At 73.7% G+C, this 57,671-nt stretch carries 48 protein-coding genes and 1 pseudogene (2 of these 49 running past the window's edge); 31 read left to right on the forward strand and 18 right to left on the reverse strand.

The window, feature by feature from the left end; genetic code table 11:
• The 17 genes from O7606_RS09170 to O7606_RS09250 form a co-directional block, all read left to right on the forward strand.
• Nucleotides 1–315, forward strand: partial view of an SDR family oxidoreductase gene (locus O7606_RS09170; protein WP_281598629.1) — the final stretch only. 423 nt of this gene lie to the left of the window's left edge; the window shows 315 of its 738 coding nt (coding positions 424–738); the start codon falls outside the window, past its left edge; it ends in the stop codon at nt 313–315.
• The gene (locus O7606_RS09175; RefSeq protein WP_281598630.1) at nt 315–1,295 is read left to right on the forward strand and encodes an NAD(P)-dependent oxidoreductase; all 981 of its coding nucleotides are present in this window, start codon (nt 315–317) and stop codon (nt 1,293–1,295) included. Before O7606_RS09170 ends, O7606_RS09175 begins: the two co-directional genes overlap by 1 nt.
• Nucleotides 1,296–1,450: 155 nt before the next feature.
• A complete protein-coding gene (locus O7606_RS09180) occupies nt 1,451–1,774 on the forward strand; it encodes a TcmI family type II polyketide cyclase (RefSeq protein WP_281598631.1) in 324 nt (107 codons plus the stop codon).
• Nucleotides 1,775–1,893: 119 nt separating this feature from the next.
• Nucleotides 1,894–2,247, forward strand: coding sequence for a cupin domain-containing protein (locus tag O7606_RS09185; RefSeq protein ID WP_281598632.1), 354 nt, complete (start codon nt 1,894–1,896; stop codon nt 2,245–2,247).
• The gene (locus O7606_RS09190; RefSeq protein WP_281598633.1) at nt 2,244–3,515 is read left to right on the forward strand and encodes a beta-ketoacyl-[acyl-carrier-protein] synthase family protein; all 1,272 of its coding nucleotides are present in this window, start codon (nt 2,244–2,246) and stop codon (nt 3,513–3,515) included. The genes O7606_RS09185 and O7606_RS09190 overlap by 4 nt, the downstream gene beginning before the upstream one ends.
• Nucleotides 3,512–4,729, forward strand: a complete 1,218-nt coding sequence (locus O7606_RS09195) for a ketosynthase chain-length factor (protein ID WP_281598634.1) — start codon at nt 3,512–3,514, stop codon at nt 4,727–4,729. Before O7606_RS09190 ends, O7606_RS09195 begins: the two co-directional genes overlap by 4 nt.
• Before the next feature lie 34 nt (nt 4,730–4,763).
• On the forward strand, nt 4,764–5,021 hold the full coding sequence (locus O7606_RS09200; RefSeq protein ID WP_281598635.1) for an acyl carrier protein: 258 nt from the start codon (nt 4,764–4,766) through the stop codon (nt 5,019–5,021).
• Nucleotides 5,022–5,023: 2 nt separating this feature from the next.
• On the forward strand, nt 5,024–5,482 hold the full coding sequence (locus tag O7606_RS09205) for an SRPBCC family protein (RefSeq protein ID WP_281599574.1): 459 nt from the start codon (nt 5,024–5,026) through the stop codon (nt 5,480–5,482).
• A gap of 26 nt (nt 5,483–5,508) precedes the next feature.
• On the forward strand, nt 5,509–6,258 hold the full coding sequence (locus O7606_RS09210; protein WP_281598636.1) for an SDR family NAD(P)-dependent oxidoreductase: 750 nt from the start codon (nt 5,509–5,511) through the stop codon (nt 6,256–6,258).
• 3 nt (nt 6,259–6,261) lie between these two features.
• Nucleotides 6,262–6,591 carry an antibiotic biosynthesis monooxygenase gene (locus tag O7606_RS09215; RefSeq protein WP_281598637.1) on the forward strand — a complete coding sequence of 110 codons (330 nt, stop codon included), beginning with the start codon at nt 6,262–6,264 and terminating at the stop codon, nt 6,589–6,591.
• Nucleotides 6,588–6,905: an antibiotic biosynthesis monooxygenase family protein gene (locus tag O7606_RS09220; RefSeq protein ID WP_281598638.1), complete on the forward strand. Its 318-nt coding sequence runs from the start codon at nt 6,588–6,590 to the stop codon at nt 6,903–6,905. The genes O7606_RS09215 and O7606_RS09220 overlap by 4 nt, the downstream gene beginning before the upstream one ends.
• Before the next feature lie 110 nt (nt 6,906–7,015).
• Complete coding sequence (locus O7606_RS09225) at nt 7,016–8,092, forward strand: ketoacyl-ACP synthase III family protein (protein ID WP_281598639.1); 1,077 nt, start codon at nt 7,016–7,018, stop codon at nt 8,090–8,092.
• A gap of 8 nt (nt 8,093–8,100) precedes the next feature.
• On the forward strand, nt 8,101–9,624 hold the full coding sequence (locus tag O7606_RS09230; protein WP_281598640.1) for an oligopeptide:H+ symporter: 1,524 nt from the start codon (nt 8,101–8,103) through the stop codon (nt 9,622–9,624).
• A gap of 13 nt (nt 9,625–9,637) precedes the next feature.
• Nucleotides 9,638–9,880, forward strand: coding sequence for a DUF5988 family protein (locus O7606_RS09235; RefSeq protein ID WP_281598641.1), 243 nt, complete (start codon nt 9,638–9,640; stop codon nt 9,878–9,880).
• 80 nt (nt 9,881–9,960) lie between these two features.
• The gene (locus O7606_RS09240; protein ID WP_281598642.1) at nt 9,961–10,176 is read left to right on the forward strand and encodes a DUF5957 family protein; all 216 of its coding nucleotides are present in this window, start codon (nt 9,961–9,963) and stop codon (nt 10,174–10,176) included.
• 161 nt (nt 10,177–10,337) lie between these two features.
• The gene (locus tag O7606_RS09245; RefSeq protein ID WP_281598643.1) at nt 10,338–11,972 is read left to right on the forward strand and encodes an FAD-dependent monooxygenase; all 1,635 of its coding nucleotides are present in this window, start codon (nt 10,338–10,340) and stop codon (nt 11,970–11,972) included.
• 179 nt (nt 11,973–12,151) lie between these two features.
• Complete coding sequence (locus tag O7606_RS09250) at nt 12,152–21,499, forward strand: type I polyketide synthase (RefSeq protein ID WP_281598644.1); 9,348 nt, start codon at nt 12,152–12,154, stop codon at nt 21,497–21,499.
• A 628-nt stretch (nt 21,500–22,127) separates the two neighbouring features.
• Here the strand turns inward: O7606_RS09250 and O7606_RS09255 are convergent.
• From O7606_RS09255 to O7606_RS09265, 3 genes are all read right to left on the reverse strand, one after another.
• Nucleotides 22,128–22,958, reverse strand: a complete 831-nt coding sequence (locus tag O7606_RS09255; protein ID WP_281599575.1) for an AfsR/SARP family transcriptional regulator — start codon at nt 22,956–22,958, stop codon at nt 22,128–22,130.
• A 1,314-nt stretch (nt 22,959–24,272) separates the two neighbouring features.
• Nucleotides 24,273–24,596, reverse strand: a complete 324-nt coding sequence (locus O7606_RS09260) for a transposase (RefSeq protein WP_281598645.1) — start codon at nt 24,594–24,596, stop codon at nt 24,273–24,275.
• Between the two features lie 288 nt (nt 24,597–24,884).
• Nucleotides 24,885–27,122 carry an MMPL family transporter gene (locus tag O7606_RS09265; protein ID WP_281598646.1) on the reverse strand — a complete coding sequence of 746 codons (2,238 nt, stop codon included), beginning with the start codon at nt 27,120–27,122 and terminating at the stop codon, nt 24,885–24,887.
• 375 nt (nt 27,123–27,497) lie between these two features.
• Here O7606_RS09265 and O7606_RS09270 point away from each other — a divergent pair, with 375 nt between their 5' ends.
• Nucleotides 27,498–29,009, forward strand: a complete 1,512-nt coding sequence (locus O7606_RS09270) for a multicopper oxidase domain-containing protein (RefSeq protein ID WP_281598647.1) — start codon at nt 27,498–27,500, stop codon at nt 29,007–29,009.
• Nucleotides 29,010–29,139: 130 nt separating this feature from the next.
• On the opposite strand, the gene O7606_RS09275 is transcribed toward O7606_RS09270, so the two are convergent.
• Nucleotides 29,140–30,687: an FAD-binding oxidoreductase gene (locus O7606_RS09275; RefSeq protein ID WP_281598648.1), complete on the reverse strand. Its 1,548-nt coding sequence runs from the start codon at nt 30,685–30,687 to the stop codon at nt 29,140–29,142.
• Nucleotides 30,688–31,001: 314 nt separating this feature from the next.
• Between O7606_RS09275 and O7606_RS09280 the strand changes: the two genes are divergently transcribed.
• The gene (locus tag O7606_RS09280; protein ID WP_281598649.1) at nt 31,002–31,988 is read left to right on the forward strand and encodes a pirin family protein; all 987 of its coding nucleotides are present in this window, start codon (nt 31,002–31,004) and stop codon (nt 31,986–31,988) included.
• Between the two features lie 16 nt (nt 31,989–32,004).
• On the opposite strand, the gene O7606_RS09285 is transcribed toward O7606_RS09280, so the two are convergent.
• Complete coding sequence (locus tag O7606_RS09285) at nt 32,005–32,136, reverse strand: hypothetical protein (protein ID WP_281598650.1); 132 nt, start codon at nt 32,134–32,136, stop codon at nt 32,005–32,007.
• Nucleotides 32,137–32,268: 132 nt separating this feature from the next.
• Here O7606_RS09285 and O7606_RS09290 point away from each other — a divergent pair, with 132 nt between their 5' ends.
• The gene (locus O7606_RS09290) at nt 32,269–33,858 is read left to right on the forward strand and encodes a phospholipase D-like domain-containing protein (RefSeq protein ID WP_281598651.1); all 1,590 of its coding nucleotides are present in this window, start codon (nt 32,269–32,271) and stop codon (nt 33,856–33,858) included.
• A 494-nt stretch (nt 33,859–34,352) separates the two neighbouring features.
• Complete coding sequence (locus O7606_RS09295; RefSeq protein ID WP_281598652.1) at nt 34,353–35,177, forward strand: SigB/SigF/SigG family RNA polymerase sigma factor; 825 nt, start codon at nt 34,353–34,355, stop codon at nt 35,175–35,177.
• A 69-nt stretch (nt 35,178–35,246) separates the two neighbouring features.
• Here O7606_RS09295 and O7606_RS09300 read toward each other — a convergent pair whose 3' ends face one another.
• Nucleotides 35,247–36,680, reverse strand: coding sequence for an amino acid permease (locus O7606_RS09300; RefSeq protein ID WP_281598653.1), 1,434 nt, complete (start codon nt 36,678–36,680; stop codon nt 35,247–35,249).
• A gap of 123 nt (nt 36,681–36,803) precedes the next feature.
• The gene (locus O7606_RS09305) at nt 36,804–37,424 is read right to left on the reverse strand and encodes a GPP34 family phosphoprotein (RefSeq protein WP_281599576.1); all 621 of its coding nucleotides are present in this window, start codon (nt 37,422–37,424) and stop codon (nt 36,804–36,806) included.
• A gap of 149 nt (nt 37,425–37,573) precedes the next feature.
• Here O7606_RS09305 and O7606_RS09310 point away from each other — a divergent pair, with 149 nt between their 5' ends.
• The 3 genes from O7606_RS09310 to hrpB are packed head-to-tail and all read left to right on the forward strand — an operon-like array spanning nt 37,574 to nt 41,196.
• Nucleotides 37,574–38,416 carry a helix-turn-helix transcriptional regulator gene (locus tag O7606_RS09310; RefSeq protein ID WP_281598654.1) on the forward strand — a complete coding sequence of 281 codons (843 nt, stop codon included), beginning with the start codon at nt 37,574–37,576 and terminating at the stop codon, nt 38,414–38,416.
• A 38-nt stretch (nt 38,417–38,454) separates the two neighbouring features.
• Entirely contained in the window at nt 38,455–38,649 is a 195-nt protein-coding gene (locus O7606_RS09315) for a DUF397 domain-containing protein (protein ID WP_281598655.1), read from the forward strand.
• Between the two features lie 9 nt (nt 38,650–38,658).
• Nucleotides 38,659–41,196, forward strand: a complete 2,538-nt coding sequence (gene hrpB / locus O7606_RS09320) for an ATP-dependent helicase HrpB (protein WP_281598656.1) — start codon at nt 38,659–38,661, stop codon at nt 41,194–41,196.
• A gap of 66 nt (nt 41,197–41,262) precedes the next feature.
• Here hrpB and O7606_RS09325 read toward each other — a convergent pair whose 3' ends face one another.
• On the reverse strand, nt 41,263–41,991 hold the full coding sequence (locus O7606_RS09325) for a protein phosphatase 2C domain-containing protein (RefSeq protein ID WP_281598657.1): 729 nt from the start codon (nt 41,989–41,991) through the stop codon (nt 41,263–41,265).
• A gap of 216 nt (nt 41,992–42,207) precedes the next feature.
• On the opposite strand from O7606_RS09325, the gene O7606_RS09330 reads away from it, so the two are divergent.
• Nucleotides 42,208–44,856, forward strand: coding sequence for a glycoside hydrolase family 9 protein (locus O7606_RS09330; protein ID WP_281598658.1), 2,649 nt, complete (start codon nt 42,208–42,210; stop codon nt 44,854–44,856).
• Between the two features lie 498 nt (nt 44,857–45,354).
• Here O7606_RS09330 and O7606_RS09335 read toward each other — a convergent pair whose 3' ends face one another.
• The 5 genes and pseudogenes from O7606_RS09335 to O7606_RS09355 all read right to left on the reverse strand — a co-directional run bounded on the left by O7606_RS09335 (nt 45,355) and on the right by O7606_RS09355 (nt 49,401).
• Complete coding sequence (locus O7606_RS09335) at nt 45,355–46,080, reverse strand: trypsin-like serine protease (protein ID WP_281599577.1); 726 nt, start codon at nt 46,078–46,080, stop codon at nt 45,355–45,357.
• A pseudogene (locus O7606_RS09340) lies at nt 46,075–46,563 on the reverse strand (snapalysin family zinc-dependent metalloprotease); the annotation flags it as partial. The pseudogene O7606_RS09340 and the gene O7606_RS09335, both read right to left, overlap by 6 nt.
• Before the next feature lie 108 nt (nt 46,564–46,671).
• The gene (locus O7606_RS09345) at nt 46,672–47,634 is read right to left on the reverse strand and encodes a TIGR03885 family FMN-dependent LLM class oxidoreductase (protein ID WP_281598659.1); all 963 of its coding nucleotides are present in this window, start codon (nt 47,632–47,634) and stop codon (nt 46,672–46,674) included.
• 54 nt (nt 47,635–47,688) lie between these two features.
• Nucleotides 47,689–49,101, reverse strand: a complete 1,413-nt coding sequence (locus O7606_RS09350; RefSeq protein ID WP_281598660.1) for an NADP-dependent succinic semialdehyde dehydrogenase — start codon at nt 49,099–49,101, stop codon at nt 47,689–47,691.
• Between the two features lie 36 nt (nt 49,102–49,137).
• Complete coding sequence (locus tag O7606_RS09355) at nt 49,138–49,401, reverse strand: DUF6343 family protein (protein ID WP_281598661.1); 264 nt, start codon at nt 49,399–49,401, stop codon at nt 49,138–49,140.
• A 98-nt stretch (nt 49,402–49,499) separates the two neighbouring features.
• Between O7606_RS09355 and O7606_RS09360 the strand changes: the two genes are divergently transcribed.
• Entirely contained in the window at nt 49,500–50,378 is an 879-nt protein-coding gene (locus O7606_RS09360; RefSeq protein WP_281598662.1) for a GDSL-type esterase/lipase family protein, read from the forward strand.
• Between the two features lie 19 nt (nt 50,379–50,397).
• Here the strand turns inward: O7606_RS09360 and O7606_RS09365 are convergent, their stop codons facing one another.
• The 3 genes from O7606_RS09365 to O7606_RS09375 all read right to left on the reverse strand — a co-directional run bounded on the left by O7606_RS09365 (nt 50,398) and on the right by O7606_RS09375 (nt 52,208).
• Nucleotides 50,398–51,195 carry an EcsC family protein gene (locus O7606_RS09365; protein ID WP_281598663.1) on the reverse strand — a complete coding sequence of 266 codons (798 nt, stop codon included), beginning with the start codon at nt 51,193–51,195 and terminating at the stop codon, nt 50,398–50,400.
• Nucleotides 51,196–51,244: 49 nt separating this feature from the next.
• Nucleotides 51,245–51,391, reverse strand: a complete 147-nt coding sequence (locus O7606_RS09370) for a hypothetical protein (protein WP_281598664.1) — start codon at nt 51,389–51,391, stop codon at nt 51,245–51,247.
• Nucleotides 51,392–51,458: 67 nt separating this feature from the next.
• The gene (locus O7606_RS09375) at nt 51,459–52,208 is read right to left on the reverse strand and encodes a peptidase M23 (protein WP_281598665.1); all 750 of its coding nucleotides are present in this window, start codon (nt 52,206–52,208) and stop codon (nt 51,459–51,461) included.
• Nucleotides 52,209–52,828: 620 nt separating this feature from the next.
• Here O7606_RS09375 and O7606_RS09380 point away from each other — a divergent pair.
• From O7606_RS09380 to O7606_RS09395, 4 genes are all read left to right on the forward strand, one after another.
• Nucleotides 52,829–53,749 carry a PAC2 family protein gene (locus O7606_RS09380; RefSeq protein WP_281598666.1) on the forward strand — a complete coding sequence of 307 codons (921 nt, stop codon included), beginning with the start codon at nt 52,829–52,831 and terminating at the stop codon, nt 53,747–53,749.
• Nucleotides 53,750–53,914: 165 nt separating this feature from the next.
• The gene (locus tag O7606_RS09385; RefSeq protein WP_281598667.1) at nt 53,915–54,712 is read left to right on the forward strand and encodes an exodeoxyribonuclease III; all 798 of its coding nucleotides are present in this window, start codon (nt 53,915–53,917) and stop codon (nt 54,710–54,712) included.
• 46 nt (nt 54,713–54,758) lie between these two features.
• Nucleotides 54,759–55,388 (forward strand): DUF899 family protein, encoded by a 630-nt coding sequence (locus O7606_RS09390; protein ID WP_281598668.1) that lies wholly within the window; start codon nt 54,759–54,761, stop codon nt 55,386–55,388.
• Between the two features lie 52 nt (nt 55,389–55,440).
• Entirely contained in the window at nt 55,441–56,187 is a 747-nt protein-coding gene (locus O7606_RS09395) for a phosphotransferase (protein ID WP_281598669.1), read from the forward strand.
• A 71-nt stretch (nt 56,188–56,258) separates the two neighbouring features.
• Here the strand turns inward: O7606_RS09395 and O7606_RS09400 are convergent, their stop codons facing one another.
• Nucleotides 56,259–56,447: a DUF397 domain-containing protein gene (locus tag O7606_RS09400; protein WP_281598670.1), complete on the reverse strand. Its 189-nt coding sequence runs from the start codon at nt 56,445–56,447 to the stop codon at nt 56,259–56,261.
• Nucleotides 56,438–57,205 carry a Scr1 family TA system antitoxin-like transcriptional regulator gene (locus O7606_RS09405; RefSeq protein WP_281598671.1) on the reverse strand — a complete coding sequence of 256 codons (768 nt, stop codon included), beginning with the start codon at nt 57,203–57,205 and terminating at the stop codon, nt 56,438–56,440. Before O7606_RS09405 ends, O7606_RS09400 begins: the two co-directional genes overlap by 10 nt.
• Nucleotides 57,206–57,298: 93 nt before the next feature.
• Here O7606_RS09405 and O7606_RS09410 point away from each other — a divergent pair, with 93 nt between their 5' ends.
• Nucleotides 57,299–57,671, forward strand: the 5' portion of a protein-coding gene (locus O7606_RS09410; RefSeq protein WP_281598672.1) for a hypothetical protein. The gene runs 86 nt beyond the window's last position; only the first 373 of its 459 coding nucleotides appear in the window; it begins with the start codon at nt 57,299–57,301; the stop codon falls past the right edge of the window.

Consider the following 57,671-nt stretch of genomic DNA (forward strand, 5'->3'; position numbering starts at 1 on the left):
GCCTCGGTGAGCACCCGGGGGCTGGCCGGCAAGGCGCACTACACGGCCAGCAAGGCCGCCGTCAACGGCTGGATGCGGTCGGTGTGCAAGGAGGTCGGCCCGCGCGGCATCCGGATCAACGAGGTCGCCCCGGGCATCATCGAGACCGAGCCGGGCGCCGGCCTGCCGCCGGAGATGTACGAGCGGATCAAGGCGAACGCCTCGCTGCGTCGCCTGGGCACCCCGCAGGACGTCGCCAACGCGGTGCTGTTGCTGGCCAGCCCGTTGGCCGCGTACGTGACCGGGGCGACCCTGCACGTGGACGGCGGCATCTGATGGCCGACCCGACGGTGACCGACCCCGGGGTGACCGACCAGAACGTGGCCGACCAGAACGTGACCGACCAGAACGTGGCCGACCAGAACGTGACCGACCCGACGGTGACCGGCCGGCGGGTGGCCGTCCTCGGGCTGGGCGGCATGGGCGGCGGCATGGCGCGCCGGCTGCTGGACCGCGGCATCGCGCTGACCGTCTGGAACCGGACGGCGGCGAAGGCGGCGGAGCTGGTGGCGGCCGGGGCGCGGCCGGCGGACTCGCCGGCCGAGGCGGTCCGGGACGCGGACGTGGTCCTGGTCAGCCTGGCCGACTCCGACGCGGTGGAGGAGGTGCTGTTCGGCGCGGTGGTCCCGGCGGCGAGGCCGGGCACCCCGATCGTCGACACGTCCACGGTCTCCCCCAGCTACGCGCGGGAGGCGGGTGAGCGGGCGGCGCGGGCCGGGGTGAAACGGATCGAGGCGTGCGTGGTCGGCAACCCGCACCAGGCCCGCAACGGCGAGTTGCGGGTGCTGACCGCCGGCGCCCGGGACGACCTGGCCGAGGTGGCGGACCTGCTGGCCCTGCTCGGCCCGCAGGTGGTCTACCTGGGCCCGCCCGGCATGGCGGCGACCATGAAGCTGGTCTTCAACGCGATGCTCGGCGCGCAGGTGGCGTCGATGGCCGAGGCGGTCGCCTACGGCGAACGTTCCGGCCTGGACCGGGACATGCTGCTGGCGGCGGTGGAGCGCAGCGGCTTCAGCTCGAAGGTGATGTCGTTCCGCGCGGCGCTGATGCGCGAGCGGAAGTACGAGCCGGCGGCCTTCCGGACCCGGCTGATGCACAAGGACCTGCGCCTGGCGCTGGCGGAGGCCGGCAAGGTGGGCGTGGACATGCCGGTGATCGAGCGGTCCGCGGTCACCTTCGCCGAGGCGATCGACGCCGGCTACGGCGACCAGGACGCCGCCGTCGTGCACGAGACGCACGGGCGCGTCGACGCCTGAGGCGCGCGCCGCCGCCGGCTGCTCCATCCGGGCTACAGACGCCTTCGAGGCGCCGGCGAAATCATTTCCGCAGCACCGAAAAAGACCGGGACAACTGGCCGACCCCGCTCGGGCAATTCCTGGCGATCACCCGCGTCAGCCGAAAGGAGAGCACTGTGCACCGGACGCTCATTGTGGCCCGTATGAACCCGGCGGATGCCGCGTCGGTCGCCAATATCTTCGCCGAATCGGACGCCACCGAACTGCCCCACATGATCGGCGTCGACCGGCGGACCCTGTTCCGTTTCCACGACCTGTACTTCCATCTGGTCGAGGCGGACCAGTCGATCGACCGGGACCTGTACAAGGCCCGCAGTCACCCGCTCTACCAGGACATCCACGACAAGCTGGCGAAGTTCATCAGCCCGTACGACCCGGCCTGGGCGGAGCCGAAGGACGCCATGGCCGAGCCGTTCTACACCTGGACGCCGGACAGGTGACCGCCACCGGGACCGGCACCTCGGCCGGAGAGGAGAAAACCGTGACCACCACGTCAGCCACGAAGGTCTCGTGGGGCGACGTAGCGCCGAACCGTCGGCGCGGCGGTGACGTCCGTATCATGCTGAGCCCGAAGACGGTGAAATCGACGACCGGATTCGGCGGAATGCTCACCCTGGAGCCGGGCGAATTCGTGTGCGAACACATCCACCCGTACTCCGAGGAATCGGTATATGTGGTGAGCGGCCACATCACCATGCGGATCGACAGCGAGCACGTGGAGCTCGGCCCGGGTGAGGCGTGCCTGGTACCGATCAACGTGCGGCACCGGGTGGAGAACCGGGGCCGGGAGCAGGCCAGGGTGATCTTCCACCTCTGCCCGCTGGCGCCCCGCCCCGAGCTGGGGCACATCGACACCGAGTTCCTGCCCGGCCGGGAGCACGAGCCGGCGCCCCAGGTCGGGGGGCACCTGTGAGCGAGCCGCGCGTCGCGGTCACCGGGATCGGCGTGATGGCGCCCGGCGGCGTGGGCCGCCAGGCGTTCTGGGACATGCTGACCGCCGGTCGGACCGCCACCCGACGCATCACCTTCTTCGACCCGACGGACTTCCGCTGCCAGGTCGCCGCCGAGATCGACTTCGATCCGGCGAAGCTCGGCCTGACCCCGCAGGAGGTCCGCCGGATGGACCGGGCCGCCCAGTTGGCGGTCATCGCCACCAACGAGGCGATGCGCGACAGCGGGCTGACCCTGGACGACCTGGACCCGACCCGGACGGCGGTGACCGTCGGCAACGCGGTCGGCTGCACGATGGGGCTGGAGACCGAGTACACGGTGGTCTCCGACGGCGGGCGCAAGTGGATCGTCGACCACGAGTACGCCGTGCCCGAGATGTACGACTACTTCGCGCCCAGCTCGCTGGCGCGCGAGGTGGCCTGGGCGACCCGGGCCGAGGGGCCCGCCTCGGTGGTCTCCTCCGGGTGCACGTCGGGCATCGACGCGTTGGGCTACGCGGCCAACCTGATCCGGGAGGGGGCGGCGGACATCGTCGTCGCCGGCTCCACCGACGCGCCGATCTCCCCGATCACGGTGGCCTGCTTCGACGCGATCCGGGCCACGTCCACCTTCAACGACAGCCCCGAGTCGGCCTGCCGGCCGTTCGACGGCAACCGGCGCGGGCTGATCCTCGGCGAGGGCGCGGCGATGTTCGTGCTGGAGAGCGCCGAGTCGGCCCGTCGCCGGGGCGCGGAGATCTACTGCGAGATCGCCGGGTACGCCACCCGCGCCAACGCCTTCCACATGACCGGCCTGAAGCCGGACGGACGGGAGATGGCCGAGGCGATCCGGCTGAGCATGGACCAGGCGCGCCTCAACCCCGAGGACATCCACTACGTCAACGCGCACGGCTCGGGCACCAAGCAGAACGACCGCCACGAGACGGCGGCGGTCAAGGCCAGCCTGGGCCGGCACGCGTACGCCACCCCGATGAGCTCCATCAAGTCGATGGTGGGGCACTCGCTGGGCGCGATCGGCTCGATCGAGGTCGCCGCCTGCGCCCTGGCCGTCAAGCACAACGTGGTCCCCCCGACGGCGAACCTGACCACCCGGGACCCGGAGTGCGACCTGGACTACGTCCCGGTGATCGCCCGGGAGCACGTCACCAACGCCGCGCTCAGCGTCGGCAGCGGGTTCGGCGGCTTCCAGAGCGCGATCCTCGTCGTCGACCCCGAGGCGGTGCCGGCATGAAGACAGCGGTGGTGACCGGGCTGGGCGTGATGGCCCCCAACGGCATGGACACCGAGACCTACTGGTCGAACATCCTGGACGGCAAGAGCGGCATCAACCGCATCCAGCGGTTCGACGCCCCGAGGTACCCGGTGAAGCTCGCCGCCGAGCTGGCCACCTTCGACCCGGCCGAGCACGTGCCGAGCCGGCTGCTGGTGGAGACCTCGGCCATGAGCCACCTGGCGTTCGTGGCCGCCGAGATGGCGCTGCGCGACGCCGAGGCCGACCCGGCCGGCATGCCCGAGTACGAGCTGGGCGTGATCACGGCCAACGCCACCGGCGGCGTCGAGGTGGGCCAGCGGGAGCTGGAGAAACTCTGGACGCAGGGCCCCGACAACGTCAGCGCGTACATGTCGATCGCCTGGTTCTACGCGGCGACCACCGGGCAGCTCTCCATCCGGCACAAGTTCCGCGGGCACTGCGGGGTGGTGGTCTCCGAGCAGGCCGGCGGCCTGGACGCGATCGGCCACGGCCGGCGGGTGCTGCGCCAGCAGCACCGGCTGGTGCTGGTCGGCGGCACCGAGTCGGCGATGTCGCCGGCCGGCGTGGTGGCCCAGATCCCCACCAACAACCTGAGCCACAGCGACGACCCGTCGGCCGCGTTCCTGCCGTTCGACGTGCGGGCCAACGGGTACGTCCCGGGCGAGGGCGGCGCGATCCTGGTGATCGAGGACGCCGACACCGCCCGCGAGCGCGGCGCCCCCCGGGTGTACGGGGAGATCGCCGGTTACGCGGCCACGTTCGACCCGCGTCCGGGCAGCGACCGGCCGCCGACCCTGGCGCAGGCGATCCGGCTGGCGCTGGCCGACGCGCAGGTCGCGCCGGACGACGTGGACGTGGTGTTCGCCGACGCGTACGGCGTTCCGGAGCTGGACCGGATCGAGGCGGCGGCGATCTCCGCGGTGTTCGGTCCGCAGGGCGTCCCGGTGACCGCGCCGAAGACCATGACCGGCCGGATCTACGCCGGCGCGGGCGCGCTCGACACGGTCGCCGCGTTGCTGTCGATCCGCGACGGCGTGATCCCGCCGACGGTCAACGTCGACGCCCTCGCCCCCGGCTGCGACATCGACCTCGTCCGGGAGCGGCCCCGTACCGCGCCGGTGCGGACCGCGCTGGTGCTCGGCCGGGGGCACGGCGGCTTCAACTCCGCCGTCGTCGTCCGCGCCGTCTCGTGACCACCCGAAACAACCGACTGCTGGAGGACCTGACATGCGTGAGATGACCCTGGACGACCTGACGCGCGTGATCCGCGCGACGGTGGGCGTGGACGACTCGGTCGACCTGTCCGCCGACATCCGCGACACCCTCTTCACCGACCTCGGCTACGACTCCCTGGCGGTGCTGGAGGTGGTCGGCCGGCTGGAGAAGGAGTTCCCGGCGTCCGTCCCGGAGGACAGGATCAGCGACCTGCGCACCCCGCGCGAGCTGATCGACTTCGTCAACGCGCAGCTCACCGCGGCGGCGTGACGATGGCGAAGAAGACCGAGTGCGGCGTGGTCATCGACGCCCCGATGGACCTGGTCTGGGCGATGACCAACGACGTGCCGAACTGGCCGGACCTGTTCACCGAGTACGCCTCGGCGGAGGTGCTGGAGCGGGACGGGGACACCATCCGGTTCCGGCTGACCATGCACCCCGACGAGCAGGGCAAGGTCAACACGTGGGTCTCCGAGCGGACCTCCGACCCGGCCACCCGCACCGTGCGGGCGCGCCGGATCGAGACCGGCCCGTTCGAGTTCATGAACATCTTCTGGGCGTACCGGGAGGTCGACGGCGGCGTCGAGATGCGCTGGGAGCAGGAGTTCCACGTCCGCGACGAGTTGCCCTTCGACGACGAGGCGATGGCCGCCCACCTGCTCAGGAACTCGGCCGTCCAGTTGGCGGCGATCAAGGAGCGGATCGAGAAGGCCGCGCTCGCCCGCGCCTGAGCCGACGCCACCCCCTAGGAGGACTGATGGAACAGCTACTTGCCGGCAAGAACGCCCTGGTCACCGGCGGCACCCGTGGGATCGGCCGGGCCATCGTGCTGAGCCTGGCCCGGGCCGGCGCGAACGTGGTGACCTGCTACCGCTCCGAGGGCGAGGCCGTGGAGAGCCTGGCCCGGGAGCTGAAGGAGACCCCGGGGCAGCACCACCTGGTCCGCGCCGACGTCGGCGACCCGGAGCAGATCGACCACCTGCTGGCCGAGGTGAAGCGCCGCCTGGGCGGGCTGGACGTGGTGGTCAACAACGCCGGCGTGATCAGCCACGTCGCCTACGACGACCTGACCCTGGACGACTGGCACGCCGTGGTCGACACCAACCTCACCGGCACGTTCCTGGTCGTCCAGCAGGCGCTGCCGCTGCTCGGCGCGGGCGCGTCGGTGGTCAACATCGGCTCCCGGGTGGCGAAGGTGGGCATCCCGATGCGGGCCCACTACACCGCCGCCAAGGCCGGCCTGGTGGGGCTGACCCGCTCGCTGGCCAAGGAGCTGGGCCGTCGGGGCGTCCGGGTCAACCTGGTCGAGCCGGGCGTCATCGCCACCGAGGAGATGGCCCGCCTCACCGCGGAGCAGCGGGCCGCCATGGAGGCCCGGTACGCCCAGCTCACCTCGCTCGGCCGGCTCGGGCACCCGGACGAGGTGGCCGAGGTGGTGCTCTTCCTCGCCAGCGACCGCGCCCGGTACGTCACCGGCGCGCAGATCCCCGTCGACGGAGGTATCTGAGACATGACCGACACCGCTTTCCGGGTGATGCTGCGGTTCGACATCAACCCCGGCATGGAGGACGGGTTCGAGCAGACCTGGCACTCCATCGGCAACGTGATCACCGAGCACCCGGCGAACCTCGGCCAGTGGCTGCTGAAGGACTCCGAGAAGGACCACACCTACTACGTGATCAGCGACTGGGTGGACGAGCCGCGGTTCCGGGAGTTCGAGCACAGCGACGGGCACGTGGAGCACCGCAAGAAGCTGCACCCGTACCGGCACGGCGGGGCGATGTGGACGATGAACGTGGTCTACGCGTTCCGGGGCGCCGCCGCCCGGGTGCCGCAGTGACCGCGCCGGCGGGGCGGGCCCGGGTGATGGTCTGGCACCGCGCGCCGGCCGACGACGTCGAGGCGGTCGCCAAGGCGTACGACGAGATCAGCCGGCACCTGGACGGCACGCCCGGACTGATCGGCAACGAGTTGCTGCGCTCCACCACCGACCCGCGCCGGATGGTGGTGCTCAGCGAGTGGGAGAGCCTGGCGGCGTTCCGGGTCTGGGAGGAGGGCGTGCAGCACCGCCCCTCCACCTCGCCCCTGCGGCAGTACCAGGACCGGGAGCTGCCGAACTTCTTCGAGGTCTTCGAGGTGACGGCGGCGTTCTGAAGCGGTGGCCGGAAGGGCGCTTCCGGCCACCGACCCGCCCGCGCCCCGAGGCGTCGGGCCGCCATGGACACAGCCCAGCGATGGGCAGCGACGATGTTGGGAGGGTCGGCATGAGGGTGGAGAGCCTCTACGTGGTCGGCACCGGCCGCCGGCTGCCCCCGGTCATGACGCTGGAGGAGGCCGAACGGGCCGGGCACTGCGAACGCCGGCAGGTCTGGCGCACCGAGGTGCGGTCGGTCTGCGTGAGCGAGGACGAGTCCGGCCCCGAGATGGCCGCGCACGCCGCGCGTACCGCGGTCCGGCAGGCCGGCGCCGCCCCGGCGGAGATCGACCTGATCCTGCACGCCGACACCTGGTACCAGGGGCACGACATGTGGGCGCCGGCCTCGTTCGTGCAGCGGGAGGCGGTCGGCAACTCCTGCCCGGCGATCGAGGTGCGGCAGATGTCCAACGGCGGGCTCTGCGCGCTGGACCTGGCGGTCGGGTACCTGCTCGCCGACCCGGAGCGCACCAGCGCCCTGGTCACCACCGGGGACCGCTTCTGCGCCCCGGCCTTCGACCGCTGGCGCAGCGACCCGGGCACGGTCTTCGGCGACGCCGGTACGGCGGTGGTGGTGTCCCGCCGTCCCGGGTTCGCCCGGCTGCGCAGCATCGTCACCGTCGCCGACGCCGGCCTGGAGCAGATGCAGCGCGGGGTGGACGGGTTCGGCCCGGCCCCGGCCAGCGTCCGGGCCACCGTCGACGTGGAGACGTTGCGGCAGGACTTCGTCCGGGCCAGCGGATTGGACGGCATCCTCGACCGGATCGACCGGGGTCAGTCCGAGGCGATCGAGCGGGCGCTGGCCGACGCCGGGACGAAACTCGACGACGTCGACTGGTTCGTCCTGCCGAACCTCGGCCGGGGCCGGCTCAACGCCCACTTCTTCCAGAAGTTCGCCATCGACCCGGACCGCACCACCTGGTCCTGGGGACGCCAGGTCGGGCACCTCGGCGCCGGTGACCAGATCGCCGGCCTGGGTCAGCTCGCCGACTCCGGCGTGCTGCAACCCGGCCAGCGGGTCCTGCTGGCCGGCGTGGGCGCGGGGTTCACCTGGTCGTGCGCCGTGGTCGAGATGCTCCGCCGGCCGCCCACCACCGCCCGGCCGACCCGCCCGACCGCGCTCCCGCGGCCCGTCAGAAGAGGATGAGACGACCGATGACCTCCACAGCAGCCCCTGTCCCGCCCGGCGGAAAGACCTTCCTCGGTCAGCCCCGCTGGTTCGGCACCCTCTTCGTCGTCGACATGTGGGAGCGGTTCAGCTTCTACGGCATGCTCGCCATCCTGGCGTTGTTCCTGGTCGCCGACCCGGCCGACGGCGGGCTGGGGATGTCCGAGGTGGACGCCGCCGCGCTGTTCGGGATGTACATGTCCCTGGTGTTCATGGCCGCGCTGCCGGGCGGTTGGCTGGCCGACCGGGTCCTCGGCGCCCGCCGGGCCACCCTGTGGGGCGGGATCTTCATCACCGCCGGCCACATCTTCCTGTCCGTGCCGGCCGAGCCGACCCTCTACCTCGGGCTGGGCTGCATCATCGTCGGCACCGGCCTGGTCAAGCCGAGCATGGCGGCGATGGTCGGCGACATGTACCAGGGGCAGCCCGAACGCCGGGAGGCGGCGTTCTCGCTGTTCTACATGAGCGTGCAGGTGAGCGCGTTGCTCGCCCCGCTGGTCACCGGTTTCGCCGCCGAGCGGATCAACTGGCACCTGGGCTTCGGGATCGCCGCGTTCGGCATGGTGGTCGGCCTGATCCAGTACGTGGTCGGGATGCGCGGCCTCGGTGACGTCGGCGCGCGGCCGGCCAACCCCGCGCCGCCGGAGGTGCGGGCCCGGGTGTGGCGGCGCTCGGCGGTGTTCGGCGGGGTCCCGGCGCTGCTCGCGGCGCTCGGGGTGGCCAGCGGCGTGATCGGCCTCCAGCAGGTGCTGATGGTCCTCGGTCTGATGGTGCTCGGCGTGCCGGTCGTCTACTGGGTCCGGCTCAACCGCCGGCCGGAGATCCAGCCCTACCGGGTGCGGCTGCGGGCGTTCCTGTGGATGCTGATCGCCTCGTCGTTCTTCTGGATGCTCTACGCCCAGGGGCCGGCCCTGATGAACATCTTCGCCAAGGACTCGGTGGACCGGAACGTGTTCGGCTTCGAGGTGCCGGCGAGCTGGTTCCAGTCCGCCCAGCCGCTGTTCCTGCTGCTGCTCGCGCCGGGCTTCGCCGCCCTGTGGGTGCGGCTGGGCTCCCGGGTGGCCGTCCCGCCGAAGTTCGTCGCGGGCATGCTCCTCGGCGGTGTCTCCTTCGTGGTCATGGCGGTGGCGGCGGCGCTCGCCGAGAGCGCCCCGGTGTCGCCGATGTGGCTGCTCACGGTCTACCTGATCATCGTCTGTGGCGAGCTGGTGGTCGCGCCGGTCGGGCTCAGCCTCGCCGCCCAGGTCGCCCCGCCCGGCTTCTCCAGCCAGATGATCGGGCTGTTCTGGCTCTTCGCGGCGGTCGGCGCGGCCACCGGCGGCCAGCTCGCCGGCATCACCGCGGCGGTCTCCGAGTCCACCTTCTACCTGGTCCTCGGCGGCATCGGGCTGGCCGTGGCGGCGGCGCTGGCGTTCGGCGCCCGCTCGCTGACCCGACGCCTCGCCGACGAGCCCGCACCGGCCGCGCCGACGACGCCGTCGCCGGTCGAGGGCGTGAAATCCCTGAGCTGAACGGAGCGCCACCATGGACGACGCCGACACCGTGCTGCGCGCCGACGCCCCGAACACCGTCCTGCGAGGCGGGCCGGGCCGGGCGGGCCGACTCGCGGAGCGGTTGTGCCGCACCGACGCGACGCAGACCACGCTGAAGGTCCGCAGCGGCAACTGCTACGACCACTTCCACGCCGAGCCGGGCCAGCTCGTCGAGACCGACGGCCGTACGCTGCGGGTGTTCACCTGGTCGCACCGCACCTACGTGGCCGAGTGACCGCCTCGCCGAGCCGATCCCGGCCCCGATAGGTAGTATCGCTATAGGTAAGCACACACGACGACGATGGGAGAGACGCCATGCGGACCCTGGTGGCGGTGTTGATCGGCCTCGTCGCGGGCTTCTTCACCGGAATCGTGATCGACCAGATCATCGGCGTGATCGGGCTCCTGGCCTCCGACGACGGGCCGAGCGGCTTCCGCTTCCTGCCGCTGGTCCTCGCCGTGGTGGGCGCGGTCGTCGCGGTCCTGATCGACCGGTCGCGCCAGCGGCGGGGCGCCCCGCCCCGGAGCTGACCGACCCCGCGCCCGAGCCGACGCCGCGCCCCGCCACCACCCGGTGGCGGGGCGCGGCGTCGTCCGGGCCACCACCGGCGATGATCTCCAAGCGCGCTTCGAGCGGTCCTCCAAGCGGCACTGCCACGCTGGGCCGGCCACGATCCGCAGAGGAGTCACTCGTGTACGACGAGACAACGCAGGTACTGGTCGTCGGGGGCGGGGTGGTGGGCCTGTCCACCTCCCTGTTCCTGTCCGCGCACGGCGTCGGGTCCATCCTCGTCGAACGCCACCCGGGCACCGCGATCCACCCCCGGGCCTGGGGCTGGTACCCGCGCACCCTGGAGCTGTACCGCTCGGTGGGGCTGGCCGACGCGATCGACGCGGAGAGCGCCGGCTTCACCGGCCACGTCCTGCTCGGCAAGCTGGAGTCGCTGACCGGACGGGAGTTCCACCTGTCCCGCATCCCCGACGAGGAGGACGTCAGCGACATCAGCCCGATCGGGCGGGTGGTCTCGCTGCCGCAGGACCGGATCGAGCCGCTGGTCCTGCGCCGGGCCCGGGAGCTCGGCGGCGACGTCCGCTTCGGGGTGGAGCTGGTCGACCTCGTCCAGGACGACGAGGGCGTCACCGCCACCGTCGCCGACCGCAAGACCGGCGTCCGGCGGACCGTCCGGGCCCGCTACCTGGTCGCCGCCGACGGCACGGACAGCCCGGTCCGCGAGCGGCTGGGCATCCGGCGGCACGGCCGGGGCGTGGTCCGCCACCAGATGAGCATCCTGTTCCGGGCGGACCTGACCGGCCCGCTCGCCGGCCGCCGGTTCGCCATCTGCCAGGTGGAGAACCCGCAGGTGGAGGGGACCTTCGGGCACGACGACTCGCTGGGCCAGGGCACCCTGATCCTGACCTACCACCCGGAACGCGGGGAACGGCCGGAGGACTTCACCGACGAACGCTGCGTCGAGCTGGTCCGGGCCGCGGTGGGCGTGCCCGACCTGGCGGTGGAGCTGCGCAGCGTCATGCCGTGGGAGATGGGCGCGCTGGTAGCCGAACGGTTCACCGACGGGCGGGTCTTCCTGGTCGGCGACGCCGCGCACGTGGTGCCGCCGGTCGGCGGGTACGGCGCGAACACCGGCATCCACGACGCGCACAACCTGGCCTGGAAGCTGCACGCCGTGCTGACCGGCCTCGCCTCCCCCGCGCTGCTGTCCACCTACCACACCGAACGGCACCCGGTGGCGGTGACCGTGCTGACCCAGGCCGGGCTGCGGCTGGCCGTCCGGGGCGGGTTCGCCACCCCGGACCAGCACGCCGCCCTCCGGGAGACCCTGACGGTCACCTTCGGGTACGCGTACGACTCGGCGGCGATCGTGGCCGAGCCGGGCGACGGCGTCCCCGCCGGCCCGCCCGGCCCCGGCGGGGCGCCCGCCGCCCCGCTGGTCGAGCCACGGGACCTCGACGGACGGCCCGGCACCCGCGCGCCGCACGTCTGGCTGCGCCTCGACGGGCGGCGGATCTCCACCCTCGACCTGTTCGACCAGCGGCCGGTGCTGCTGCTCGGGCCGGCGGCGGAGCCGTGGCGGGCCGCCGCGACGGCCGCCGCCAAGCGGCTCGGCGTGGAGCTGGACGTGCACCGGATCGGCGCGGACCTGGTCGAGGAGGACCGGCCCTGGGCGCAGACGTACGGCGTCGCGCCGGACGGCGTGGTGCTGGTCCGGCCGGACGGTTTCGTCTGCTGGCGCGCGCCGGCCGGCGCGGAGGCCACCGAGAGCGCCGTCGAGCGGGTGCTCGCCGCGCTCCTGCACCGCCAGCCCTGACCGCGCGCGCCGCCGAATCTGACAGCCCTGAACGCCCGGGGAAGGGTCCCCTGTCGACGCCGCGCGCGCCGCAGGGGTCCCTTCCCATGCCTGACCCGCGTCGGCGGGACGCCGTGCGCGGCGTCGCCCGCAGGACAGCCCGACGCGCCGTCGACCGTCACGTGCCCGGGAGGGAAACCGTGAGTCAACCGCAGACCACCGTGGACGGGTCGCCCGTGGGGCGGACCGAACCCGTAGCGATCGTCGGCGTCGCCTGCCGGCTGCCGCAGGCGCCCACCCCGGACGCCTTCTGGGAGCTGCTGCGCGCCGGCGGCGACGCGGTCGGCGAGCCGCCCGCGGACCGCTGGCGGGACGGCGGTCCCCCGGCGGGGACGGCGACCCGGGCCGGCTACCTGGACCGGGTGGGCGACTTCGACGCGGCGTTCTTCGGCATCAGCCCGCGGGAGGCCGCCGCCATGGACCCGCAGCAGCGGTTGATGCTGGAGCTGAGCTGGGAGGTCCTGGAGGACGCCCGGATCCTGCCGGCCACGGTCCGCGGCGCCCGCGCCGGGGTCTTCGTCGGCGCGATCTGGGACGACTACGCCACCCTCTCCTACCGGGGCGGGCCGGACGCGGTCTCCCCGCACACCGTCACCGGCCTGCACCGCAGCATCCTCGCCAACCGGGTCTCGCACCACTTCGGGCTCACCGGGCCGAGCCTGACCGTCGACACCGGGCAGTCGTCGTCGCTGGTGTCGGTGCACCTGGCCGTGGAGAGCCTGCGCCGGGGCGAGTCCAGCCTGGCCCTCGCCGCCGGGGTGAACCTGATCCTGGCGCCGGAGAGCACCACCGGGATGGCCCGGCTCGGCGCGCTCTCCCCCGACGGCCGCTGCCACACCTTCGACGCCCGCGCCAACGGCTACGTACGCGGCGAGGGCGGCGCGGCCGTGCTGCTCAAGCCGCTGTCCCGGGCGTTGGCCGACGGCGACCGGGTGCACGCGGTGATCCTCGGCGGGGCGGTCAACAACGACGGGGTCGCCGACGGTCTCACCGTGCCCAGCCGGGCCGCCCAGGAGGAGGTGCTGCGGCTGGCGTACGCCGACGCCGGCGTCGACCCGCACGACGTGCAGTACGTCGAACTGCACGGCACCGGCACCCCGGTCGGCGACCCGATCGAGGCGGGCGCGCTGGGCGCGGTGTTCGGCGCGGGCCGTCCGGTCGACGCGCCGCTGCTGGTCGGCTCGGCCAAGACGAACGTCGGCCACCTGGAGGGGGCGGCCGGCATCACCGGGCTGCTCAAGACGGTGCTCGCCCTCACCCACCGGCGGCTGCCGGCCAGTCTCCACTTCACGACGCCCAACCCGGCCATCCCGATGGACCGGTGGCGGCTGCGGGTGCCGCAGGAGACCGGCGACTGGCCGCGGCCGGACGTTCCCCTGCGGGCCGGGGTGTCGTCGTTCGGCATCGGCGGCACGAACTGCCACCTGGTGCTCGGCGCGGCCCCCACCGGCCGGCACGGGTCCGGGCCCGAGCCGGCCCCGGAGCCGACCGGTTGGCCGCTGTCGGCCCGCACCCCGGCGGCCCTGCGCGACCAGGCGGCCCGGCTGGCCCGGCACCTCGCCGACCACCCGGACCTAGCGCCGACGGCGGTGGCGCGCACCCTGGCCACCGCCCGGACCCGCTTCGACCACCGGGCCGTGGTGGTCGCCGAGGACGTCCCGCAGGCCCGCGCGGCGCTGACCGCGCTGGCCGGCGGCGAGCCCGACGCCCGGGTGGTCACCGGCGCGCTCACCCCGGGCCGGGTGGTCTTCGTCTTCCCCGGCCAGGGCTCCCAGTGGGCCGGCATGGCCCGGGGGCTGCTCGACCGGCACCCCGTCTTCACCGCCACGCTGCGCCGCTGTGCCGCGGCGCTCGCCCCGTACGTCGACTGGGACCTGTTGGAGGTGCTGCGCGACGGGACGGACGCGGCCCCCCTGGACCGGGTCGAGGTGGTCCAGCCGGCGCTCTGGGCGATGATCGTCTCGCTCGCGGAGACCTGGCGGGCGCACGGCGTCGAGCCGGACGCGGTGATCGGCCACAGTCAGGGCGAGATCGCCGCCGCGCACGTGGCCGGCATCCTCACCCTGGAGGAGTCGGCGCGGCTGGTGGCCCGCCGGGCCCAGGCGATCAGCCGCATCGAGGGGGCCGGCGGCATGGTCTCCGTACCGCTCGGCCCCGACCAGCTCGACCTGACCCGGTGGGCGGGGCGGCTGCACGTCAGCGTCCGCAACGGCCCGAACTCGTCGGTCGTCTCCGGTGACCTGGACGCGCTGGCCGAGCTCGTCGAGAGCTGCCAGGCGCGCGAGGTCAACGCCCGGCTGCTGCCGATCAGCTACGCCTCGCACAGCCCGTACGTGGAGCCGCTGCGCGCCGGCTGGGACGCGACGATCGGCCCGGTGCGCCCGAGGGCCGGACGGGTCCCGTTCTGGTCGACCGTCACCGCCGGGCCGGTCGACGGCACCGACCTGACCGGCGACTACTGGTACCGCAACCTGCGGCAGCCCGTCCGGCTGGAGGAGACCGTCCGGGGGTTGATCGCCGCCGGGCACACCCACTTCGTCGAGCCCAGCCCCCATCCGGTGCTCGCCGCCGGGATCCAGGACACCCTGGCGGCGGCCGACGTCGACGGCACCGTCACCGGCACCCTCAAACGGGACGACGGCGGCCCCGGGCGGCTGCTGCTGTCGCTGGCCGCCGTGCACACCCGTACCGCGCAGGCCCCGACGCTGGGCGCCGGGCCGACGCCGGCCCCGGGCCCGCTGGTCGACCTGCCCACGTACGCGTTCCAACGGGAGCCGCACTGGCTGGGCACGCTGCCGACGCCGACGGCGCCCGCCCCGCACGGCCCGGCGCGGCCCGCTCCGGACCCGGCGCGCACGCCCGCCCTGGCCCAGGGGCCGCTGGCCGACCGGCTCGCCCGGCTGTCCGCCGAGGACCGGTCCCGGCTGACCCTCGACCTGGTACGCCGCAACGCCGCGGCGGTGCTGGGCCACGCCACCGACACCGTGGTCGGGGCCGACGTGTCCTTCAAGGACCTCGGTCTCGACTCGGCGCTCGCGTTGGAGCTGCGCAACCGGCTGGCCGCCGCCACCGGGCTGCGGCTGGCGTCCGGGCTGCTGTTCAACCACCCCACGCCGGCCGCCCTGGCCCGGCACCTGCGTGACGAGCTGGTCGGCGCGGCGGAGTCCGCCCCGACGCCGGCCCCCGCCGGCGGGCGGGCCACCGACGAGCCGATCGCGGTGGTGGCGGTCGGCTGCCGGTACCCCGGTGACGTCCGCTCGGCGGAGGACCTGTGGCGGCTGGTCGCGCAGGGCGTCGACGCGGTCGGGGACTTCCCCGCCAACCGGGGCTGGGACCTGGACGGGCTCTTCGACCCCGAGCCCGGCGTGCCCGGCCGCTCGTACGCCCGGCACGGCGGCTTCCTGCCCCGGGCCGACGAGTTCGACGAGGAGTTCTTCGGCATCGCCCCGCGCGAGGCCGCCGCGATGGACCCGCAGCAGCGGCTCCTGCTGGAGACCACCTGGGAGGCGTTCGAACGCGCCGGGATCGACCCGGGCACGCTGCGCGGCAGCCGCACCGGCGTGTTCATGGGCGTGATGCCCCAGGAGTACGGGCCCCGACTGTACGAGACCTCGGCCGGCTCGGACGGGTACCGGCTGACCGGAGGCGCGACGAGTGTCGCCTCCGGTCGGGTCTCGTACGTCTTCGGGTTCGAGGGGCCGACGTTCACCGTGGACACCGCCTGCTCGTCGTCGCTGGTGGCGATCCACCTCGCGGTGCAGTCGCTGCGCCGGGGCGAGGCGACGATGGCGGTGGCCGGTGGGGCGTGCGTGATGGCCTCACCGGGCATCTTCGTCGAGTTCAGCCGGCAGCGCGGGCTCGCCCCGGACGGCCGGTGCAAGGCGTTCGGGGCCGGCGCGGACGGCACCGGCTGGGCCGAGGGCGCGGGCGTGCTGCTGCTCGAACGGCTCTCCGACGCCCGCCGCAACGGGCGGCGCGTGCTCGCCGTGATCCGGGGCAGCGCGATCAACTCCGACGGGGCCAGCAACGGGCTCACCGCCCCCAACGGGCTCGCCCAGGAGCGGCTCATCCGGGACGCCCTCGCCGACGCCGGCCTCTCCCCCGCCGACGTCGACGCGGTCGAGGCGCACGGCACCGGCACCCGGCTCGGTGACCCGATCGAGGCGGGCGCGCTGCTGGCCACGTACGGCCGGGCCCGGCCGGCGGACCGGCCGGTGTGGCTGGGCTCGTTGAAGTCCAACATCGGGCACAGCCAGGCGGCGGCCGGCGTGGGCGGCGTGATCAAGATGGTCGGGGCGCTCCGGCACGAGCTGCTGCCGCCCACCCTGCACGCGGCCGAGCCGTCCCCGCACGTGGACTGGTCGTCCGGGGCGGTCAGCCTGCTCACCGCCCCGGTGGCCTGGCCGCGCGGGGACCGGCCACGGCGGGCGGCGGTCTCCTCGTTCGGCATCAGCGGCACCAACGCCCACGTCATCCTCGAGGAGGCCCCGCCCGAGCCGGCGGCGGGACCGGCCGACGCCGGAACGACGGAACCGACCGACGCCGCAGCGGCGGGACCGGCCGACGCCGGGGCCGTGCCGGGCGGCGGCGGCGCGACGGTGGCGGCGTACCCGTTGTCGGCCCGTACCCCGGCCGCCCTGCGCGACCAGGCCGCCGGCCTCACCCGCCACCTGGCCGAACACCCCGGGCTGGACCCGGTCGCGGTGGCGCACACCCTGGCCACCGGCCGGGCCCGCCTCGACCACCGGGCCGTCGTGGTGGCAGCCGGACCGGACGAGACCCGGGTGGCGCTCACCGCCCTGACCGAGGGGCGGCCCGCCCCGAACCTGGTCGCCGGAACACCGGTCGAGGGTCGGACCGTCTTCGTCTTCCCCGGGCAGGGCTCCCAGTGGGCGGGCATGGCGTTGGGGCTGCTCGACCGGCACCCGGTGTTCACCGAGCACCTGGGCCGCTGCGCGGCGGCGCTCGCCCCGTACACCGACTGGGACCTGCTCGACGTGCTGCGCGGCCTCCCCGACGCCCCGCCGCTGGACCGGGTCGACGTCGTCCAGCCGGTGCTCTGGGCCATGATGATCTCGTTGGCCGAGACCTGGCGGGCGCACGGCGTGGAGCCGGACGCGGTGGTCGGCCACAGCCAGGGCGAGATCGCCGCCGCGTACGTGGCCGGGGCGCTCAGCCTGGACGACTCGGCGCGGATCGTGGCCCGCCGCTCCCAGGCGATCACCGCGCTGGCCGGCACCGGCGGCATGGTCTCCGTACCGTTGCCGGCGGAACGGATCGACCTGGGCCGGTGGGACGGGCGGATCCACCTCGCCGCCGTCAACGGTCCGCACTCCACGGTGGTGGCCGGGGACCCGACCGCGCTGGACGACCTGGTCGCCCGGTTCCAGGCACAGGAGGTCAACGCCCGCCGGATCGACGTCGACTACGCCTCGCACACGCCGTTCGTGACGCCGATCCGGGACCGGGTGGCCGAGCTGCTCGGTGAGATCCGGCCCCGCCCGGCCCGGATCCCGTTCTGGTCCACCTGCACCGGCGGCCTGCTCGACACCAGGTCCTTGGATGCCGATTACTGGTTCCAGAACCTGCGCAACACGGTCCGTTTCGCGGAGACGGTACGGGCGCTGGCCGTCGCCGGGCACGTCCACTTCGTGGAGACCAGTCCGCACCCGGTGCTCACCATCGGCGTGCAGGACACCCTGGACGCGATCGACGTCGTCGGCACCACCACCGGGACGCTGCGCCGGGGCGAGGGCGGCCCGGCCCGGCTGCTGCTGTCCCTGGCCCACGCGCACGTGCACACCGCACACCGTCCCCGGTTGGCCGCCGACCCGACGCAGCCGCCGCCGCGTCCGGTGGACCTGCCCACGTACCCGTTCCAACGCCGGCGGCACTGGCTGGCCACGCCGTCCGGCGGCCCGGCCCCGACGGGCCCCGGCCACCGTTTCCTGGAAACCGAGATCGACCTGGCCGGCGACGCGGGGGTGCTGCTCTCCGGCCGGCTGTCCCGGCGGTCGCATCCCTGGCTGGCCGACCACGCGGTACGCGACGCCGTGCTGCTGCCCGGCGCGGCCCTGGTCGACCTGGCCGCGTACGCGGCCGACCGGGCCGGCTGCGACGTGGTGGACGACCTGGTGCTGGAGACGCCCCTGACGCTGCCGGCGACCGGCGGCGTGGAGATCCAGGTCAGCGTCCAGGCCGGGGACGCCCCGCGCCGACGCGCGCTGACCGTCCACTCCCGCGTCGTCGCGTCCGGGCCGACCGCCGACGGCCCGGACCGGAGCTGGGCGCGGCACGCCACGGGTGTCCTCGTCGAGGCCGACACCGACCCGACCGCCGACACCGACCCGACCGCGACCAGCGTGTGGCCGCCGGCGCACGCCGCCGAGTGGGACCTGACCGACGCGTACGCCCGGTTGGCCGACGCCGGATACCGGTACGGACCGACGTTCCGGGGCCTGCGGCGGGCCTGGCGGCGCGGCGACGACATCTGGGCCGAGATACGCCTGCCCGACGGGGCGCCGACCGGCGCGGGGCTGCCCGACGACCGGGCGGTCACCGGTTTCCACCTGCACCCGGCCCTGCTGGACGCCGCGCTGCACCCGCTGGTGCTCAGCCTGCTCGACGGCGACACCGCCGCCGGGGTGGCCCTGCCGTTCGCGTGGAGCGGCGTGCGGGTGCACGCGGTCGGGGCGACCGCGCTGCGGGCGCACCTACGGCGTACCGGCGCGCGCAGCGCCGCGTTGACCCTGACCGACGAATCCGGCGCCCCGGTGGCCGAGGTGGAGTCGCTGACCCTGCGGCCGGCGGCCGTCGGGCAGCTCGCCGCCGCGTACCGTGAGTCGCTGCTGGAGCTGGTCTGGTCCGAGGTGGCGGCGCCACCGCAGGCCGCCGCCGGGACCACCCGGCTGGCGGTGCTCGGTGACAGCGACCTGGACGCGGTCGGCGCCACCGGCTACCCGGACCTGGCCGCGCTGCTGGCCGCCCTGGACGGCGGCGCCCGGACGCCGGACGTGGTGGTGGCGACCGTCGTCGCGCCCGAGCCGGAGCTGGTGCCGGCGACCCACTCGGCGGTCGCCGCCGCCCTGGACCTCGTCCAGCGGTGGCTGGCCAGCGACCGGCTGGACGGCGCCCGCCTGGCGCTGACCACGTTCCGGTCGGTCGCGGCCGACCCGAACGAGCCGGTCCGCGATCCGGCGACGGCCGCCGTGTGGGGCCTGCTGCGCGCCGCGCAGACCGAGCATCCCGGCCGGTTCGTCCTGGTCGACCTGGACACCCCGTCCCACCTGCGGGTGCCCGCCGCGGTCGCCACCGGCGCGGCGCAGGTCGCCGTGCGGGGCGACACCTTCCGCACGCCCGCGCTGGCCCGGGTCGGCGCGGAACAGACCCTGGTCCGGCCGGAGACGCCGGACTGGCGGCTGGTCGCCGAGCCGCGCGGCACGATCGACAACCTGACCCTGGCCGGGTCCGACGACGCGGGCCGCCCGTTGGCCGGCGGGGAGGTCCGGGTCGCGGTGCACGCCGCCGGCCTCAACTTCCGGGACGTGCTGATCGCCCTCGACATGTACCCGGGCGCGGCGACGATGGGCTGCGAGGCGGCCGGCGTCGTGGTCGAGGTCGGCGCGGACGTGACCGACCTGGCCCCCGGCGACCGGGTGACCGGGCTGTTCCCGGCGGGGGCGTTCGGGCCGGTCGCCGTCGCCGACCGCCGGCTGCTCACCCGGATGCCGGCCGGCTGGACGTACGCGCTCGCCGCCAGCGTGCCGACGGTCTTCCTCACCGCCTGGTACGGGCTGGTCGAGCTGGCCGGTCTGCGCGCCGGGGAGCGGGTGCTGGTGCACGCCGCGACCGGCGGGGTCGGCATGGCGGCCGTGCAGGTCGCCCGGCACCTGGGCGCGGAGGTCTTCGCCACGGCCAGCCCGGCCAAGTGGGACACCCTGGTCGAGGCGGGTTTCGCCGACACCCACATCGCGAGCTCCCGCACTCTCGACTTCGAGCCGTGGTTCGCCGACGCCACCCGGGGCGAGGGCATGGACGTGGTGCTCAACTCGCTGGCCGGCGAGTTCACCGACGCGTCGCTGCGGCTGCTGCCCCGGGGCGGCCGGTTCGTCGAGATGGGCAAGACCGACATCCGCGCCGCGGACCGGGTGGCCGCCGCGCACCCCGGCGTGACGTACCGGTTCTTCGACCTGCTGACCGTGGACCCGGACCGGATCGCCGCGATGCTCGCCGCGCTGGTGGACCTCTTCGACTGCGGCGCGCTGACCCCCGTCCCGGTCACGACCTGGCCGGTCGACCGGGCGCCGGCCGCCTTCCGTCACCTCCAGCAGGCCCGGCACGTCGGCAAGATCGTGCTGGCCCTGCGCGGTGGTATCGACCCGGCGGGCACCGTCCTGATCACCGGCGGCACCGGCACGCTCGGGCGGTTGCTGGCCCGGCACCTGGTCACCCGGCACGCCGTACGTCGTCTGCTGCTCACCGGCCGGCGCGGTCGCGACGCCGACGGGGTGGTCGAGCTGGAACGGGAGCTGGCCGACCTGGGCGCGGAGGTGACCGTCGCCGCCTGCGACGTCGCCGACCGGGACGCGCTGGCCCGGGTGCTCGACGCGGTGCCGGCGGACCGTCCGCTCACCGCTGTGGTGCACACCGCCGGCCTGCTCGACGACGCCACCGTCGAGGCGCTCACCGGGGACCAGGTGGAACGGGTGCTGCGTCCCAAGGTGGACGGCGCCTGGCACCTGCACGAGCTGACCCGCGACCGGCCGCTGGACGCCTTCGTGCTGTTCTCGTCGGTCGCCGGCACGCTCGGCCTGCCCGGTCAGGGCAACTACGCCGCCGCGAACGCGTTCCTCGACGGGCTGGCCCACCTGCGCCGCTCCGCCGGGCGGGCCGCCGTCTCACTGGCCTGGGGGCTGTGGGCGGAGGCGAGCGGGATGACCGGCCACCTCGCCGAGGCCGACCTGGCCCGGATGAGCCGGACCGGGATCGCCGGGCTGTCCGACGAGGAGGGGCTGGCGCTGTTCGACCTGGCGTTGGAACGCGACCAGGCGCACCTGGTCCCGGTACGGCTGGACCGGGGCGCGCTGCGTGGCCTGGCCGAGCGGGACGCCGTACCGGGGATGTTGCGGGACCTCGTCCCACCGCCCGGCCGGCGGGTCACCGGACGGGTGACCGGGCCCGCCGCCGCGACCTCCTCGGCCTCGTGGGCCGACCAGCTCGCCCGGCTGCCGCGGGAGCGCCGGCACGACGCCCTGGTCGGCCTGCTCAGCACCGAGGTCGCCGCGGTGCTGGGCCGGGCCGACGGGATCGACCACGGGCAGACCTTCCGGGACCTCGGGTTCGACTCGCTGGCCTCGGTGGAGTTGCGCAACCGGCTGCGGACCGCCACCGGCCTGCGGCTGCCCGCCACGGTGGTCTTCGACCATCCCCGGGTGGGTGAGCTGGCGGAGGTCCTCCTCGGCCGCGTCCTGGCCACGGAGCAACCCTGAGTCACGGAGCAACCCTGAGTCACGGAGCAACCCGGAGGCACCGGGCAGCCGGGCCAGCGGGCAGCCCTGAGTCAGCGGGCAGCCGGGCCACCGCCCACCCCGCGGCCCGTCGAAGCCACCACCAGCCGGTGGCGGCGACGGGCCGCGCCGCCCTTCCGATCCACCCGACAGCAGAAAGACCGCCGAACAGCAGAAAGACCGGCGGGGCAGCAGAAAGACCGGGCAGCAGAAAGGCCGGCGTCCGGTGGGTCACCCCATCCGTAGCCGGCCGGTTCCGTCCCGGCGGGGAGGTACGCCGCCGGTCCGGTCAACCGTCAGACGCCGTCGGTGGGTCCGTCCACCGATCCGACGCCCGGCGACCAGTTCGTCGCCGACAGTGCTCGTCCTCGCCGCCCCACCGGGGTGGGTCACGGCGCTGTCCGCCACCCGACGCGACACCGCGTCGACGTGGCGAGGTCGTCCGGTGGTTCGGGTCCACGCATGCGCGTCGACCGGTCACCCGGACGGCCCGACGTGTTCTCTGGCCCGGTCCCGGCGGTCGAGATGTCGACCTCCGGCCCCCCGAGGGTCCGCACCCCCCATCAACCGGGCTCAGTCGACCGACCCCAAGGGACGGTCGTCGATCTCCTTACTGTGCCGCGCCCACCTGCCGGTACTCCAGTCGACGCTGCTGTGGGACGGCCATCGCCAGCGCCTCCGGCCCGACCGTCGACTGCCCCGCCTCGCTGAGGCCCGGATCGCCTTCGAGGATCGCCCGGTGCAGACGTTGGAGATCGCCGGAGGGATCCACGCCCAACTCGGCCACCAGCGCCTTGCGTGCGCCCTGGTAGACGCCGAGCGCCTCGGACCGTCGCCCGGCCCGGTAGAGCGCGAGCATCAGCTTGGCCTGGAAGCCCTCATGCGTGGGTTGCCGCGCGGAGAGGCCCACCAGCTCGCTGAGCAGCTCGTGGTGCCGACCGAGCAGCAGGTCCGCCTCGATGCGCAGCTCCAGCGCGCTCTTGCTCATCTCCTCCAGGCGCAACACCTCGACCTGGAGGATCGGCCCGGGAGTGACGTCCACCAGCGCGGGGCCGCGCCAGAGGGTCAACGCCTCCCGGAGGATCCGGGCCGCCGCCTCGGTACGTCCGGACTCCAGCGCCGCGCGCCCCTGCGCCACGAGTTGCTCGAATCGCAGCGAGTCGAGCGCTTCCGGGGCGAGCGAGAGCATGTACCCGCCGGCGAACGTCCGCAGCTCCGATGCCGAGACGTCGCCCGGACCGGTCCCTCCCGACTGCGGGTTGAGCGCCCGTTGCAGGTGCTTGCGTAGCTGGTAGACGTACGTCTGCAGGGTGGTGGTGACGCTGGTGGGCGGGCTGTTCTCCCACAGCTCCTCGATGATCTGTTCGTTGCGGACGACCCGGTTGGCGCAAATCGCAAGAAGCGCGAGCACCCGACGCGGTTTAGGCGCCGTTGGGGTCATATCCAACTGGCCGACATGAACCGATAAAGGACCGAGTACGTTGATCTGCAATGCTGTCACATCCTTCGCTACGCCCTGGACACCCGATTCACGTGTTGTCACGCCGATATCCGAATGATTTTCGGATACGGTCGCCAATCAGTTGACCGACAATTCGTGGCCATCCTGACCGGAACCCGCGCCGCACTCCACGTGAAACAAAAGCTACTCAACGTAGCCGTATGTGCCGATACGCACAGTGGACTTCGCAGCGACGGGGCGCCCCCCAGCTGCCGCGTCTTGCCATCGTTACCCAGTGAGACATGGAAACACCTCAAGGTGACACCAAGCAGCCCCCCAGCCGTGACAGTCAACCATTGACTCAATCATCGATTGCCGAATCAACTGTTTCCAGGTGCGGCAACACCTGTCTCACTGATCCACTAATCGATGCATGCCTCTGTTCATCACTATGCCCCATTGCAGGTTGCCGCACAAGCAGGCGCAGAATCCAAGAGGCTTTCGAGCCGGGTTCGAGGCGGCCATGCATTGTTGGCGGGACTTCACAGCTTGTGATGAAATTGCGCGCACGGAGTGAGGTCGCAACAACCCCTAATGCCTCGCAGGCCGGGCGGCGGATCCTCCGCAAATCCCGGAACGCGGATGCGTTTGCGCTGATCATGAGGGCACGCCGAGAGTTGCGCGGACGGCCACCGGCCCCCTCGGCGGGACGCGCGACGCGCTGTCCACGGCAGCACGGTCCGATCCTGGGCGTATACGATCGGTAGTGTTCGGCTCTGGCGGTCGATGCCGGGCGCGCAGCAGATCCCGAAAGAAAGTTGTCCGACGGGCGGCACGGGGCCGTCGACGCCACCCCTCCCGCCGGTTCGACCGGGTGCCCGGCCCGGGCGCCGGGCGCCCGTCAAACCGTCCCCAACAGAACGGATCACCTGCTCACAACGGGTCCAGGCGGCTCAAATCACGCATCGGCCATCATTCCGGGGCGACCACCCGTGACGACAGCCGCCGGGGGTCTCCGCTGCGCGTCCGGGCGGTCGCGTCGAGCCCGCTCCCCCACCCGTAGGCGGCCATCCGTCGGCAGACGACAGCGTCGGCCCTGCCCAGGCGGAGCGCACCGACAGTGGTCCGGATCATCCGACCGGAAAGACCTCATCCGGTCCAAGGCGACGCCAGGCAACGAATACCGGTCGTCCATGAATGGCTTTTTCTGGCCATCCTTACAGCCATTCCCGTCGACGTAGTCGAACGGAAGGACAGCGGACCCCGGGTAGGTCGCCGGCCGGCCCGGCGGGCCCGGACGACGGGCGACGGCCGTCACAGGGGCCGCCGCTGCTGATCCAGTTGCGACGCGAAGAACGCGCTCGCCGCGGTGAGGATCTCGTTGACCCGACGCAGCTCGGCGTTCTCGGCCCGGAGCCGTTGCAGCTCGTCGGCCTCGGTCTCGGTCAGTCGCTCGGCACGCGGGTCCGGTCGCTCGCCACGCTCGATCTCGTCCTGCCGGATCCAGGTACGCAGCGCCTCGGGATGCACGTCGAGATCCCGGGCGAGCTGGACGATCGGTGGCCGCGGATCGGACTCCCGCCACCGCTGCACCGCGCGGATCCGCAACTCGTCCGGATACTTCTTGGGCGGTGCCACCAGCGTTCCTCCCTTTCGTGCCTACTGCGGCTGAAGCTGCCGGGGCCCGCCCGCCGCCACCGTGCGCGGACCCCGCCGACCCGCCCGGGACGACCGGAGACGCCGACGACTCGCGCGACCGCGCTGACGCCCCGGCACGGCCGAGCGCGGTCGGGCCCGTTCCGGCGGGTCTTCCTCCGGTCGTGGCCCCCACCGGCCACGGTCCGGCCGGTCCGGCGCGTGTCGCGCTCCGGACCGGCCGGACCGGCTGCCGACCCCGTCGCGCGGGGCCGGCGCCGACCGTCGTGGTCAGGCCCGCGCGGACGGCGCGGCCTGTTCGGCGGCCTGCCCGTCCGGCGTGGACCCGCCGGCCGCCCCGGTCTCCGGCGCCGACGCGGGCCGGTCGACGCCGCCACCGTGCTCGAGGGCGACCCGGGGCAGGGCCCGCGCCAGGAAGCGGGGCAGCCACCACGCCCGGCGGCCGAAGACCTGCATCAGGGCGGGCAGGATGAGGCAGCCGATGAGCAGGGCGTCGGCCAGGATCGCCACCGCCAGGCCGAGGCCGAACTGGGCGAGCATCCGGGTGGGGCTCAGCATGAAGGCCGCGAAGACCACCACCATGATGGCGCCGGCGGCGGTGACCACCTTCCCGGTCGTCGCGATGCCCTCCCGGACCGCCTCGGTCGGGTCCTTGCTGCGCTCCCACTCCTCGTGCATCCGGGAGAGCAGGAAGACCTGGTAGTCCATGGAGAGCCCGAAGGCCACCGCGAAGATCATCACCGGCACGTACGCCTCGATCGGGCCGGGCTCGACGCCGAGCCGACCGTCCTGGAACACCAGGGTCATGACACCCAGCGCCACGCCCACGCTGAGCACGTTGAGCACCGAGGCGAAGAGCGGGATGAGTAGCGAACGGAAGACCAGGATCAGCAACAGGATCGACAGGCCGACCACGACCAGCACGAAGATCGGCATCTTGGCGGCCACCGCCTCGGAGAAGTCCACCGTGGCGGCGGTGCTGCCCCCGATCAGGTACCGCGCTCCGGTCTCCTGGGCCACCGGCGGCAGCACGTTCTCCCGCAGCCGGTCGACCAGTTCCATGGTCTCCTGGTCCTGCGGCTTGGACTCCGGCAGCACGATGATCAGGGAGAGGTTCTCGCCGATGGTGTTCGGCGGCACCGCGGTCGCGACGCCCTCGGTCGCGGCGATGGCGGTCTGGGCCCGGGCCGCGTCCTGCGGGCTGCCGTCGGAGAGCACGATCAGCGGCCCGTTGAAACCCGGACCGAAGCCCTCGGCCAGCAGGTCGTAGGCCTGGCGGCTGTGGGTGGACTCGGGGTCGTTGCCGGCGTCGGCGAAGCCCAGGTTCATGTTGATCACCGGGAGCGCCAGGGCGACCAGGACCGCCAACGGCACCAGCGCGTTGAGCCACCGGTGCCGCTGCACCCAGGTCACCCAGCGTCGCCACACCGCGCCCTCGACGCCCTTGCCCTTGGCCAGCCGCTTCTGCACGCCCTTCTCGATCCGGCCGCCGACCAGGGACAGCAGCGCGGGCAGCAGGGTGAGCGAGGCGAGCATGGTGACCGCGACGGTCATCGCCACCGCGAGCGCGACCCCCTGCAACGAGCCGAGACCCAGCACGACCAGGCCCATCAGGGCCAGGATGACGGTGCAGCCGGCGAAGAAGACCGTCCGGCCGGCGGTGTCCTGCGCGTTGACGGCGGCCTGCCGGCGTTCCACGCCCCGCAGCAGCTCGGAGCGGTACCGGGAGAAGATCAGCAACGCGTAGTCGATGCCGACGCCCAACCCGACCAGCATCATCAGCGGCGCGGTGAAGTCGGCGATGGTGGCGACGTGCGAGGCCAGACCGATCAGGCCGATCGCGGAGCCGACCGCGAAGATGGCGATGACCAGGGGCAGGCTGGCGGCCACGATCGAGCCGAACAGGATCACCATGATGACCAGGGCGGCGATCATGCCGGCGAACTCGGCGCCGCCTCCGCCGCCCTCCTGGACCGCCCGGACCGGCGCGCCGCCCAACTCGACCCGCAGGCCCTCGCCCTCGGCCTCGGTGGCGACGTCGATGATGCGACGGACGTCGTCGGCCGGCACGTCGGCGGACTGACCGTCCAACGCGACCGTGGCGTACCCGATGGTGCCCTGCTCGGAGATGCCGAAGCCCTCGTACGGACTCTGCACCCCGGCGACGTGCGGCAGCTTCCCGACCTCGCCGAGCATCGTCTCGATCCGGCTCTGGACGCCCGGGTCACGCAGCCCGGCCGGCCGCTCGAAGACGACCTGGAGCGACTCGCCGGACTGGACCGGCGCCCGCTCCTCCAGCAGGTCCAGCGACGCCTGGGAGTCGGTGCCCGGCAGCCGGAAGTCGTTGCGGTAGTCGGTGCCGACGGCCTGGGCGGCGACCGTGACCCCGGCCAGCACGAGCACCCAGAGCACGACGGCGAGCCAGCGTCGCCGGTAGGACCAGCCACCCAGTCGTTCGAAGACACTGGATCGCCGCGTGGGCGGCGCTGTGGCGGATGACTCGGCCATGGCGATCGACCTCCGGAGAATCGACACTCAGATAGATAGGTTGCCTACTTGTAGATACGCCACCTTAACAGCCCGATCCGTAGCCGGCCTACATCTCGGGTCGCGGCACGACCGTGTCGTGGCCATGTCAGCGCCCCGGCCCCGGCGAATCCTGTCCCAGGCATCGGCCGACGTCAGGGTTGCCGGAAACCCGACGAGCTGCGGGATCACCAGCCGCCCGCCGGCCGTCCCCGACCTGCCGGCCGGCGCGGACCCACGTACGTCAGGGAGAACCCTGCGTTTTCCCTGGGGTTGTCCGGGACGGGTGGACGACCACCGGATAGGGAGCCAGGCTACTGGTGTACCCACCCCTCCCCTACCCAGAGGTGATTGCCCATGCGCCCGCTCCGGCGAGTGCTGATCGTCGCCACCGTCGTCGTCGTGCTGCTCTGCGCGGCCGGCGTGGCGGGCGTGGCCTGGATGTTCAACTCGACGACCGTCTCCACCGCCGGCAAGATCGACTTCGTACGCGCGCTGCCGGTGCCCCCGCTGGCCCCGTCCACCGTCGACGCCCAGGGGCGGCGGGTCTTCGACCTGCGGGCGCAGGCCGGACGCCACGACTTCGGCGACCGCGCCGCCGACACCTGGGGCTTCAACGGCGCGTACCTCGGCCCGACGCTGCGGGCCACCCGGGGCGAGCAGGTGCTGGTGAACTTCCGCAACGGACTCGACGAGCAGACCACGGTGCACTGGCACGGCATGCGCCTGCCGGCCCGGATGGACGGTGGTCCACACCAGATGGTCGCCGCCGGCGCGACCTGGTCACCCACCTGGAAACTGGACCAGCCGGCCAGCACGCTCTGGTACCACCCGCACCCGCACGGGGAGACCGCCGCGCACGTCTACCGGGGTCTGGCCGGGATGTTCCTGGTCGACGACCCGGCCACCTCGGCGCCCGCGCTGCCCCACCGGTACGGGGTGGACGACGTCCCGGTGATCGTGCAGGACAAGCGCTTCAACGGCGACGGCAACCTCAACGAGGGAGCGCCGATGTTCAGCGGGGTCGGCGTGCTCGGCGACACCATCGTCGTCAACGGCGCCACCGCCCCCTACCTGGACGTGACGAGCGAGCGGGTGCGGCTGCGGGTGCTCAACGCGTCCAACTCCCGGGTCTTCGACTTCGGTTTCGCCGACGACCGCGAATTCGCCCTGGTCGGCACGGACGGCGGCCTGCTCGACCGGCCGCACCGGATGACCCGGGTGATGCTGTCGCCCGGCGAGCGGGCCGAGATCGTGGTCGACGTGCGCCCCGGTGAGCGGCCGGTGCTGCGCAGCTTCCCGCCGGACATGGGCGCGGACGCCTGGCAGGAGCGCTTCAACGGCGGCGAGGACACCTTCGACGTCCTCCAACTGCGGGCCGCCGACCGGCTGGAGGAGCGTCCGGAGCTGCCGGCCACGCTTGTCGACACCCCCCGGCTGGACCCCGGGGGCGCGGCGGAGACCCGCCGGCTCACCTTCGCCGGCACCCGGATCAACGGCGACGCGATGGACATGGACCGGATCGACGCCACCGTCACCAAGGGCACCACCGAGGTCTGGGAGGTACGCAGCCAGGAGGCGCTCCAGCACAACTTCCACATCCACGACGTGCAGTTCCAGGTGCTCGACGTCGACGGCCGGCAGCCACCGCCGCACCTGAGCGGCTGGAAGGACACCCTCTACCTGTACCCGAACCGGACGTTCCGGATCATCGCCCGGTTCGCCGACCACGCCGACCCGAACACGCCGTACATGTACCACTGCCACATCCTGTTCCACGAGGACGAGGGGATGATGGGGCAGTTCGTGGTGGTCGAGCCGGGCCAGCGGGCCGGCACGCCGGGTGGCGGCCACGAGCACGGCGGCTAGGGCGGCGGACACCACCACGACTGATCCCACCGGGCGCGGGGGGCCCGGCCGGGTCCCCCGCGCCCCACGCCCCGGGCGGGCGGGATCAGCCCCCACGCCCCGTCCGACGCCTACCCGGCGGGACCAGCGCTCACGCCCCGGGCGGGATGTTGTGGTTTCGGTGGAAGACGTTGTCCGGGTCGTAGACCCGCTTGAGCGCGACCAGGCGACCGAGGTCCGCCGGCCGGTACGCCGCCATGGTGCGCGCGGGATCGGTGAGGAAGTTGAGCAGCACCCCCCCGGTGGCGTAGGGGCGCACCCGGTGGGCCAGCGCCCGCAGGTGCCCGCGGGCCGCCGGCAGGTCCGCCGCGCGTAGGTCCGGGGCGACCGCGAGCAGCGCGTACGTCGCGTCCCGGTGCCCGGCGGGGCCGAGATCGGGGCCGGGCCGGGCCAGCGCGCCGCCGACGTGCCGCAGCTCGATGACGGTGACCGGGGAGTCGTCCGGGCGGCTGCGGGTGGCGCCCCGGATCTCGGCCAGCAGCACGTCGATCAGCTCGTCGCTGAGCCCCTGCACCAGATCGGTGTGCGCCTGGACGATCTGTGGCGCGGGCCGCCGTTCGTCGAGCAGCGCGGCGTCCAGCCAGCTCATCGGCTGGTACCCGCCGAGCAGCGGCGGGCCGGCCGCGGCGAGCAGCGGGGCGAGCGCCCGCCGTCCCTGCGCCACCGGACCGGTGTGGCAGATCCGCAGCCCCAGCACCGGACGTCCGCGCAGCGGCTCCGGGGTCGTCGGCGCGTCGGGCAGCCGCAGCAGGCTCAGCACGCTGGCGAACGCGTCGGGCAGACCGGAGGCGTGGTCCCGGTGACAGGCCAGGACGTCCCCGGCCCGTTCGGCCGGGAAGTAGGCCGTCCCGCCGTACACCTCGGTCACCGGGTAGAGCTGCAGCCGCAGCTCGGTGACCACGCCGAAGTTGCCTCCGCCGCCGCGCAGCGCCCACCACAGGTCCGCGTCGTGGTCCGGGCCGGCGACCAGCCGGGTGCCGGCGGCGGTCACCACCTCGGCCCGCAACAGGCTGTCGGCGGCGAAGCCGTGCCGACGCGACAGCCAGCCGAGGCCACCGCCGAGGGTGTAGCCGGCCACCCCGAGTTGGGCGGAAGAGCCCGAGATCGGGGCCAGGCCGTACCGCGCGGCGGCGGCGATCACCTCCCCCCAGCGGGTGCCACCGCCCACCCGGGCGGTGGCCCGGTCGGGGTCGATCTCCACGTACGTCATCCGGCCCAGGTCGACCAGGACCCCGCCGTCGGTGGGCCGTACCGTGCCGTGGCCGGTGGTCTGCACGCCCAGCGGCACCCCGAACTCACGGGCGGTGAGCAGGGCCTGCGCGACGTCCGCCGCGTCGGTGGCCTCGGCCACCAGCAGCGGCCGCTGGTGGACGTCGCGCCGCCAGGCCGAGCGGCCGGCGTCGTAGCCGGCCGCGCCGGGCAGATGGAGGCGTCCGTCGAACCGGCGGCGCAGTCGACGCGCGACGGTCTCCGGACTCCACGGCCCACCGCCCGGCTCCGGCTGCCCGAGCAGCGGGTCGGCGCCGCACGCCGGCAGGAAGAGCTCGCCGCCGGGGGTGGTGGGGGCGAGGAACGAGTGGACGGCCGTCGGGGTCCTCCCGCGGGGCGGGCGGGCGGCCCGGGCCGGGTCGACGCGCATGGCACGGGCACAGGGAAAGGCCACGTCCGTTCCGTCCCGGCCTGACCTGCGTCGTGTCATACGGAGCGTCCCCTCCGGTCGGACCACGCCTCGACGTCACCGGACCGACCGGGGCGACGGGTGTCACGCCAGCGGTCGGTGGCGCGCCGGGCCGAACGACATCCATGATCTCCCATGCGGCGGCGAATGACCACCTTGGGTCACCTTCTTCTCACCGACGGCTCATCCCGCGTTCCCACCGGCGGGTCCGTTCACGGCCCCACGCCGTCGCGGGCAGGTGGGCGGTGGACCGGGTGGTGACTACATTGGGTGCCATGCCCGCCATCACCGTGGACGACGTCCTGGTCCTGCCACGACTGCCCCGAATCGACGAGGACGCCACCGCCTTCCGGCCCGTCCGCCGGGTGGTCACCGCGCCGAGCGGCTTCGAGGGCGAGGGTTTCCCGGTCCGCCGGGCCTTCTCCGGGGTGCCGACGCACGAGCTGGACCCGTTCCTGCACCTCGACCAGATGGGTGAGGTGGAGTACGCGCCGGGCGAGCCGAAGGGCACCGCCTGGCATCCGCACCGCGGCTTCGAGACGGTCACGTACATCATCGACGGGATCTTCGACCACCAGGACTCGCACGGCGGCGGCGGCACGATCACCAACGGCGACACGCAGTGGATGACCGCCGGCAGCGGCCTGTTGCACATCGAGGCCCCGCCGGAGCACCTGGTGGTCAGCGGCGGTCTCTTCCACGGGCTCCAGCTCTGGGTCAACCTGCCCCGGGTGGCGAAGCTGAGCCCGCCGCGCTACCAGGACATCCGGGGCCGCGAGGCGGCCCTGCTGACGACCGCGGACGGCGGGGCGCTGCTGCGGGTCATCGCGGGCGAGGTGGCCGGTCACCGGGGGCCGGGCTCGACGCACACGCCGATCACCATCACCCACGTCACCGTGCAGCCCGGCGCAGAGGTGAGCATGCCCTGGCGGCCCGACTTCAACGCGCTGGTCTACGTGCTCGGCGGGCGCGGCACGGTCGGCACGGACCGCCGGCCGGTGCGCACCGGCCAGCTCGCGACGCACGGGCCCGGCGACGCGCTGCGCTTCGCCGCCGACGCCCGGCAGGAGAGTCGCACCCCGACTCTGGATCTCTACGTCATGGGTGGGCAGCCGATCCGGGAGCCGGTGGCACAGTACGGCCCGTTCGTGATGAACACCCGCGCGGAGCTCGTCCAGGCGTTCGAGGACTACCAGGCCGGACGGTTGGGGGTCGTCCCCACCGAGCGGGTGCCGCACGCCGGGGACGACCACCGGCCCTGACCGGTCGACGCGCAGGTCAGGAGACCGCGAAGATCCCGGCGACGCCGAGGATCACCATGAGCAGCACCGCCACCAGGGCCCCGCGCTCGCTCTCCACCGCCTGCGTGGTGGGCTGCTCGGGTTGGGCGTTCGTCGACTCGACCGGCATGACTCGTGTCCTCCTCGGTGTCCCGTCCGGGTGGTGCTGGGCAGCGGTGGGCGTTCGGTACGGCCACCGGCGTGCGGTCCGACGACGCGCGTCCTACCGTGGGGGCGTCGTCGACCTCGGGAGGGCCGGAGCGTGACCGTGGAGGACTGGTTCCTCAGCGCTGCCGAACGCGCCAACCCGGTCTCGGGTTTACCCACCTGGACCAGTGGAAACCTGGCCGAGCCGCTAATTCACGGCGTCGCCTACTTCGACCGGCTGGTCGACGAGGTGGAGGCCCTCACGGCCGGTGACCACCTCTTCTTCACCGACTGGCGGGGCGATCCCGACGAGCGGATGCGCCCGGACGGGCCGACGGTGGCCGGGCTGTTCGCCCGGGCCGCCCAGCGCGGGGTCGTGGTCAAGGGGCTGATGTGGCGCTCCCACCTCGACGTCCTGTCCTACAGCGAGCAGGAGAACCGCGACCTCAGCGAGACGATCTCGGCGGCCGGCGGGGAGGTGCTGCTCGACCAACGGGTCCGCCGGGGTGGCTCACACCACCAGAAGCTGGTGGTGCTGCGTCGCCCGGGGCAACCGGAACGGGATGTCGCGTTCGCCGGCGGGATCGACCTGTGCCACAGCCGGCGGGACGACGAGACGCACCGCGGCGATCCGCAGGCGCTGCGGATGTCGCCGAGGTACGGCCCCCGCCCGCCCTGGCACGACGTGCAGTTGGCGGTGCGTGGGCCGGTGGTCGGCGCGCTGGACACCGTCTTCCGGGAGCGCTGGACCGACCCGATGCCCCTGGACTCGGAGAATCCGCTGGCGTTCCTGCGGGACCGGCTGCGGGGCGCGGACCTGCGTCCGGACCCGCTGCCGGCGCAGCCTCCGGACCCGTCGCCGTGTGGTCCGCACCACGTGCAGGTGCTGCGCACCTATCCGGCGGTGCGGCCCCGGTACTCCTTCGCCCCGGACGGGGAGCGCACGGTGGCCCGCGGCTACACCAAGGCGGTCCGTCGGGCCCGCCGGCTGATCTACCTGGAGGACCAGTACCTATGGTCGCGGGAGGTCGCCGAGCTGTTCGCCGAGGCCCTGCGGGAGAACCCGGAGCTGCACCTGGTCGCGGTGGTCCCCCGGCACCCGGACGTGGACGGGCGGCTGGCGCTGCCGCCGAACACGGTGGGCCGGGAACAGGCGCTCGCGCTCTGCCAGCAGGCCGCCGCGGACCGCGTGCACGTCTTCGACGTGGAGAACCACGACGGCGGACCGGTCTACGTGCACGCGAAGGTGTGTGTGGTCGACGACGTGTGGGCCAGCGTGGGCAGCGACAACTTCAACCGCCGGTCGTGGACGCACGACAGCGAGCTGTCCTGCGCGGTGCTGGACGACACGCCGGACCACCGGGCGCCGACCGACCCGGCCGGGCGGGGTGACGGCGCCCGGATCTTCGCCCGGGAGCTGCGGCTGCGGTTGTGGCGGGAGCATCTGGACCGTCCTGCCGACGGCAGCGGGGACGCGGACCTGCTCGATCCGGCCGACGCCGTGGCGGCGGTCACCGCCGCCGCCGACGCGCTCCAGGACTGGCACGACCGGGGGCGGGTCGGCCCGCGCCCGCCGGGCCGGCTCCGCCCGCACCGGCCGGAGCGGCTGCCCTGGTACACCCGGCTGTGGGCGCTGCCGGCGTACCGGCTGGTGTACGACCCGGACGGCCGGCCGTTGCGGGCCCGCCGCGCCGGCACCTGGTGACCGGACCGACCGGACGACCAACCATCCCCGCCCGACACCGACCAGCCACCTCTGACTCCGGCGGGCAGGGGTGCGCCCGACCGGGCCGGCGCCGGCCGTTTCACGGATGTGGGGGCATCACCGGCCGGTGATGCCCCCACATCCGTGAAACGGAGACCACACGAACGGGCCGACCCGTCCGACGCCGGCCCGACCGGGGCCGGCGCTCCGCTCGTCGGTGACGGGTGGTGACGGCGGCGAGCCGAGAGTGACCGGACGCCGGATCGCGGGCAGCGGACCGTGACGGGCCGGTAACGGAAACCGGATTCCCGATCTCCATTACCGGCATTGCTGGGCGGTTTGCCCGCTACACGAGCGATAGACCATTAAGTGCATCGTACTTTCGGCTAGATTTCCTCGGCACGATCAGGCTAAGGTTGGTCCCGAAAGGCCATCTGAAGCTAAACCCAAAAGCTTTCGTCTTTTCCAGCGGACGAGGTGCAGGGAGGACCACCATGACCGCGCCAACGATCACGAAGCCGGCGACCACCACACCCACCGGCACCGACAAGCTCGACCCGCGGGCCCTGACCGACAGCGCCGCCGAGTTGCTCAACGCCATGGCCGCGCTGCCCGCCGACCACCCGTCGCGGGCGGCCCTGCGGGACCGGGCCATCGAGGCCTGGCTGCCGCTGGCCAACCACCTCGCCCACCGTTACAGCGGGCGCGGCGAGCCCACCGACGACCTGGCGCAGACCGCCGCGGTCGGCCTGATCAAGGCCATCGACAAGTTCGACCCCACCCGGGGCGTCGACTTCGCCGGGTACGCGATCCCGACCATCATCGGCGAGCTCAAGCGTCACTTCCGCGACCGCACCTGGGACATCCGGGTGCCCCGCCGGCTCCAGGAGCTGCGGCTGTCGATCTCCGACGCGAACAGCTCCCTGCTGCAGACGCTGGGCCGCTCGCCGACGGTCGCCGACATCGCCGCCCACCTCAACCTCACCGAGGAAGAGGTCCTCGAAGGCCTGGAGGGCGCCCGCGCCTACAACGCGGTGTCGCTGTCCACCCCGACCGGCGACGGCGAGCGCGCCACCGAGCTGGGCGACATGCTCGGCGGGGAGGACAACGAGTTCGAGCTGGCCGAGCTGCGGGTCGCGCTCGGCCCGGCGCTGGCCACCCTCGACGAGCGCGAGCAGAAGATCCTCACCCTCCGGTTCTACGGCAACCTGACCCAGTCGCAGATCGCCGACCAGATCGGGGTGTCCCAGATGCACGTGTCCCGGCTGCTGGCCCGGGCGCTGACCAAGCTGCGCGGGCAGCTCGACGGCACGTACTGACCGATCACGACGAAGGCCGGGCCTGGTGAGGGGGCCCGGCCTTCGTCGTGGGTCCGGCCCACGATGCCCTCACACCCGGGCACCGGGGGCCGGGGCCGGTGGGGCCGCCAGCTCCGTCGTCACGCTCTCCGGACCGAGCCCGATCCGGGCGTGCCGGGCCGGCCGGTGGACCCGCAGCACGGCCGCCCAGAGCGCGCCGACCAACGCCACCGCCAGGAACACCGCAGGCGGGGCCCAGCGCAGCGGGGCGTCCGCCGCGACCCCGAACAGGGTGGCGACGTCGGCCAGCGCCAGCACGACCATGGCGACCAGGGCGACGGCGGCCAGACCGGGCGCCACGGCCCGACGCCACCAGGGCTCGTCGGCGGCCTCCCGGACGAGGAACACCAGCACCGCCACCGACGTGACGGCGGTGAGCAGCAGCAGCCCGAGGCCGCCGAACGCGACGGCCCGGTAGAAGAGACGCCGTACCGGGTCCACGCCGACGGCGGCACACCCGAGGATCACCACCAGCCCGAGCGTGCTCTGCGCCGCCGAGGCCACCCGGGGCGCGCCGGTACGGGGCGAGGCGCGGCCGAACACCGCGGGCAGCAGCCCTTCCCGGCCCAGCGCGAACGCGTACCGGGCGGTGGTGTGGTGCAGCGAGAGCAGCGCGGCGAACGCCGAGGCGACGAAGACCGCCAGCCCGACCGGCGTCAGCGCCTCGCCGAGGTGCTCGCCGGCCAGGTCGAACAGCAGCTCGACGCCGTGCTCCCGGGCCAGGGCGACCGCCCGGTCCGGGCCGAGGGCCGCCGTGGTGGCCGCGGCGGAGAAGGCCAGGACGACGCCGACGACGCCCACCGCGAGGTACGTGGCCGCCCGCGCCGTCCGGCGCGGATCCCGGGTCTCCTCCCGCAGCAGCACGGCCGACTCGAACCCGACGAACCCGACGACGGCGAGGACGAGCAGCGCGCCGGCCCCGGGGGTGAGCAGCCGCGCCGGGGAGACGGCGTCGAGGTCGAGCGCCCCGCCGGCCGGGGTGAGCAGCCGCCCCAGGCCGAAGACGACGAGCACGGCCAGCTCGGCCAGCAGCAGCGCCGCCAGCGTCGGTCCGGTCAGGTCCATCCGCAGCACGCCCAGCGCGGCGACCAGCGCCCAGACCGCCAGCGCCAGCAGCCACCAGGCCGGCGCGGTCCCGAGCCACCGGACGAGCAGTGGCGCGCCGGCCGCGCCGACCACCCCGTACAGGCCGACCTGGAGGGCGTTACGCGCGATCAGCGCCGTCCAGGCGGCCCCCACGCCGGCGGGCCGGCCGAGGCCGCGGGCGACGTGGGCGTGGAACCCGCCGGCGTGGGCCAGCCGGTGACACATCGCCCCGTAGCCCACCGCGAACAGGGCCAGCGTCACGGCCACCGCGAGGACGGCCGGGGCGAGGGCGGCGTGACCGGTCACCGCGTACCCGGTGGTGGCCAGTCCGGCCGCCGCGGTCAGCGGCGCCGACGCGGAGAGCGTGAACAGCAGCACCGAGGGCACCCCACGGCCGCCCGGGACCAACGTCTCGGGGACGTCGCCGGGCCGGTCGGCTGTCGTCGACGGCGGGGTGGGCGGCATGGGAACGGTTCCGATCGGGGGGGGGGACAGGGCGGGTCAACCGCGGAGCACGGCCGCGCCGACGGCGGCCTCGGTGTGGCCGACCAGCTCCCGCAGCGCCCGGGGCAGCGCCGGTCGGAGCATCCCGAAGCGACGCCGGGCGCGCGGGTCGGCGTCCCAGAGGACCACCCGGGTCAGCCCGGTGGCCGCGACCAGTCCGCACAGCAACGCGTCCGGCACGGTCGGCGGGTCAGGCCGCTCCAGCAGGGCCAGCAGGCGCGCGCCCGGCCAGGCCAGCGCGTTACGGTCGACGGCGACGTAGCTGACGCTGGCGCGCAGCACGCCACGGCGTTCCTGCCGGCGGACCACCCCGGCCCGGCTGAGCCGCTCCCCCACCGCGTCGGCCGCCGTCCGGGCCAGGAAGACCAGCCAGGTACGCAGCAGCCGGTGCCGGCTCTCCCCGACGAGCTGGGCGAGCACCGTGCCGGCCAGCGCGTCGGCCGGTGGCCGGCGGTCCAGCACGGACAACCGTCCGTCCGACACGGTGACCCGTCCGGTGAGGACCAGCTCGCCGAGGAGGCCGGCGGCGAGGCCGAGGCCGGTGGCTGTCGGGTTCAGCCGGGGCCGGCCACGGCTGTCGTCGTGGACGATCAGGAAGAACTCGTCGGCGATGCGCAACGACCCCTCCCCGGCTCGCTCGTCCACAGTGATCAGGACCGGTGAAAGGATGCACTCAGACCCGGTGCAATGCAACTCCCAGAATCGGTATGTTGCACGAACCGGGCTCGTGACCTGCGGATACGATGCCCCGTGGCACACTCGGCCGGGTGACCGCCAGCCCCACCGTCCGCCGTCGCCGCATCGCCCGCGAGCTTCGGCAGTTGCGGGAGCGCGCCGGGATGACCCTCGACGTCGCCGCCCGGCAGCTCGACATGTCCAAGAGCAACCTCTCCCGGATCGAGAACGCGCAGATCGGCATCAAGCCCCGCGACGTCCGCGCGGCCCTGGCCCTGTACCAGGTCACCGGGAACGACGCCGAGGCGCTCATCGAGATCGCCCGGGGCGCGCAGCAACGCGGCTGGTGGCAGAACTACAGCGACGTGCTGCCGGAGTGGTTCGAGTTCTACGTCGGACTGGAGGCCGAGGCGGCGACGCTGCGCACGTACGAGGCCGAGGTGGTGCCCGGTCTGCTCCAGACCGAGGCGTACGCCCGGGAGATCTTCCGGCTGACCGCCGGCGAGGACGGCGTGGAGCGCAAGGTCGCCGCCCGCCTGCACCGCCAGCACGTGCTGCGCCGGGAGTCGCCGGCGCAGATGTCGGTGGTGCTCAACGAGGCGGTGCTGCTGCGGCCGGTCGTCGGCCCGGCGGTGATGGCCGAACAGGTGGCTCAGATCAGCCGAGTAGCGCAACTACCTAACGTGACCCTCCAGATACTTCCGTTCGCGGCGGGCGGGCACCCCGCGATGAGCACGCCGTACGTCGTCCTGCACTTCGCCGACGCCGCCGACGATGCCGTGGTTTACCTGGACAACCTCACGATGGGACTGGCCTTGGAGGGTGCCGGGCACGTCCGGGGGTATACCCTTGTGCACGAGAGACTGTGCCGGATGGCGCTCTCTCCAGCGGACTCGTTGACCCGCCTTGAGGCCGCAATTCGTTACTTTGCGTGACCACAAGACGCTTCTTCGCAGACGAGAGGTACCCCACCATGACCGCGCTCGACCTCACCTGCGCGCAGTGGCGCACCAGCACACGCAGCAGCGGCAACGGCAACTGCGTGGAGGTCGCCGGCGTACCCGGTCGGGTGGCCGTCCGGGACAGCAAGGACCGTGGCGGGCCGGTGCTCCTCTTCGGTTCGTCGACCTGGCGGGCCTTCCTCAGCGGGCTCGACGCGCTCCGCTGAGGTCGGTGCGTGCTCCACGACGTACCCCTCGACCTGCCGGTCCGGCCGGCGCTGCCGGCCCTGACGGCGGCGCTCGGCGCGGCCGGCGTCGCCGTGCTGGTCGCCCCGCCCGGCACCGGGAAGACGACGCTCGCGCCCCTGGCGGTCGCCGACCAGGTCACCGGTCGGGTGGTCCTCGCCCAGCCCCGGCGGGTGGCCGCCCGCGCGGCGGCCCGCCGGATGGCGGGGCTGCTGGGCGAACAGGTCGGCGACCGGGTCGGCTACGCGGTGCGCGGCGACCGTCGCACCGGGCCGACCACCCGGATCGAGGTGGTCACCACCGGCCTGCTGCTGCGCCGGCTGCACCACGACCCGGAGCTGCCCGGCGTCGCGGCGGTGCTGCTGGACGAGGTGCACGAGCGGCACCTCGACGCGGACCTGGCGCTCGCCTTCACCGTGGAGGCCCGCGCCGCGTTGCGCCCCGACCTGTGGCTGCTCGCCATGTCGGCGACCGCCGAGGCGGACCGGTTCGCCGCCCTGCTCGCCCCGGCCGGACCGCCGGCCCCGGTGGTCCGGGCCGAGGCCGCGCTGCACCCGGTGACCCGGATCTGGGCGCCCCCGCCGCGGCCGGTGACCGCCTACCGGGGCAACCGGGTCGACCCCGCGCTGCTCGACCACGTGGCCGGCACCGTCCGGCGGGCCCTGGCCGACCACCCGGGCGACGTGCTGGTCTTCCTGCCCGGCGCGCGCGAGATCGCCGACGTCACCGCCCGCCTCGCCGACCTGCGGGAGTGGGTCGCCCTGGTGCCGCTGCACGGCCGGCAGCGCGGCGCGGACCAGGACGCCGCGCTGCGGCCGACCGACCGGCGGCGGGTGGTGTTGGCCACCGCCATCGCGGAGAGCAGCCTCACCGTCCCCGGCGTCCGGGTGGTGGTCGACGCCGGACTCAGCCGGGTCGCCCGCACCGACCTGGCCCGGGGCCTGGGCTCGCTGGTCACCGTGCCGGTCTCCCGGGCCGCCGCGACCCAGCGGGCCGGTCGGGCCGGTCGGGAGGCCCCCGGACACGTGTACCGCTGCTGGTCGGCGGCCACCCACGAACGGCTGGCCGCGCAGCCCGAACCGGAGATCGCCACCGCCGACCTGACCGGGTTCGCCCTTGAGCTGGCCGCCTGGGGGCAGCCGGACGGCGTCGGGCTCGCGCTGCCCGATCCTCCGCCGGCCGCGGCGCTGGCGGTGGCCCGGCAGACCCTCGGCACGCTCGGCGCGGTCGACCCGGCCGGCCGGATCACCGACCGGGGACGGGCCATCGCGGCGACCGGGGCGCACCCCCGGCTGGGCCGGGCGCTGCTCGACGGCGCCCGCTGGGTCGGCGCGGACCGGGCCGCCGAGGTGGTCGCCCTGCTCACCGAGGAGAGCGGGCCCGGCGACGACCTGGTCGGCCTCTGGCGGCGACTGCGCGCCGGCGTCGACCCCGCCGCCACCGCCCGTTGGCGTGCCGAGGTACGCCGGCTGCGCGCGGCCCCGCCCACCGGCGCGGCGGCGGGCCGACCGGGCTCCGCCCGGGCCGGGAGCGCCGACCGGCTCCTGCCCGACGACCTGGCGGCCGGGCTGGTCGTCGGGTTGGCCCACCCGGAGCGGCTGGCCCGGGCCCGCCGGCCGGGCGGCGCGACGTACCTGATGGCCGGCGGGACCGCCGCGGAGCTGCCACCGGGGTCGGCGCTGACCGGGTGCGACTGGCTGGCGGTGGCGGTGGTGGACCGGGCCCCCGGCGCGCCCGCCGCCCGGATCCGGGCCGCCGCCCCGCTGGACGAGACGACCGCCCGTGAGGCCGGCGGCGGGCTGCTGCGCACCGAACGGCAGGTCGGCTGGGTCGACGGGGACGTGGTCGCCCGGGAGGTGGACCGGCTCGGCGCGGTCGAGCTGGGCGACCGGCCGCTGCGCCGGCCCGACCCGGAACGTCTCGCCGCGGCCCTGCTGACCGGCCTGCGGCAGGAGGGTCTGGCGCTGCTCGACTGGAGCCCGGCCGCCCGCTTCCTGCGGGACCGGCTGGCGTTCTGCCGGCACGCGCTCGGCGACGACTGGCCCGAGGTGGACGACCCGGCGCTGCTGGCCACCGCCGCCGACTGGCTCGGCCCCGAGCTGGCCCGGGCCCGCCGCCGGGCCGACCTGGCCCGGATCGACGTGGTGACCGCGCTGCGCCGGCTGCTGCCCTGGCCGCTGGCGGCCCGCCTGGACGAGGTGGCCCCGGAGCGGATCACCGTGCCCAGCGGCAGCCGGATCCGGGTGGACTACGCCGACCCGACCGCGCCGGTGCTCCCGGTGAAGCTCCAGGAGACCTTCGGCTGGCAGCGGGCGCCCCGGATCGCCGACGGCCGGGCGCCGGTGCTGCTGCACCTGCTCTCCCCGGCCGGGCGGCCGGTGGCGGTCACCGCCGACCTGGCGTCCTTCTGGCAGGTCGGCTATCCGCAGGTCCGGGCGGAGCTGCGGGGGCGCTACCCGCGCCACCCCTGGCCGGCGGACCCGACGACCGCCCCGCCCACCCGGCACACCAGCGCCCGCCGCCGCTGAGCCCCACCGGCCCCGCGCGGCGCTGAGCCCTTGGCGACCACGGGCTCGGCCCGCGCGGCGCCGGGCTCAGTCCTCGGCGACGACGTCGGCGACCACCACGGTGATGTTGTCCGGGCCGCCCGCTCGCAGGGCCAGGTCGATCAGCTGACGGGCGCACTCCGTCCGGTCCGGGTGCGCGGCGAGCACCTCGGCCAGGGTGTCCGCCCGGACCACGTTGGACAGGCCGTCGCTGCACAGCAGCCAGCGGTCGCCCGCCCAGGGCACCATCGTCGCGTACGCCGGGGAGATCTCGCCGCCCTGCAACGCCTGGGTCACCACCGCCCGGCGGGGGTGGTGGGTGGCCTGCTCGGGTGTGATGAGGCCCTGGTCGACGAGCATCTGCACGAAGGTGTCGTCCCGGGTGACCTGCTTGAGCGTCCCCTCGCGGAAGAGGTACGCGCGCGAGTCGCCGACGTGGGCCAGGGCCAGGCAGCTCCCGGTGCGGGCGAACAGCAGGGCGGTCAGGGTGGTGCCCATGCCCTGCCGTTCCGGGTCCTCCTCGACGGCCTGACGGATCCGCTCGGTGGCCACCTCGATGCCGCCGCGCAGCGCCGCCACCAGCCCGTCCTCCGGTGTCTCCAGATCCAGCGGGGCGATCGTCCGCATCGCGATCGAGCTGGCGAGGTCGCCGGCCGCCATCCCGCCCATGCCGTCGGCGACGGCGACGAGCCAGGTCCCGGCGTGGAAGGCGTCCTGATTGCCGCTCCGGATCAGGCCACGGTCGGTCGCCCCCGTGGAACGCAGCTTCAGGGTCATGGGACGCAGCCTGCCAGGAGGAGAGCGGGTTGTCTCTACTGGATCACCGTACCCGGCCGTGGCGCGGCGAATCTCACTCTCCGTCGGCGGGTCGGGACGGCCACCACCAAGATCCAGGCGAATCAATTGACATGGCGGTCATGCCCTGGAAACATCGTGACGATACTTGGGAGCGCTCCCAGGTATCGACTCCCCCGTTCCCCGGAAGGAACCGTCGTGACGTCACCCCCACGCCGCCGGCGCCGCCTGGCGCTGTTCGCCGCGGCGACCTCCGTCGCCCTCACCGGCGCCCTCACCGCGGCCGGCCCCGCCGTCGCCGCTCCGGTCGCCGGCCCCGCCGCGGCCGAGGAGGAACCTCCCGAGCAGATCAAGAACGGCGACTTCAGCGCCGGCACCTCCCCCTGGTTCTCGTACGGCACCGGTGACCTGACCAACCCCGACGGCCAACTGTGCACCACCGTCGCCGCCGGCACCGCCAACTCGTGGGACGCCGGCATCGGGCAGGACGGCGTCCCGCTGATCGCCGGCGCGTCGTACACCCTCACGTTCGACGCCTCCGCCACCCCCGGCGCCCGGATCACCGCGGTGCTGCAACTCGGCAGCGCGCCCTACACCTCGTACACCACCGTCGGGCTGAACGCGACCCCCACCGCGCAGCACACCGAGCACACCTTCACCGCGCCGGCCGACGACTCGCGGGCGCAGATCATCTTCCAGGTCGGCGGCAGCCCCAGCGCGCAGACGTTCTGTCTGGACAACGTCTCGCTGCGCGGCGGCGAGCCGGCCGCGCCGTACGAGCCGGACACCGGGCCCCGGGTCCGGGTCAACCAGGTCGGCTACCTCACCGCCGGGCCGAAGAACGCCACCGTGGTCACCGAGGCCACCGAGGCGCTGCCCTGGCAGCTCAAGAACGCCGCCGGCACGGTCGTCGCCAGCGGCGAAAGCACGCCGCGCGGCGTCGACGCGGCCTCCGGGGAGAACGTGCACAGCATCGACTTCTCGTCGTACCGGGGCTCCGGCACCGGGCTGACGCTGGTCGCCGACGGGGAGACCAGCCACCCGTTCGAGATCTCCGGCACGCTCTACGAGCAGCTCCGCTCCGACGCGCTGCAGTTCTTCTACGCCCAGCGCAGCGGCATCGAGATCGACGGTGACCTGATCGGCGAGGAGTACGCCCGCCCGGCCGGACACCTCGACGTGGCCCCCAACAAGGGCGACACCGACGTGCCCTGCCAGCCCGGCGTCTGCGACTACCGGCTCGACGTGCGGGGCGGCTGGTACGACGCGGGCGACCACGGCAAGTACGTGGTCAACGGCGGCATCGCCACCTACCAGCTGCTCAACACCTTCGAGCGGACCAAGACCGCGGCCACCGCGAACGGCGGCGCGAAGCTGGGCGACAGCACGCTGCGGGTGCCCGAGCGGGGCAACGGCACCCCGGACATCCTCGACGAGGCCCGCTGGGAGCTGGAGTTCCTGCTGAGCATGCAGGTGCCGGCCGGCAAGCCGCTCGCCGGGATGGCCCACCACAAGATCCACGACAAGAACTGGACCGGGCTGCCGCTGCTGCCGCACGAGGACCCGGAGCTGCGCGAGCTGCACCCGCCGTCGACCGCGGCCACGCTGAACCTGGCCGCCACCGCCGCCCAGTGCGCGCGGCTGTTCGCCCCGTACGACGCGACCTTCGCCAAGAAGTGCGACACCGCGGCGAAGACCGCGTACGCGGCGGCCAAGGCCAACCCGACCCGGTACGCCAGCCCGACCGACGGTGTCGGCGGCGGCGCGTACGACGACGGCAACGTCACCGACGAGTTCTACTGGGCGGCGGCCGAGCTGTACCTGACCACCGGCGAGCAGAAGTACCTGACCGACCTGACCGCCTCGCCGCACCACACCGGGGACGTGTTCGACCCGCGTGGCTTCGGCTGGGGCAGCGTGGCCGCGCTGGGCCGGCTCGACCTGGCGACCGTGCCGAACGGCCTGTCCGCCGCCGAGCGCACCCGGATCCGGGCCTCGGTGACCACCGCCGCCGACAGCTACCTGGCCGAGATCGCCCGCCAGGCGTACGGGCTGCCGATGCCCGGCGACGCGGCCAGCTACTTCTGGGGCGGCAACAGCAACCTCATCAACAACGCGATCGTGCTGGGCACCGCCTTCGACCTGACCGGCCAGACCAAGTACCGGGACGGCGCGACGCAGGCGATGGACTACATCTTCGGCCGCAACGCCCTGAACATCTCGTACGTGACCGGGTGGGGCGAGCACGCCGCGGAGAACCAGCACAGCCGGATCTTCGGCAACCAGCTCAACCCGGACCTGCCGAAGCCGCCGGCCGGCTCGATCGCGGGCGGCCCGAACGCGGACCTGCAGGACCCGTTCGTCGAGCAGCTCCTGGCCGGTTGCGCGCCGATGTTCTGCTACGTCGACGACATCAACTCGTACTCCACGAACGAGGTGGCGATCAACTGGAACTCGGCGCTGACCTGGATCGCGTCCTTCCTCGCCGACCAGGGTGAGGGCGGGGCGGTCCCCACGTCGAACTGCTCCGCCCAGTACGTCAACTACGGCGCCTGGCAGGGCGGCACCGGCTTCACCGGCCAGGTGACCATCCGCAACACCGGCACCAAGCCGATCGAGGGTTGGACGGCCCGGTTCGCGTTCACCGGTGACCAGAAGGTGCGCGAGGCGTGGCTGGCGACGGTCACCCAGTCGGGGGCCACCGTCTCGGCGACGAACGAGTCGCACAACCGCAGGATCATGCCCGGCAGCACGGTGACCTTCGGGTTCAACGCGCTGACCGGCGGAAACGCCAACCCGGCGCCGGGTCTGATCGCGGTCAACGGAGTGGCCTGCACGCTCTCCTGACCCGTAGCGATCCCCGGTCCGACAGGGGTCTCCCGCCCACGGGAGGCCCCTGTTCGGCGTGTCGACGCCCGCCACCCGAACCCGCCACCACCGCCCGTCGCGGGCCCGGACACCGCGACGGGCCCGAGGCGCCTGTCGAACACCGACGACGGCGGGACACGGAGCGCACAAGCACGCGGAGGACACGGAGGGCACCGAGGTGGCCCCGCAGGGACGAGCTCCGCGCCTGGAAGCCGGCCGTGACCAGGTCTGCGGCGACAGGACGGCCGAACGCGTGACGGCATGCCCCGACGGACGCGACCCGCCGCGGACCGTCCGCAGGCGCCCCGTATCCGGGGCAGCTCGACAGGCTCCGATCAGCACACCTCGACCGCCCCACGCCGCATGTCCCCACCCGGCCGACGGCGACCCGGGCCGACGCCGACCCGGGGCGCACGGGCGGGTCCCCTGCCGTCGCCGCGGGGGCGTGGCAGGGGACCCGTCGCGCGTCCGGGCGTGTCAGGCGGCGGGGAGGCCGCCGACCTGGGTGTTGATCCAGGTACGGATCGACGGCAGGTCGCCGTAGATCGACGGGGCGGTGGCGCAGGTCGAGTTGTTGTTGCCGGCGCGGCTGGTCGCGCCGATCAGGTTCCACACGCCATTGATCTTGCGCACCTGCGGGCCGCCCGAGTCGCCGTAGCAGGCGCCCGCGTTGCCGTTGGTGTTGTTGGTGCAGATCTCGTAGGTGGCGTTGATGCCGGCGCAGCGGCTGTCCGTCACGATCGAGGTGTCCAGCTCGTGCGCGACGGCCGGGGCCGAGCCGCAGCCCCGGGGCGCGCAGGTCTGGCCCCAGCCGATGATCCGGGTGGCGGTGCCGACCGCGCCCGACGTGGTCGGGATCGGGGCCGGGGCGTAGCTGACCGAGCTGGCGAGCTGGAACAGCTTCACGTCGATGGTCGGGTGGCTGACCGCCCGGCTGACCCGGACCACGGTGCCGCCGCTGGTGCGGTCGACGCTGCCGACCCGCACCGAGGCGGGGGTGGAGCAGTGCTTCGCGGTGACCACCCAGTTCGACTTGATCAGCGTGGCGCTGCACCCGGAGCTGTACACCATCCAGGGGTAGTTCTCGGTGGCCGGGCGACCGTTGACCACCAGCGGCGAGACGTCGCCCTCGGCCTCGTCCTGCCAGACGTGCACGCCGAGCGCGGGGCTGGCCGCGCGGCTGCCGGCGAAGAGCGAGTTCACCTGCGCGGCCTCGGTCGCGTTCGGGTACGCGTTGGTGCAGGAGACCGGGGCGCTGCTGCCGGACATCAGGTCCGAGCACAGGCCGGTGCGCCGGTCGGGCAGGCCGAGGATGTGGCCGATCTCGTGGGTCGCGATGCGGGTCCGGTTGTACCCCTGGTTCACCGCCTCCCAGCCCATGTAGACGGTGCCCCGGCCCAACCCGGTCACGTACGCCCGGGGCCAGCCGTTGTCCACCCGGATGGTGACGGTGGCCGGGGTGCCGGCCACCAGCCGGACGTTGCTGACCCGGCTGTTCCAGATCGCGGCGGCCTGGTCGAAGTTGGTCTTGAACTCACCGGCCCGGCTGGCGTCGTAGTAGACGGTCCGGGCCGTGACGCCCACGTCCGCGCCGGCCGGCGTGCCGCTGGCGGCCTGGACGCCGGCCAGGGACAGCGCGAGCGTCAGCGCGGCGCCCGCCGCGCGGGACAGTTTCCGTCGGAACATGGACCACTCCCTGAGTGCCACGGCGGCAACCCGCCAGATTGAGACTAATCAATCTTATTGGCGGTCGTGGCACCAGGACCCATCGTGGTTCGGTCATACGCCCGACGATCAGCGGGCACGCAGCTTGGGCAGCACCTCCGCGCCGAAGGTGTCGACGAACGGGCCCAGCTCCCGCCCGACGTGGTGCAGGAAGATCTGGTCGAATCCGAGGTCGAGGTACTCCTCCAGCCAGCCGACGTGCCGGCCCAGGTCGGCGGAGATGTTGACCACCTCGCGCAGCTTCTCCATCGGCACCTGCGCGGAGACCACGTCGAAGTGCGAGACGGTCTCCAGGTCCCAGCAGACCGGCGGCGCGAAGACGTTGCTGCGCCACTGCTCGTACGCGATCCGCTCGGCGCGCTCCTGGTCCGGGTCCCAGCTCAGGTGCACCTGCAGGTGCAGCGGCCCCCGGCCACCGGCGTCCCGGTACGCGTCGATCATCTGCCGGAGGTGGTCGACCGGGGCGTTGACGGTGATCAGGCCATCCGCCCACTCGGCGCACCACCGGGCGGTGGCCACGCTGACCGCCGCCCCGACCAGCGCCGGCGGCTCCTCCGGACGGGTCCACAGCTTCGCCCGGTCCACCCGGACCAGGCCGTCGTGGCTGACCTCCTCACCGGCCAGCAGCGCCCGGATCACGTCCACGCACTCCCGCAACCGCCGTTCGCGCAGCTCCTTGCGCGGCCACGGATCGCCGGTGATGTGCTCGTTGCTCGCCTCGCCGCTGCCCAGCGCGGCCCAGAACCGGCCCGGGTACATCGCGCCGAGGGTGCCGATCGCCTGCGCGATGATCGCCGGGTGGTAACGCTGGCCGGGCGCGTTGACCACGCCGAGCGGCAGCCCGGTCGCCTGGAGCGCCGCGCCCAGCCAGGACCAGGCGAACGCGGACTGCCCCTGACGTTCGCTCCACGGGGAGAAGTGGTCCGAGCACATCGCGGCGTCGAAGCCGGCCCGTTCGGCCCGTACCACGGCCGCCAGCAGCTCGGAGGGGTGGATCTGCTCGTGGGAGGCGTGCACGCCGAACACCGTCATGCCGGCGTCCCGTACCCAGAAGCCCCGCCGGCCAATCCGGCGCCCCCCGCCACCTCACTCGGCGTGTGAGCCGGCGCCGCCGGTGGCCGCGCCCTCGCCCACCCAGACGGTCTTGACGTTGCAGAACTCGCGCATGCCCAGCGCGGACAGCTCCCGCCCGTACCCGGAGTTCTTGACCCCGCCGAACGGCAGCTCCGGGAACGACGTGGTCATGCCGTTGACGAAGACGTTGCCGGCGTCCAGGTCGGTGGCGAAGCGCTCCTGCTCGTCCGGGTCCCGGGTCCAGGCGTTCGCGCCGAGGCCGAAGCTGGTGCCGTTGGCGACCTGGACCGCCTCGTCGTACGACGACACCCGGTAGAGGCCGGCGGCCGGGCCGAAGACCTCCTCGTCCCACATCCGCATCCGCGGCGTCAGGTCGGTGACCACGGTCGGCGGGTACCACCAGCCGGGCCGGTCCGGGACCTCGCCGCCGCAGAGCAGCCGCGCGCCCCTGCCGACGGCGTCGCGGACCTGGGCGGCCACCTCGTCACGGCCCCGTTCGCTGGCCAGCGGGCCGACGTCGGTGTCGGCGTCCATCGGGTCGCCGACCCGCAGCGCGGACATGTGCGCCACGAACCGTTCGGCGAACGCGTCGAAGACGTCGGCGTGGACGATGAACCGTTTCGCCGCGATGCAGGACTGGCCGTTGTTCTGGCAGCGGGCGGTGGTGGCGACCTCGGCGGCCAGGTCCAGGTCGGCCGAGGGCATCACCACGTACGGGTCGCTGCCGCCGAGCTCCAGCACGGTCTTCTTGAGCTCCCGGCCGGCGATCGACGCGATGGACCGCCCGGCGGGCTCGCTGCCGGTCAGGGTGGCCGCCCGGACCCGAGGGTCGCCGAGGATCCGCTCGACGGCGTCCGAGCCGACCAGCAGGGTGGTGAACGCCCCCTCCGGGAATCCCGCCCGGCGGAACAGCTCGGCCAGCCACAGGGCGGTCTGCGGCACGTTCGAGGCGTGCTTGAGCAGGCCGGTGTTGCCGGCCATCAGGGCCGGCGCGGCGAACCTGATCACCTGCCAGAGCGGGAAGTTCCATGGCATCACCGCGAGCACCGGGCCGATCGGCTGGTACCTGACGAACGCCCGGGTCGCCTTGACCGCCGCCGCGTCGGCCGGCTCGTCGGCCAGGAACCGCTCGGCGTGCCCGGCGTAGAACCGGCAGGCGCTGGCGCACTTGGTGGCCTCGGCCCGCGCCGCCGCGTACGTCTTGCCCATCTCGGTGGTCATGGTGCGCGCGATCTCGTCCCGCTCCGCGTCGAGCAGGTCGGCCGCCGCGGTGAGCCAACGGGCCCGCTGGGCGATCGACGTGCCGCGCAGCGCCGCGAACCCGTCGGCCGCGTCGGCGATGGCGGCGTCGATCTGCTCCGGCGACATCGCGTCGTACGTCCTGAGCACCTCACCGGTGGCGGGGTTGGTGGTGGCGATGGACATCCCGTGCTCCTGTCAGTCGCAGGGCCGGCGCTCCGGTCACTCGAAGAGCGAGTGACGCACGCCCGGCTCCTCCCGACGGCGGGCGGCCCGCCGACGCTGGATGACGACCAGGTCGACCACCGCCACGACCGCCAGCACGCCGCAGACCACGGCCAGCCAGACCAGGTCCGCGCGGGCCGCCAGCACGGCGAAGACGACCATGACGACCAACCCGAACGAGGCCAGCGCCAGCCGCAGGTTCAACGCGCTGTACGCGTGCCCGACGGTGCCCCGGGCGCGTTTGGGCTGTGATCGTGTCATCCAGGCGAACTACCCGGTGCCGTGGCGGGTTAACCTGCGACCACCGCGACGGCGTAGAGTGACCACACTGTCGCAGTTCGTTGGTGGGATGGTCGGCTATGCCTCGACGGGTCGCTCCACGCCGCTGGGCCGCTCTGGCGGCGGCGCTGACCGCGCTGGTGGCGCTCGCCTGCGAGGGCGGGGGCACGGGCGGGGGCGACGCCACGCCCCAGCCGCCGCGCGACTCGCCCCGCCCCGGGCTGCCGGTCACCATGGCCGCGCTCGGCGACTCGGTGACCACCGGCTTCGGCACCTGCCTGGTGCTCTCCTCCTGCCAGCGCAACTCCTGGTCCACCGGGGAGGGACGCCGGGTGGAGAGCCACTACCGGCGGCTGCGGGAGCTCAACCCGGCGATGCAGGGGCGGGCGTACAACCACGCGTCGGCCGGGGCCCGGGCGTCCGCCCTGGCCGACCAGGCCGTCCGGGCGGTACGCGACAAGGCCGACTACGTCACGGTGTTGATCGGCGCGAACGACGCCTGCCGGGGCAGCGTCGAGGCGATGACCCCGGTGGCGACGTTCCGCGAGCAGGTCGACGCGGCGTTGCGGACCCTGCGCGAGGGCCGGCCGAAGGCCCGGGTGCTGGTGGTGAGCATCCCGGACCTGCACCGCCTCTGGGAGATCGGGCACACCGACGAGCGGGCCGTCCGGGCCTGGGGTCGCGGCGTCTGCCCCGCCCTGCTGGCCGCCCCGACCTCCACCGCCCCGGCCGACACGGCCCGCCGTCGGGCCTTCCGGGAGCGGGTGGACGCCTACAACGACCAGCTCGTCGCGGCCTGCCGGGCGTACGGGGCACGCTGCCGGCACGACGGCGGGGCCGCGCACCGGGCGCGGTTCGGTCTCGACGACGTCAACAGCCTGGACTACTTCCACCCGAACAACGCCGGGCAGCAGCGACTGGCCGAGGTGACCTGGCCAGCCGCCGGTTACGCCGACTGAGCCGTCGGCCCGCCACCGGTCAGGGACGCCGGGGCGGTGGCACGGCGCCCGCCCCGCGTTCGCGGTAGAGCTCCCGGGAGCGCCGGGCGAGATCCTTGGTGGCCGAGGAGTTCGCCCAGGTCCCGAGGACGATCGCCGCGCCCGGGACGACCTTCGCGAAGACCCGCTTCGCCGCGCGTACCCCGGCCATCTGGGCCAGCCGCACGCCCAGCCGCACCATCACCCGACCCAGCGCCGGCTGGGAGCCGCCGCCGAAGAGCGCGCCGGCCCGTTCCCGGCCGGCGGCCATCCCCAGCGCGACCCGGGCGGTCTCCGCCACCTTGTGCACCTTCTGCAGGACGAGCAGGTCGGTCGCCCGGTCGGCGTGCTGCGGGTCGACGCCGTACGCGGCGGCGACGTGCAGCACCATCCGGGCCTGGGTCCAGGCGAGCACCCCGACGTCGATCACCGCGCCGGGCAGGCCGGCGGCGCCGGACACCGCCCCGGAGAGCCGGGCCCGGTTGACGAACCGACGGACGGCCAGGTCGGCCAGGGCGTCGGCGGTGATGCCGGGCTGCTCGGCCCGGACCCGGGCCACCCAGCGGGTCGCCTCCGGCCCGAGCCGCCGGACCGCCTCCAGGGCCAGGTGCTCCGGGGCGTACTGCGGGTCCTCCCGCATCCGGTCCCACAGCCTCGCCGGCGGCGCCTCCGGCACGTCCGGCGGGTCGGCGGGCCCGGCGACCGGCGGCGGGTCGACGGGCCCGGGGGCGGGGGCGGGGGCCGGCGGGCGCGGCGCGGGGGCGGGGGTCTGGCCGTCGACGGGGGTCGAGTCGGTCACGTGGCGCTCCGGGGGTCAGCAGCGAAGGAAACGGTACGACGATACGGAGTCAGCGCCGCTTGCCGAACTTCGCCGCCAGACCGCGGATCTTCTGCTGGGTGCCCGGCTTGGCCAACTCCTGACGGCCGCGGGCGACCATTCGCTGCCCCTGGGGGGAGCTGAGGAAACGGCTGATCTTCTGCATGAGCGGGGACATCTGGTCCTCCTGTCGCTGGGGGGTGCCTCACCCATGTGTACCCCGACGGGGCAACCGGCACGCCCGGTCAGGTGGCGGGAGTGAGCACCGCGTCGACGATCACGGTGGCCCGCGGCTCGTGCACGGCGTACGCCTCGGGGTAGCCGGAGATCTGCACGGCCTGGGCCGCGTCGGTCAGCCGCATCCCCTGCCAGCCGGGCACCGCGAGCAGCGCGGTGAGGAACTGCCGGGTCGCGTACGCCGGGTCCATCAGGTCCGCGACGGTCCCCCAGCCCATGCTGGCGCGCTGCTGGAACAGCCCGACGGAGTCGTGGTCCCAGCCGAGTCCCTGGTTGGGGTGGTTCTGCGACTCCGGGACGGCGCCGCTGGCGAGGTTGTAGAGGTTGCTCTCCTGCATCGCGGTGGCGACCGCGATGACCAGCCCACGCCGGGGGACGTCCATGGCCTCGCCGGTCCGCACGATCGCGGTGGCGTTCTTCATCTGGGCGGCGGTCAGGCCGGCCACCGGGGCCGGGGTGGCGCTGCGCCGGGTGACGGTCTTCTTCGCGACGGCCTTCTTCGGGGTGGCTTTCTTCGTCGCGGTCTTCTTCGGGGTGGCGGTCTTCGTGGGGGTCGGGGTGGCGGTGGCGCTGGGCGCGGCGTCGGGCGTCCGGGCGAGTCCCCGGGACGCGCGGTCCTGCTCGGCGGCCCGGGTCCGCAGCTCCGCTTCGGCGGCGGCACGGTCGGGGCGCGCGGTCGGCTCGGAGCTCAGCAGCCGCGACTCCAGGGCCGCGGCCAGGCCCAGGCAGCAGGTCAGGCCGGCGGCCAGGGTGGCCACCCGGGCCCGGCGGGTACGCGGGGCGAGGTTACCGATCGCGGTTCGGCGGGTACCGGTCCGGGATCGTGCACGGGGTGCGCCTGCCGCATCGGGTGTCACCGCGTCCGCCCGTTCGGCTCTCCTCGCCTCCTCCGAACGGCCATTCGGGCTGGTGGGCGTGGTCGGGTCATCGATCATGTCGTCGTCACGCATCCGACGAGGCTAAGCAGACAACCCCCTCCGTCACCGAGAGTGATCTATGGCGCTCGCCACATTTTTGCCAACTAAACCCGATACAACATTATTCGTGCCGTTCTTTCTGTACAAACCAGGCGAGCTGGTCAGGGCACGCAGCAGGCGCCGGGGCGACCCGACCGGACAGGAACTCCCCCGCCGACGTGACCGACACCACTCTCGTCGTGCGGTCCCCCGTTCGACGGCTGCCGCAGACCGGAAGAAGGAGGTGACAGCCCACCGTCCGGACCAGGGACGGGACCGTTCCGCCCGCCGCCCGGCACCCGACGGGGGTGGCCCCTCCACCGCGGCGCGGCGGAATGCACGAAGATGGCGAATGCGTTTCCCATACCGGCTGCCGTTGCCCCACGGCCGCCCGTCGCGCACGACCAGGGAGGTCCAGACCGGTGCTCGACCCACACGAGCTGTACCAGCTCATCGACGATCTGCCCGAGCTCGGTCAGCCGGTGCTCATCCAGGCGCTGACCGGCTTCGTCGACGCCGGCAGCGCCACCCGGCTGGCCCGTGAGCAGCTACTCGGCAGCCTCGACGCCACCCCGATCGCCACCTTCGACGTGGACCAGCTCTTCGACTACCGGTCCCGCCGCCCGACGATGACCTTCGTCGAGGACCACTGGGAGCAGTACGACCAGCCGACGCTGGAGCTGCACCTGCTGCGCGACGACGACGAGACGCCCTTCCTGCTGCTCACCGGCCCGGAGCCGGACCTCCAGTGGGAGCGTTTCGTCGCGGCGGTCAGCGGGCTGGCCACCCGCCTGGACGTCCGGCTCACCGTCGGGCTGAACGCCATCCCGATGGCTGTGCCGCACACCCGTCCCACCGGGGTCACCGCGCACGCCACCCGACGTGACCTGATCGCCGGCTACGAGTCGTGGCTGCAACGGGTCCAGGTGCCCGGCAGCGTCGGCCACCTCCTGGAGTACCGGCTCGGCCAGGCCGGACGCGACGCGCTCGGCTTCGCCGTACACGTGCCCCACTACGTCGCGCAGACCGAGTACCCGGCGGCGGCCGAGGTGCTGCTCTCCTCGGTCTCCCGCAGCACCGGGCTGCTGCTGCCCACCGACGGCCTGCGGTCGGCCGCCGAGGTGGTCCGGGTCGAGATCGACCGGCAGGTGGCCCAGACCGAGGACGCCGCCACCCTGGTCCGGGCGTTGGAGGAGCAGTACGACGCGTTCGCCCGGGGTCGGGGTGAGCGCAACCTGCTCGCCGCCGAGAGCGGGCCGCTGCCCACCGCCGACGAGCTCGGCGCCGAGCTGGAACGCTTCCTCGCCGAGCAGACCCGCCCCGGCGACAACCCGCCCGGCTGACCCGCCCCGCCGTCGGCGCGCCGGCGTTCGCGGTTCCGCGGTTTCGCGGTTTCCCTGACACGGGGCTGTCCCGGGCTCGTTTTCCCGCGTTTTCAGGGATATCCGACGCCCGGTCTCCGGACCGGGCGGCGGGCACGGCGGGCGAGCATGGGGCAGGCTGGGGGGATGCGCCTGGCGACGTGGAACGTGAACTCGGTGAAGGCCCGCCTGCCCCGGCTGCTCGACTGGCTCGGCGGCGCCGAACCGGACGTGGTCTGCCTGCAGGAGACCAAGTGCCCGGACGGCGCGTTCCCGGTGGCCGAGGTCGGCGAGCTGGGCTACACCGTCGCCAGCCACAGCGACGGGCGGTGGAACGGCGTCGCCATCCTCTCCCGGGTCGGCCTGACCGACGTCACGGTCGGCTTCGCCGGTCAACCCGGGTTCCCCGAGCCGGAGGCGCGGGCGATCTCCGCCACCTGCGCCGGGGTCCGGGTCTGGTCGGTGTACGTGCCGAACGGGCGCGCCACCGACGACCCGCACTACGCGTACAAGCTGGCCTGGTTCGCCGCGCTGCGGGACGTGCTGGCCGACGAGTTGCGCGGCGGGCTGCCGCTGGCGGTGTGCGGGGACTTCAACGTCGCCCCCACCGACGCCGACGTCTGGGACCCGGCGGTCTTCACCCACTCCACCCACGTCACCCCCGCCGAGCGGACGGCGCTGGCCGCGCTGCGCGAGCTCGGCCTGGTCGACGTGGTGCCCACCCCGATGAAGGGCCCCCACCCCTTCACGTACTGGGACTACCGGGCCGGCATGTTCCACCAGAACAAGGGCATGCGGATCGACCTGGTGTACGCCTCGAAGCCGTTCGCCGACGCGGTGCGGGGCGCGTACGTGGACCGGGAGGCCCGCAAGGGCAAGGGCCCCTCCGACCACGCCCCGATCGTGGTCGACGCCGACCTGACGCCCGACGACCAGGGCGGATGACGGGAACGGACCGAATCTGTCGTACCCGGCAGGCAGGATGGCGGGCATGGCGAAACCGGAGATCGTGTCCCCCGAGGAGTGGCAGAAGGTCCGCGACGACCTGCTCGTGGCGGAGAAGGAAGTGACCCGCGCGCAGGACAGGCTGGCCGCCCGGCGGCGACGCCTGCCGATGGTGCGGTTCGACAAGCCGTACACCTTCGACACGCCCGACGGGCCGAAGAGCCTGGTCGACCTCTTCGACGGGCGCGACGAGCTGGTGGTCTACCAGTTCATGGACCGCGGGCCGACGCACTACTGCCCCGGCTGCACCTACTTCACCGACAACGTGCCCGTCCACGCGCTGCCGCTGCTGGCCGAGCGGGGCATCACCTGGGTGACGGTCTCCGACATGCCGCTGACGCAGATCGAGGCCTACAAGGCCGAACGCGGCTGGACGCTGCCGTTCGTGTCGTCGCGCGGCACGTCGTTCTCCGCCGACTGCGGCGCGGGCGGCGGGTTCATGCTGAGCGTCTTCCTGCGCGACGGCGACGAGGTCTACCGCACCTACAGCACCACCGCGCGGGGCGTCGACGGGCTGGTCTTCGCCGCCAAGATCATGGATCTGTCCGTGTACGGCCGGATGCAGGACTGGGAGGACTCCCCCGCCGGCTGGCCCCAGCACCCGACGTACGGGTAAGGCGCTCGAAACCTGACGACATCGACGGTCGTCCCCGGGATACTGGTCGCCGATGGATGAGGTCGAGGTCGTCGTCGCCCACTCCGAGCGGGCGACCCTGCGCGTCGGCGACGTGTTCCTGAAGGTCGACGCCGACCAGGCGCGCATCGACGCCGAGGTCGAGGCGATATCCCTCGCGCCGGTCCCGACCCCGCAGGTCCTGTGGCACAAGCCGCACGTACTCGCGATCACCGCGCTCCCGGGCACCACGCTCGGACGCCTCGGCGGGCCGTCGACCGGCTCGCCGACGGCGTGGGCCGCAGCAGGGGCCGTCATCCGGACCCTGCACGACGCCCCACTGCCACCCCGGTCGGGTCGGGCCGGCCGGAGCACCGCCGTGCTGGCAGCCGAACTCGACGCCGAGTGCGAGGCGCTGGTGACCAACGGCGTCCTCCCCGCCGACCTGGTCACCCGCAACCGCCAGGTCGCAGAAGCAGCGCTCCGGCCGTGGACCCCAGCCTTCACCCACGGCGACCTCCAGATCGCCCACGTCTTCCTCGACGGCGACACGGTCACCGGCATCATCGACTGGTCCGAGGCGGGCCAGGGTGACCCCCTGTACGACCTGGCCACCTTCACCCTCGGGCACGAGGAGCACCTCGACGACGTCATCGCCGGCTACGACGCCGACGTCGACCTCGACGTGATCCACGCATGGTGGTCGCTACGCAGCCTGCTCACCGTCCGCTGGCTGGTCGGGCACGGCTTCGACGCCTTCGCGCCCGGCTGCGAGGTCGACGTGCTCAAGGCCCGGATGTGAGACGGCGCCGCCCGCCGCCCTGAGCTGGGCGACGGGCACCGCATGCCGTCGGTCAGGCCGTACGCCGTCGGTCAGGCCCGGCGGGCGAAGCCGACGAAGGTCCGCCACGCCTGCGGACCGAATGCCAGGGTGCCGCCGTCGCGGTCCTTGCTGTCCCGCACCAGCACCACCCCGGGCAGATTGTCCGCGACCTCGACACACGCACCGCCGTTGTTGCCGCTCCGGCTGCTCGTGCGCCACTGCGCGCCGATCATCTCCATGAGTCTGCCGCCTCCGTGATCAGGGCCAGGGACTGCGCGATGGGAAGTGCCAATCCGGTTATACGCGCCCACCGGCGGTCGAGGGTAGCCATTTCGGCCCGTTGCTCGATTATCTGCGCCTTCGCCTGTCCGTCCACATGCGCCACCCGCTTGCCGTCGGGCATGTCGGCAAGGATGAACGGCCCACCGTGCCCGGCGTACAGGCCCGTGCCGTCCGGCACGACGTGCACCTGCACCGACGGCAACGCCGCGCACCGGGCGAGATGCTCGCACTGCTCGCGCATCATTCCCCGGTCGCCACCTGCCGTCCGGCGCAGCACCAGCTCGTCGACGACCACCACCAGCAGCGGCGGGCGGTCCCGGTGCAGGATGGACTGTCGCGCGATCCGCGCCGCCACCAGGTCGTCGACCTCGGTCGGGGTGAGATTCTCCCCGGCGAGGGTGGCCCGCGCGTACGCCTCGGTCTGGAGCAGGCCGGGCACCCAGGCGAGTTCGTACCAGCGCAGGGCCACCGCCTCGCGCTCCAGGTCCGCCCACTGGTGGAACCACACCGGTCCACGGCGTTCCAACACCTCAGGCCACAACTCGGCTACCGTACGTCCGAGCGCGGCGGCGACCTCGGCGCGGTGCCGGGTCTGCGGGATACGGCCCGGGTTCGCCCACCGGCCGGCGGTCTTCGGGTCGACACCCACCCGGGCAGCGAGGTTTTCCGTGGTCAGGCCAGCCTCGGCCAAAGCCGAGACAAAAACTGGGTTCACGTCGTCTTTTGTCCTCTCTGGACGTCCAGGTCACTCAGCCTCCATCCTTGTACGTAGTGTGATTGCCTGGCAACCCTCAGCAATATCGGATTCATGTCACGAACCCGACTCCCCCGCCCTGTCCCGTACGGTCCCGCGCACCGGCCGGTGGTGCGCCGCTGGCGACTCGCCTGTTCCTGCGGGCTGCGCTCCTGGTGGCGCTGCCCGGACCGCCGCCACCCGACACCGCTCGGCCCGCTCGCCGCGCCTGCCGGAGCGGTCGCCGCGCCGCCCCGATCGCCCACCGCGCCGCCCGGAGCGCTCGCCTCGCTGGCCGGACCGCTGGCCGGGCGGCCGGAGCGGGAGCTGACGCCGACGCTGCCTCTGACCCAGCCACCGGACGAGCCGGAGCCCGATCCCGGGCCGACGCCGTACCCGACGAACCCGATCGGACCGTTCTCCCTGCCGGCCGTCCGTGGACCGGGCC

Source organism: Micromonospora sp. WMMD882, from assembly GCF_027497255.1.
GTDB lineage: Bacteria > Actinomycetota > Actinomycetes > Mycobacteriales > Micromonosporaceae > Micromonospora.

What these genes read in the sequence shown, in the direction of transcription:
- O7606_RS09285 (WP_281598650.1), bottom strand. Translation starts at nt 32,136, where the DNA reads ATGCCGGTCGAGTCGACGAACGCCCAACCCGAGCAGCCCACCACGCAG.
- O7606_RS09390 (WP_281598668.1), top strand. Translation starts at nt 54,759, where the DNA reads ATGGCGAAACCGGAGATCGTGTCCCCCGAGGAGTGGCAGAAGGTCCGC.
- O7606_RS09315 (WP_281598655.1), top strand. Translation starts at nt 38,455, where the DNA reads ATGACCGCGCTCGACCTCACCTGCGCGCAGTGGCGCACCAGCACACGC.
- O7606_RS09295 (WP_281598652.1), top strand. Translation starts at nt 34,353, where the DNA reads ATGACCGCGCCAACGATCACGAAGCCGGCGACCACCACACCCACCGGC.
- O7606_RS09325 (WP_281598657.1), bottom strand. Translation starts at nt 41,991, where the DNA reads ATGACCCTGAAGCTGCGTTCCACGGGGGCGACCGACCGTGGCCTGATC.
- O7606_RS09345 (WP_281598659.1), bottom strand. Translation starts at nt 47,634, where the DNA reads ATGACGGTGTTCGGCGTGCACGCCTCCCACGAGCAGATCCACCCCTCC.
- O7606_RS09205 (WP_281599574.1), top strand. Translation starts at nt 5,024, where the DNA reads ATGGCGAAGAAGACCGAGTGCGGCGTGGTCATCGACGCCCCGATGGAC.
- O7606_RS09215 (WP_281598637.1), top strand. Translation starts at nt 6,262, where the DNA reads ATGACCGACACCGCTTTCCGGGTGATGCTGCGGTTCGACATCAACCCC.
- O7606_RS09360 (WP_281598662.1), top strand. Translation starts at nt 49,500, where the DNA reads ATGCCTCGACGGGTCGCTCCACGCCGCTGGGCCGCTCTGGCGGCGGCG.
- O7606_RS09200 (WP_281598635.1), top strand. Translation starts at nt 4,764, where the DNA reads ATGCGTGAGATGACCCTGGACGACCTGACGCGCGTGATCCGCGCGACG.
- O7606_RS09350 (WP_281598660.1), bottom strand. Translation starts at nt 49,101, where the DNA reads ATGTCCATCGCCACCACCAACCCCGCCACCGGTGAGGTGCTCAGGACG.
- O7606_RS09225 (WP_281598639.1), top strand. Translation starts at nt 7,016, where the DNA reads ATGAGGGTGGAGAGCCTCTACGTGGTCGGCACCGGCCGCCGGCTGCCC.
- O7606_RS09370 (WP_281598664.1), bottom strand. Translation starts at nt 51,391, where the DNA reads ATGTCCCCGCTCATGCAGAAGATCAGCCGTTTCCTCAGCTCCCCCCAG.
- O7606_RS09235 (WP_281598641.1), top strand. Translation starts at nt 9,638, where the DNA reads ATGGACGACGCCGACACCGTGCTGCGCGCCGACGCCCCGAACACCGTC.
- O7606_RS09265 (WP_281598646.1), bottom strand. Translation starts at nt 27,122, where the DNA reads ATGGCCGAGTCATCCGCCACAGCGCCGCCCACGCGGCGATCCAGTGTC.
- O7606_RS09230 (WP_281598640.1), top strand. Translation starts at nt 8,101, where the DNA reads ATGACCTCCACAGCAGCCCCTGTCCCGCCCGGCGGAAAGACCTTCCTC.
- O7606_RS09385 (WP_281598667.1), top strand. Translation starts at nt 53,915, where the DNA reads ATGCGCCTGGCGACGTGGAACGTGAACTCGGTGAAGGCCCGCCTGCCC.
- O7606_RS09280 (WP_281598649.1), top strand. Translation starts at nt 31,002, where the DNA reads ATGCCCGCCATCACCGTGGACGACGTCCTGGTCCTGCCACGACTGCCC.
- O7606_RS09355 (WP_281598661.1), bottom strand. Translation starts at nt 49,401, where the DNA reads ATGACACGATCACAGCCCAAACGCGCCCGGGGCACCGTCGGGCACGCG.
- O7606_RS09275 (WP_281598648.1), bottom strand. Translation starts at nt 30,687, where the DNA reads ATGCGCGTCGACCCGGCCCGGGCCGCCCGCCCGCCCCGCGGGAGGACC.
- O7606_RS09255 (WP_281599575.1), bottom strand. Translation starts at nt 22,958, where the DNA reads ATGACCCCAACGGCGCCTAAACCGCGTCGGGTGCTCGCGCTTCTTGCG.
- O7606_RS09395 (WP_281598669.1), top strand. Translation starts at nt 55,441, where the DNA reads ATGGATGAGGTCGAGGTCGTCGTCGCCCACTCCGAGCGGGCGACCCTG.
- O7606_RS09195 (WP_281598634.1), top strand. Translation starts at nt 3,512, where the DNA reads ATGAAGACAGCGGTGGTGACCGGGCTGGGCGTGATGGCCCCCAACGGC.
- O7606_RS09210 (WP_281598636.1), top strand. Translation starts at nt 5,509, where the DNA reads ATGGAACAGCTACTTGCCGGCAAGAACGCCCTGGTCACCGGCGGCACC.
- O7606_RS09175 (WP_281598630.1), top strand. Translation starts at nt 315, where the DNA reads ATGGCCGACCCGACGGTGACCGACCCCGGGGTGACCGACCAGAACGTG.
- O7606_RS09400 (WP_281598670.1), bottom strand. Translation starts at nt 56,447, where the DNA reads ATGGAGATGATCGGCGCGCAGTGGCGCACGAGCAGCCGGAGCGGCAAC.
- O7606_RS09185 (WP_281598632.1), top strand. Translation starts at nt 1,894, where the DNA reads ATGCTGAGCCCGAAGACGGTGAAATCGACGACCGGATTCGGCGGAATG.
- O7606_RS09240 (WP_281598642.1), top strand. Translation starts at nt 9,961, where the DNA reads ATGCGGACCCTGGTGGCGGTGTTGATCGGCCTCGTCGCGGGCTTCTTC.
- O7606_RS09270 (WP_281598647.1), top strand. Translation starts at nt 27,498, where the DNA reads ATGCGCCCGCTCCGGCGAGTGCTGATCGTCGCCACCGTCGTCGTCGTG.